Raw genomic sequence first — 56,294 nt, 5'->3', positions numbered from 1 at the left:
CGAGGGGGACTTGCCCTTCTGCTCGACCTGGAGGATGCCGATGTCACTGATCGCGTTGTCGATCGGCTTGTCCTTGGGGCCGAGGGGCTGCGCCGGGATGGTCTTCGCCGAGTCGGAGAAGATCTGGGTGAGCGGGGCCCCGGAGAAGTACGCGGTGGTGTCGGCGGCCGGCTTCAGGTTCGCGTACGCCGACGGGGTGGACGGGAAGCTCGCCTGCTTGGCGAAGACCTTCTCCTGCTGTGCGGGCGCGGTCAGCCACTTGGCCAGCTCGACGGCCTCCTTCTGGTGCCTGGTCGCCGTCGGCACGCCGAGGAAGGAGCCGCCCCAGTTGGACGCCGCCGGCGCCGCCGCCACGTCCCACTGGCCCTTGCCGGAGTCACCGGACTTCTGCTCGATGTAGCCGATCATCCAGGCCGGGCAGGCGACGGACGCGAAGGTGCCGTTGGCGTAGCCCTGGTCCCACGTCGGGTCGAACTGCTTCAGCTTCGCCGACATGTTGCTGGTCGCCGCGGTCATGGCGACGTCCCAGGCCTTCTTCACGCCCTCGGACTTGTCCCAGACGACGTTGCCGTCCTTGTCGTAGTACCGCTCGCTCGCGCCGCCCACGGCCGCGTTGTAGACGGAGGAGGCCGAGTCCACGAACTTGGTGCCCTTGGGCGCCTTCTTCATGTACTGCTTGCCGACGTCGACGTACTTGGACCAGTCGCCCTTCCACATCTCGGCGAGCTTGGTCCGGTCGGTCGGCAGCCCGGCCTTCTTGAACAGGTCCTTGCGGTAGCAGATGGCCATCGGACCGATGTCGGTCCCGAGCCCGATCAGCTTGCCGTCCTTGGTGGTGGCCTGGGCGTTCTTCCAGTCCAGCCACTGCGACTTGTCGACGTCCTTGCCGAGGTCGACGAACTTGCTCCCCTGCGTCTGGACGGCCTCGGTGATGTTGCCGACCTCGATGGCCTGGACGTCGTCGGTGCCGGAACCGGCCTGGAGGCGGGTGAGCACCTTTGGCCAGTACACGTCGGTACGGGTGGTGACGTTCTCCTTGATGCTGATGTCCGGGTGGAGCTTCATGTACTCGTCGTAGAGGCCGGCCTGCTTGTAGCCGAAGACGCCGAAGGTCCCGATGGTCAGCGTGATCTTGCCCTTGCCACTGCCGTTGCCGCCGTCCGAGTTGTTCGACGAGCCGTCGTCCGAGTCGTTGGCGCAGCCGGCCAGCAACCCCGTGGTCAGTGCGGCGACGGCCGCGAAGGCCATCAGTCGCTGGGACCGGCGGATGCTCGTGCGCATTGCGTCCTCCTGTTGCCTGACGTGCCGACCCCCCGGCCAACTGCATGGAATTGGGCCCGTTCGTACTCGCTGCGGCTCGGGCGGGGAACGTGCGGGATGTGTAGGTGTCAGGTACTGTGGGAGCGCTCCCACAAGTGATGTGTTGAAGAGTCGTCGGTTCCGGGCGGGGTGTCAAGGGAGCGGGCGCGGAGGGGTGCGTTCGGTTATCCGAGTGTTAACTGGCCCTCTCCGGGCGCCCGGTGGCGGTCCACGGTCTGGCCAGGGCTGTTAGATTCCAGCCAGCCGGATGTTGGTGCGAGGGAGGCGGAGCCCATGGCAAGCCACAGAGCGCGGGGCCGGGGCGGGGGGCGGCCCACGCTCGAGGAGGTTGCCGCCCGGGCCGGGGTCGGCCGGGGCACGGTCTCGCGGGTGATCAACGGCTCGCCCCGGGTCAGTGACGCGACCCGCGCGGCGGTCGAGGCGGCGGTCGCCGAACTCGGTTACGTCCCGAACACCGCGGCCCGCGCCCTCGCGGCCAACCGCACCGATGCCATCGCGCTGGTCGTGCCCGAGCCGGAGACCCGGTTCTTCGCGGAGCCGTACTTCTCGGACATGCTGCGCGGTGTCGGCGCCGAACTCTCCGAAACCGAGATGCAGTTGCTGCTGATCTTCGCGGGCAGCGACCGGGAGCGGGAGCGCCTCGCGCAGTACCTGGCGGCCCACCGCGTGGACGGCGTCCTGCTGGTCTCCGTGCACGCCGACGACCCGCTCCCCGACCTGATCGCCCAACTGGAGATCCCGGCGGTGATCAGCGGTCCGCGCTCGGCCGCGGAGACGCTCACCTCGGTGGACTCGGACAACTACGGCGGAGCGCGCTCGGCCGTGGAGCACCTGCTCTCCCGGGGCCGCCGCAGGATCGCCCACATCACCGGCCGCCTCGACGTCTACGGCGCCCAGCGACGCGTCGACGGCTACCGCGACGCCCTGCGGGACGCGGGCCTCGAAGTGGACGAACTCCTCATCGAGCCGGGGGACTTCACCGAGGAGGGCGGCCTGCGCGCGATGACGACGTTGCTGGAGCGGCACCCCGACCTGGACGCGGTCTTCGCCGGCTCGGACGTGACGGCGGCGGGCGCCCGGCAGGTGCTGCGCGGGGCGGGCCGCCGTATCCCCGACGACGTGGCGCTGGTCGGGTACGACGACTCGGCCATCTCCCGTCACATGGAGCCGCCGCTGACCAGCGTCCGCCAGCCCATAGAGGAGATGGGCCGCGCGATGATCGACCTGCTGCTCACGGAGATCGCCGACCGCCGCCCGGCCGTGTCCCGGGGCCTCGAGCGGCGGCACGCGGTGCTGCCGACGGAACTGGTGGCGCGGGCGTCGTCGTAGCGGGGTTCCGGACGCGGTCCCCGGCTCGCGGGTCAGCCCCCGACGAGGGCCAGGTAGCTGCCCGGGGTCGTGGAGCAGTCCTTCAGGCAGGTCGCGAGGCCGGGGACCGCTTCGGCCCGGGCGTCGTCGGTGCCGTGGTCCAGGAGAGCCGGGGTCTCGCGGAGCGCGGGCCGTGCCGCCTGCTCGTTGAGGACCGTGTCGTGGTACGGGTCGATCGTCGCGAGCCTGCCCGATGTGCAGGCGGGGAGCTGGGCGATCAGCCGGGCCAGTGCCTCGCCGTGCCCGCGGGACTCACGGATCGGGGCCGGCCTGTGCTTGGAGCGCCGACTCATCCGGTGCGAGTGGCTGTCGTACAACTGCGGGTCGATCCCCGTGCGGGGATCCTCCCGGGGAAGTGGTGACACGGACGCGTCGTAACGCGGGTCAGGAACGGGGGCGCACGGCTTCCCAGCCCTTCTCCAGCAGGTCGAAGGCGGCGTTGACAGCGGCTTCGGGGTCGGCGGTGCCGGCCAGGGCACGGGCTTCCAGGGCGAAGTGGGCCAGCGCCGCGCAAGCGGGGTCGTCCGCCGGGGCGCCGAGGTCGGCGGCGATCGTCTCGGCCAGGGCCCGCTCGTGCCGCATCCACATGCGCCGGTAGTACTCGATCAGTGCCGGGGTGCTGTTGATCAGCCGGTGGAACGCGGTGATCTGCTCGTCGTACTCGGCCCTGAAGACCCGCGCGGCCAGCGTGTGCGCGCGTAGCGCCCGCGGGATCGAGGTGCCGGGGGTCCGGTCGCGCACGGCGGCGACGAGCGCGGCCTCCTGGTCCGCATCCAGGTCGAAGACGAGCGCCTCCTTGCTCGGGAAGTGCTTGAACAACGTCGTCGTGGAGACGTCAGCGGCCTCGGCCACGTCCCTGATGCTCACCTCGTCGAAGCCGCGCTCCAGGAACAGTTCCAGCGCCGCGTCCGCCAGTGCCTTGCGGGTCGCGGCCTTCTTGCGCTCGCGCCGGCCCATGACCGGCCCCGGCCCGGCAGTCGTCGTCTCGCCCATGGCCGCAGCCTACCGCCTCGGTTGTCTTGGACAAAAGGTTGACTCATTGCACTTAGTGAGTCGGTGTGCTTTTCTGGGGGCGTTCCCGCCCCATCCTCCGGAAGGAGCCCTCAGCCATGCCTGTCGCAAACGTCCGCTGGACGTTGCTCGGCGTCATGCTCGCCATGCTGCTGGCCATGCTCGACAACAACATCGTCGGTACGGCGATGCCGACGATCGTCCGTGATCTGGGAGGACTTGAGCACATCTCCTGGGTGGTCACCGCGTACACGCTGGCCACCGCCGTCGCCTCGCCGGTCTGGGGAAAACTCGGCGACCTTTACGGGCGTAAACCCCTCTTCCAGGCCTCGATCGTGGTGTTCCTGCTCGGCTCCCTGCTGGCCGGCGCGGCCCACTCGATGCTCCAGCTGATCGAGTTCCGCGCGCTCCAGGGCATCGGCGCGGGCGGTCTGGCCGCCGGGGCGTTCGCGCTGATCGGCACGCTGGTGTCACCCCGGGAGCGCGGCCGGTACCAGGGCATGACGGCCATGGTGATGGCCATCGGCGTGGTCGGCGGCCCGCTGCTCGGCGGCTTCGTCACCGGCCACCTCGGCTGGCGCTGGGCGTTCTACGTCAACCTGCCCCTCGGCCTGATCGCCCTGGTCTGGGTTCAGCTGCTGCTGCGCCTGCCCGCTCGGGCACCCGGGACGCGGCCGCGGATCGACTGGGCCGGCATCGGCGTCCTGGCGGTCACCGTCGTGGCGGCGGTCCTGGCGGCGACCTGGGCCGGAACGACGTACGCGTGGACGTCCTGGCAGGTTCTCGCCCTGGGGGCGGTGGCCGTCCTCGGCACCGCCGCGTTCGCCGCCGTCGAGCGGCGCGTCCCCGAGCCGGTGCTTCCGCCCCGCGTCTTCACCGGCCACCGCAACTTCCCGCTCGCCGTGGGCCTGTTGCTCGCGGCCGGTGTGGTGATGTTCGGCTCGGCGCTCTACCTGCCCCTGTTCCAGCAGACCGTCCAGGGCAGCACGGCGACCAGCTCCGGCCTGCTCCTGTTGCCGCTGCTGATCCCGGTGGTGATCGCCTCCAACATCGCCGGGAAGGTCATGGCCCGCACCGGCCGCTACAAGGTGTTCCCGGTGCTGGGCACGCTGCTGCTCACGGCGGGCGCCCTGCTGCTCGCCACGATGGACACCGGTACCTCGCGCACCACGGCCGGCTGCTTCATGGCCCTGCTCGGCCTCGGGATGGGCTTCACCCTGCAGATGGGCACGACCATCGCCCAGAACAGCGTGGAGCTGCGGGACATGGGGGCGGCCTCGGCGGCGACGAACCTGTTCCGCACGCTCGGCGGCTCGCTCGGGGTGGCCGTCTTCGGCTCGCTGTTCACTCGGGCGGTGCCGGCCGCGGCGACGGGGGAGGCGTACCGGACGGCGGTGGCCACCGGCACGCAGCACATCTTCCTCACGACGGCGGCGGTGTGCGCCCTGGCGTTCGTGGCGGCGGTGCTGCTGAAGGAGGTCCCGCTGCGGGCCGGCCCCGGCCAGGGGCGGAAGGCGCCGGAAACGAATCAGCCGGTGACCCGTCTCTCGACGGAGTCACCGGCTGATCACTCAGGGTGAGTGACGGGACTCGAACCCGCGGCATCCTGGACCACAACCAGGTGCTCTACCAGCTGAGCTACACCCACCATGACCGGCAGTTCGAGGAGTGTTCTCCCCGACCGGCCGAGAAGAAGTCTACAGGGTCCCAAGGGGTGCTCGCGCACGTGTTTCCGTGCGGGCCTCCGCCCGGACCCGGCGGGTCTACTGCGCAGGCAGAACGTGCTTGGCCGCGATCTTCCGCGCGGTGTCGGAGTCGGGGCCGGGCTGGGGCACGAAGACGGCCTCGCGGTAGTAGCGCAGTTCCGCGATCGACTCGCGGATGTCGGCGAGGGCCCGGTGGTTGCCGTTCTTCTCCGGGCTGTTGAAGTACGCCCGCGGGTACCAGCGCCGGGCCAGCTCCTTGATGCTGGAGACGTCCACGATCCGGTAGTGGAGGTAGTCCTCCAGGGTCGGCATGTCCCGCAGCAGGAAACCGCGGTCGGTGCCGACGGAGTTGCCGCACAGCGGGGCCTTGCCGGGCTCCTTCACATGCTCACGGACGTAGGCGAGCACCTGCTCCTCGGCGTCGGCCAGCGTGGTGCCGCCGGCCAGCTCGTCCAGCAGTCCGGACGCGGTGTGCATCTGACGCACCACCTCCGGCATCGTCTCCAGCGCCGAGTCCGGCGGACGGATGACGATGTCCACCCCCTCGCCGAGTACGTTCAGCTCGGAGTCGGTGACGAGGGCGGCCACCTCGATGAGAGCGTCGTCGGACAGCGAGAGGCCGGTCATCTCGCAGTCGATCCACACCATGCGATCGTTCATGCGACCACCCTAAGGCTGACGTCGGCGTTTGGGATGCCCCGCGTCGATGCCGGGGGCTGTGGGCTGCCGCCCCGGACCCGGCACCGGCGGCGACAGCGAAAGAGGGGGCGGGTGTGTGCCCGCCCCCTCCTCACTCCTCGCTCAGTTGCCGCTGCGCGGCCCCGGCAGCAGGCTCACCGCGCCCGCTGTCTGGCGCCGGCTCTGCATCGGAACCCCGCTCTCGCGGTCCGGATGCAGGACCGCGGGCGCGTGGCCCACCGGCCCGTGGCCGGACAGGCCCGGTGCGCCGGACGGCCCCGGCTGTGCCACCGGCGCCTGCGTGTCACCCGGCTTGTCGCCCTGCGGCCGACGGGCCCGGTAGGCGGCCCGGTAGGCGGCGGGGGACGAGCCGAGCTGGCGACGGAAGTGCCCGCGCAGCGCGACCGGGGAGCGGAAGCCGCAGCGGCCCGCCACCTCGTCCACGGAGTAGTCCGACGTCTCCAGCAGCCGCTGCGCCTGCAGCACCCGCTGGGTGATCAGCCACTGCAGCGGCGCGCTGCCGGTCAGTGAGCGGAACCGGCGGTCGAACGTACGGCGGCTCATGTAGGCGCGTGCCGCCAGAGTCTCCACGTCGAACTGCTCGTGGAGGTGTTCCAGCGCCCAGGCGACGACCTCGGCGAGCGGGTCGGCGCCGATCTCCTCGGGTAAAGACCTGTCGAGGTAGCGCTCCTGACCGCCGCTGCGGCGCGGTGGGACCACCAGGCGCCGGGCGAGCGCGCCGGCCGCCTCGTTGCCGTGGTCCGTCCGCACGATGTGGAGGCAGAGGTCGATACCGGCCGCCGTACCCGCCGACGTCAGGACGTCGGCGTCGTCGACGAACAGTTCACGTGGATCCACGTGAACCGACGGATAGCGCTTGGCCAGCGTCGGCGCGTACATCCAGTGCGTGGTCGCCGGACGGCCGTCCAGCAGGCCCGCCGCCGCGAGCACGAAGGCCCCGGTGCACAGCCCCACGATACGGGCGCCCTCCTCGTGCGCGCGGCGCAGCGCGTCGAGCGCCTCCTCCGGTGGCGGTGAGGTGATCGAGCGCCAGGCCGGTACGACGACCGTACCCGCGCGCGAAATCGCCTCGAGCCCATGTGGTGCGGTGAGTTCCAGGCCCCCTGTGGTCCGCAGTGGGCCTTCCTCGCCGGCGCACACCAGCAGTCGATAGCGCGGCACCCCGGCGTCCTGGCGGTCGATCCCGAACACCGACAGTGGTATGGAACTCTCGAAGATGGGACCGCCGCTGAACAGCAGCACCGCGACGATCTCCTTGCGGCGTCGCCCGGAAAGCTTCCGGGCCGCGGCTTCCGGCGCGGCAGTGGAGTCGTGGCTCATCCTGCTAAGCCCCCCTCGGTGGTCGCGGCTCCTCGGTTGTGTCGCTCCTGCACGTTTCCCCTCGGTCCTGCACGAGTCCCCCGCCGTAAGACAGTCAAGATCGAATCTACTGGCTACCGCGGTCTGACGGTGGCCAGTTCGACACGCCGGACATTGTCGACATGACAACTTGGCGTGAAGCATTCGATCACGAAGGGTTGCACTCGTGGGCCGTGCAGGGAAGTGCGCCTTGTCGCAGTGGCCAAACCGCGTAGGGTGCATGGGTCGGCTCAGACCCTTTCCGTGCAGGTGGAACGGGGGTTGGGGGGTGGGTGTGACCCCTCCGGAGCGGTATACGGAACTTGGCCGAAAAGAAGCGTTCGGGTGTGCAAAAACCGGTCAGTCGACCGGTGTCTCTTCCTTGGTGTGGCGTCCGCCTCTTTGCGCGGCGCACCGCTCGGACCGCCGCAGCAGGACACGGCAGACGGCCGTGACGGCGGCGAGGCCGAAGGCCGTGCCGGCGGCGCCGGCGAGCGAGGTGCCGTACCAGACGAGGACCACGGGGACGAGGACGCAACTGAAGGCCGCCCAGCGGATCACGTCGCCCGTGGTGTCCGGGGCGCGGTGCGGGTCGGTGGATCGGGGTCCGGACATCTCGTACTCCCTGTGGCGGTGACTCACCGGGTTCAACGTCTGTTCGATCGGTCGGTCACCGGCTGCGGCTGAAGCGAATCCCGCGCAAACCGCCTGTACGGGGCAGCAACCATTGCGTTACGGGCGCTGCTCGTGCATGCTCCGGGGAACCCCTGCGGACACCGGGGGCCGATCACGGAGCGTGTGCGGGAGCTGGGCAGAGGAGGCGTGCCGCCGTACCCTTGGGGTATGGGGTTGGGAAGGCGAAACCCGGACACAGCTCCGCCGCACGATGTCACCCCACCCACAATGGATCACAACGCCGAGACAGCCATGGCCGGTCACGAATTCTTCGAACCCGCGGACCGCAAGCGGCCGGTCGCCGATCCCACGGCGGCCGATCCCCTCGCGGCGGAAGAGTCACGCCCCTCCTGCGACCCCGCCTTCCAGCACGGCGTGGTCGTCGGCTTCGACGGCTCGACGTCCAGCGAGCGCGCCCTCGCCTACGCGGTCGGCATGGCCCACCGCTCCCGCTCGGGCCTGATCATCGTCCACGTGGCCAACCGGCTGCCCACCACGGTGTGGGCGGGGTGCGAGCCGCCCGTCTTCGTCGACGTACCGGATCACCGCACCGAGGTGCTGGGGCTCGAGCTCGCCTGTGCGGACTATCTGGCCGAGGTTCCCTGGATCCTGGTCGAGCGCGGTGGCGACATCTGCCACGAACTCGAAGAGGTGGGGCGGGAGTACGAGGCCGACGCGATCGTGGTCGGCTCCACGCACGGCATCGTGGGCCGGATCTTCGGCTCCGTGGCCGGACGGCTCGCCAAGCGGGCACAGCGGCCCGTGATCGTCATTCCCTGAGGTTTTCCGACCCTCCGTCAACTTCCTTTGTGCAGCGCGAAACTACTCGTGCGTAGAGGTGTTTGTGCCCTTGTGAAGGGCATATATCGGTCACCGCGCAACTGCACATGCACGAAGGGAGCCCGCCGTGGACAACGACGTCTCTGCGGGAAGCGGAACCACTACCGTGGCCGGCCGACTCGCCCTGGGTGTCACCCTATTGGCGTTCGGACTCGGCACGACCGGCGTGATCGACGGCGTACGGGTGTCCGACGCCGTGTCGCCGGCCCACTACGTCGGCGGCATCGCCCTGTTCCTCGTCGGTCTGCTGGCCTTCCGTGATCGTGACACCGCTTCCGGTACGGCCTTCGTGGCCCTCGGCGCGCTGTGGTTCACCTGGGCCGTCTCGTTCGGCGACCACACGTCGGCCAACGGAGCGGGACTCTTCCTGCTGCTCTTCGCCCTCGTGGCGCTCACGCTGACGCTGGCGGGCGGGGACGACCTCGGTCAGGTCGTGTACGGGCTGCTGTTCCTGGCGATGCTGCTGCTCGCCGTGGCGTCCTTCGCCGACAGTTCCTCGCTCGCGAAGGTCGGCGGCTGGGTCGCCGCCGTCTGCGGTGCCGTTGCCTGGTACGCGGCGACAGCCGCTCTCGCGCACTGGCCGACGGTGCTTCCCCGACGTGCTGCCGGCCGGGGGATGACGGCCACCGGCTGATTCGAGCAGCACTGAAGGGACCCCCACGTGATCGGTGGCGCACGTGGGGGTCCGTTCTGCCGGCCGTGTCCGGGTCGCCCTACTCGACGGTGACCGACTTGGCGAGGTTCCTGGGCTTGTCGATGTCCCGCCCGAGTGCCTTCGCCGTGTGGTACGCCAGGAGCTGGAGCGGGATGCCCATCAGGATCGGGTCCAGCTCGTCCTCGTTCTTCGGGACCACGATCGTCTGGTCCGCCTTCTCCTGGTGCTGGTGGGCCACCGCGAGGATCTTGCCGCTGCGGGCCTTGATCTCCTCCAGCGCCGCGCGGTTCTTCTCCAGGAGGTCGTCGTCGGGGACGATCGCCACCGTCGGCAGGGCCGGCTCGATCAGGGCCAGCGGGCCGTGCTTCAGCTCGGAGGCGGGGTAGGCCTCGGCGTGGATGTAGGAGACCTCCTTGAGCTTCAGGGAGGCCTCGCGGGCCACCGGGTAGCCCCGGACGCGGCCGATGAAGAGCATCGAGCGGGCGTCGGCGTACTGCTCGGCCAGCTGCTTGACCTCCTCCTCCTGCTTGAGGATCTCGGTGATCTGCTCCGGCAGCTTCCGCAGGCCCTCGATGATCCGCTTGCCGTCGCGGACCGACAGGTCCCGGGTGCGGCCCAGGTGGAGGGCGAGCAGGGCGAAGGCGACCGTGGTGTTGGTGAAGCACTTGGTGGACACCACGCAGACCTCGGGGCCGGCGTGCACGTAGATGCCGCCGTCGGCCTCGCGGGCGATCGCGGAACCGACCACGTTGACCACGCCGAGGACCCGGGCGCCCTTGCGCTTCAACTCCTGCACGGCCGCCAGCACGTCGTACGTCTCACCGGACTGGGAGACCGCGACGTAGAGGGTGTCGGGGTCCACGACCGCGTTGCGGTAGCGGAACTCGGAGGCCGGCTCGGCGTCGGCGGGGATGCGGGCCAGCTCCTCGATCATCTGGGCGCCGATCATGCCCGCGTGGTACGAGGTGCCGCAGCCGAGGATCTTCACGCGGCGGATCTTGCGCGCCTCGCGGGCGTCCAGGTTGAGGCCGCCGAGGTGCACGGTGGAGAAGCGGTCGTCGATGCGGCCGCGCAGCACGCGGTCCACGGCGTCGGCCTGCTCGTGGATCTCCTTGTGCATGTAGGTGTCGTGGCCGCCCATGTCGTAGGAGGCCGCCTCCCACTCAACGGTGGTCGGCTCGGCCGTCGTACGGGTGCCCTCGGTGGTGTAGGTGCGGAAGTCGTCGGCCTTGAGGGTGGCCATCTCGCCGTCGTCCAGCGTCACTATCTGCCGGGTGTGGGCGACCAGGGCGGCGATGTCCGAGGCGACGAACATCTCCTTCTCGCCGATGCCGAGGACGACCGGGGAGCCGTTTCGGGCCACCACGATGCGGTCGGAGAAGTCGGCGTGCATGACCGCGATGCCGTAGGTGCCCTCGACGACCCGGAGGGTCTCGCGGACCTTGTCCTCCAGCTTCTCGGCCTGCGAGCGGGCGATCAGGTGGACGAGCACCTCGGTGTCGGTCTCGGAGAGGAACTCGACCCCGTCGGCCTCCAGCTTGCGGCGCAGGTCGGAGGCGTTGTCGATGATGCCGTTGTGCACGACGGCGACCTTGTGGTCGGCCGACATGTGCGGGTGGGCGTTCACGTCGGAGGGGGCGCCGTGGGTGGCCCAGCGGGTGTGGGCGATGCCTGTGGTGCCCTTGAAGCGGGCCGGGACCTTCGCCTCCAGGTCGCGCACCCGGCCCTTGGCCTTGACCATCTTCAGGCCGGCCGTCTTCGGGGAGGTGACGACGATGCCCGCCGAGTCGTAGCCCCGGTACTCCAGGCGCTGCAGGCCTTCCAGGAGCAGGGGAGCCACGTCACGCTTCCCGATGTATCCGACAATTCCGCACATATATAGGTATCCCTCAGCCTGGCGTCTCAGCCGTAGACCATGCGGCGCAGCTGCCTGAGCGTCAGCTCCGGCGGCGCCACCGCCCGGTATCTCAGGTCCGCCTCGATCCGTTCGAAGATCGCCGTGTTCGTCAGGCCCTGGGCCTGCAGTTCGCGGTGGCGGCGACGGACGTACTCCGGTGTCGTCTCGTCGAAGTAGGCGAGCACGTCCTGGACCACCCGCAGCGCCTCGCCCCTGCTCAGGGGCGTCGAGCGCGTCAGATGATCGACAAGTTCCTCGTGCACCCGGTAGATCCTGAGGTATCGAAGCGAGTTTCGCAAGAATCGTGCCCGATTCCGGGCAGACGCCTGTTGGATCTCTTATGGTGCTCTGTTCGCAAGCTGTCCATCCTGCGTCTTGCGCCACGTTGCTCGAACAGGCGAGTTTCAGACGCCATGGACATTCCTCGTATGGGAGTACCCGAGAAGCTGGCCGAGCGCATGAGCATGGCCGAGCAGCATGAGTACCTGCGCGCCAGGTTCTCGCGGCGCACCATGATCAGAGGCGGCGCCGTCACCCTGGGCGCCGTCGCGGGCGGCGCGTTCGTCCCGGGCGCCACCGCCCAGGCCGGCGTGCCGGCCCTGGGGGTACCTCCCACGCCCTTCAGGCAGTGGGGGAGCACCGCCCCCGCCACCGAGTCGGTCGACGGGGCCCTCGTCGCCCCCTTCGGCCGGCACCTGGCCTGGGGCAACGACCCGCGCACCGAGATGACCGTCTCCTGGCAGGTCCCGGTCGCGGTGAAGAAGCCCTTCATCCGCATCGGCGCCCACCCCTGGGATCTGTCCCGCAAGATCGACGCCGAGGTCCGCACCCTCCACACCCCGGCCGGCGTCGGCGCGAGCGGCGACCACACCCAGTACTACCTGCACGCCGAACTCGCCCACCTGCGCCCCGGCAAGACGTACTACTACGGCGTCGGCCACCAGGGCTTCGACCCGGCCGAGCCGCACCTGCTGGGCACCCTGGGCACCTTCACCACCGCCCCCGCCCACAAGGCGCCCTTCACCTTCACCGCATTCGGCGACCAGGGCGTCAGCTACCACGCCCTGGCCAACGACAGCCTGATCCTCGGCCAGAACCCGGCCTTCCACCTGCACGCCGGTGACATCGCCTACGGCGACCCGTCCGGCGCGGGCAAGACCACCGACACCGGGTTCGACTCGCGCACCTGGGACCAGTTCCTGTACCAGACCGAGTCGGTCGCCAAGCAGATCCCGTGGATGGTCTCGTACGGCAACCACGACATGGAGGCCTGGTATTCGCCCAACGGCTACGGGGGCGAGAAGGCCCGCTGGACCCTCCCGGACAACGGTCCGGACGCCAAGAACCTGCCGGGCGTCTACTCCTTCGTCTACGGCAACACGGCGATCATCTCGCTGGACCCCAACGACGTCTCCTTCGAGATCCCGGCGAACCTGGGCATCTCCGGCGGAACTCAGACGAAATGGTTCGAGGGTCAGCTGAGGAAGTTCCGCGCCGCGAAGGACATCGACTTCATCATCGTGTTCTTCCACCACTGCGCGTACTGCACCTCCACCGCGCACGCCTCGGAGGGGGGTGTGCGCCAGGAGTGGGTGCCGCTGTTCGAGAAGTACACGGTGGACCTGGTCATCAACGGCCACAACCACCAGTACGAGCGCACGGACGTCATCAAGGGCAACGACGTCACCAAGAAGCTGCCGATCGGCGGCACGGCGTACTCCGAGACCGAAGGCGTGGTGTACGTCACGGCGGGTGCGGCGGGCCGCAGCCTGTACGCCTTCAGCGCCCCTGACTCGTACGAGGGTCACGAGAACGAGGTCGACTCCGTGGCCTCCTTCGTCAACCTCAAGGACGGCAAGCACAACGAGACCGTTGCCTGGTCGCGGGTGCGTTACCTCAACTACTCGTTCCTGCGCGTGGACGTCGAGCCCGCGCCGAAGGGGCACTACGCCAGGCTGAAGGTCCAGGGCATCGCCGAGACCGGTGACCGGATCGACCACTTCACGGTGGCCCGCAGGGCGAAGTAGGCATCCGGTCGCGCCCGGAAAGGCGGGGCGCGACCTCTGCGAGAGCGGGTGGTCCTCACATACGTGCGAGGACCGCCCGCTTGGCCAGGTGGAACTCCTCGTCGGTGAGCACCCCCGAGCGGTGCAGCTCACCCAGCTCGCGCAGCCGCCGCAGCAGCGCGTCGTGATCGTCCTCGGCCGATGGCGCCTTCGTGAGCCGCGGCGGCTCCGGCCGCACCTCCGCCCGGGCGCCCGGCACCGACGGGTGCGGCAGCCGGGCCTGCACGGCGGCCGCGACCAGGGCCATCAGCGGATCCTTCTTGAAGCCCCACAGCTCGACGGCGTTGGGGTCGTACTTCGGCGGCGCGGTGGCGGGCGCGCCCCGCACGGTGAAGCGCAGGTGGCCGTTCTCCAGCCCGACCGCCGGCTGCCAGTCCACGGCGGTGATCTCGGTGAGCGGGATCGTACGGGGTCCGGTGGCGGCCTTGGCGTCCTCCGTCTTCCAGTTCCACTCCAGGCGCACCTGCTCACCGTCGAAGCCCGCCGTGCCGTCCCCGGCCGAGGCGGACAGCGGCACGGACGGCCCCGGCAGCAGGTAGCCGTCGACCGGGTCCGGTGAAACGCCGTCCAGCAGCAGGGCGTTGCGGACCTCGTCCGCGAAGTACTCGGCGACGCCGTACCGGTCGGACTCCACGGTCAGCTGATAGGGGTCGTGGGGCTCGGTGAGCCGGCCGCCGGTGGCGTGCAGCAGCGGGTCGGCGCCATCCCGCAGCCGCAGCCTCAGCCGCCCCGACCTCTTGCCCTGCTCGAAGGAGACGCCGGCCAACGCGCCCAGCGGTACGACGAGTTCACCCAGCGTCCGGCGCAGCAGGACGATGTTCTTGTCCCGGCCGGGGGTCAGCCTGAGGGCGTCCCCGTCGAAGATCCAGCTACCGTCCTTCTGGATGATTTCCGTCATGCGGGGATTGTTTCACCGCATCTGCGGGAGAGTGGTCTTTACCATTCCCGAAGGGAGCGCATGTGAGACGGAACCACAGCACGACTCCCCGACTGACCCGCGTCCTCGGATGCCTGCTGCTTGTGGCGGCGGCAGGCGTGTTCACCGTCGGCGCGGCACCCGCACCGCGGGCCGCGGCGGCGACCCCGCTGGACCGCGTGGTCCCGGCGCCCGCGTCGGTCGAGCCCGCCGGATCCCCGTACCGCGTCACCCGCGCCACCCGCGTCCGCGTGGACGGCTCGGACGAGGTCCGCCGGACGGGGGAGTACCTCGCCGGCATCCTGCGGCCGTCCACCGGCTACCCGCTGCCGGTCACCGAGCAGGGCAGCGGCGGCATCCGACTCCACCTGGCCCGGGGGTCGTTCGGCGCCGAGGGCTACCGCCTGAGCAGCGGACCCAAGGGCGTCTCCATCACCGCGAGCACCCCCGCCGGTCTCTTCCACGGCGTCCAGACCCTGCGCCAGCTCCTCCCGGCGTCCGTGGAGAAGAAGAGCGTCCAGCCCGGCCCCTGGCGGATCGCCGGCGGCACCGTCGAGGACCGCCCGCGCTACGGCTACCGGGGCGCCATGCTGGACGTCTCCCGGCACTTCTTCACGGTGGCCCAGGTCGAGCGCTACATCGATCAGCTGGCCCTCTACAAGATCAACACGCTGCACCTGCACCTCAGCGACGACCAGGGCTGGCGCATCGCCATCGACTCCTGGCCGCGCCTGGCCGCCTACGGCGGCTCGACCGAGGTCGGCGGCGGCAGAGGCGGCTACTTCACCAAGGCCGAGTACCGGCAGATCGTCCGCTACGCCGCCTCCCGTTATCTGGAGGTCGTCCCCGAGATCGACATGCCGGGCCACACGAACGCGGCCCTCGCCTCCTACGCGCGGCTGAACTGCAACGGCACCGCGCCCCCGCTGTACACCGGCACCGAGGTCGGCTTCAGCTCGCTGTGCGTGCCCAAGGAGGTGACGTACGACTTCGTGGACGACGTCGTCCGGGAGCTGGCCGCGCTCACCCCCGGCCGCTACCTGCACATCGGCGGCGACGAGGCGCACTCCACCAGCCACGCCGACTACGTGAAGTTCATGGACCGCGTGCAGCCGATCGTGGCCAGGTACGGCAAGACGGTGATCGGCTGGCACCAGCTGACCGGCGCCACCCCCGCCAAGGGCGCCCTCGCCCAGTACTGGGGCCTGGACGGCACCGGCGCGGCGGAGAAGGCACAGGTGGCGAAGGCCGCCCAGAACGGCACGGGACTCATCCTGTCCCCGGCGGACCGGGTCTACCTCGACATGAAGTACACCGCGACCACCCGGCTGGGCACGAAGTGGGCGGGCCTGGTCGAGGTGAAGCGTTCCTACGACTGGGACCCGGGCAGCTACCTCCCCGGAGCGCCCGCCTCGGCCATCAGGGGCGTCGAGGCGCCGCTGTGGTCCGAGACCCTCACCACGTCCGCCGACATCGAGTACATGGCGTTCCCGCGCCTGGCCGGAGCGGCCGAGCTGGGCTGGTCCCCGGCGGTCACCCACGACTGGGCGCGGTACAAGGTACGGCTGGCGGCCCAGGGGCCGCGCTGGACCGCCCTCGGCATCAGCTACTACAAGTCGCCGCAGGTGCCCTGGCCGACGAGTTGAGCCAAGGCTGACGGGTACCCCGCAGGGCCGTCCTCCGGGGTGCCCGTCCGTCTGTCAGAACCCGGCGAGGGGGTTCTGCAGGTTCCCCACCAGCTGGAGTGCACCGGAGGGATCCGCGAGGTCCACCATCTGCCGGTTGTCGCGCAACTGGAGCCGGTTCAGGCAGGACAGCGCGAACTCCGGGGTGAACATGTCGTACTGCCGGAACCTGTCGGCCAGTTCGGGCACCGACTCCTGGTACTCGCAGGTCACCTCCGCGACCGTCTGCCAGAAGTCGTCCTCCGCCAGGATCCCCTCGTCGGCGAGGTTCGCCGCGAGGAAGCGGAAGAAGCAGTCGAAGACGTCGGTGAAGAGTGACAGCAGCTTCTTGTCCTCCGGGACCTCGACCCGGATCCGCCGCACCTCGGGCGGCAGCACCGCGTCCGGGTCCATGACGGCGATCTCCTCGGCGATGTCCTTGTGGACCGCGCGCTGCACGGCCCCGTCCCTCAGCACCAGGATCACGTTCTCGCCGTGCGGCATGAAGACCAGGTCGTAGGCGTAGAAGCAGTGCAGCAGCGGGGTGAGGTACGCCCGCAGGTACTGCCGCAGCCACTCGGCGGGCGCGAGCTGCGACCGCTCCACCAGCGCGCCCGCGAAGGAGGCGCCCTCGTGGTCCACGTGCAGCAGGGACGCCATGGTCGCGAGGGACTCGCCCTCGCGCAGCGACGGCACCGGGCTCTCCCGCCACAGCGCGGCCAGCATCTTGCGGTACGGCGAGTGGCGGTCGGTGGCCCGCTCGTACTCCAGGTGCCGGTAGCCGACGGCCGCCCGCTCCCGGATGATCGACACACCGGTCGCCTTCAGCACGCCGTCGTTCTCGATGAGCTGGGCGAGCCAGTCGTTGATCGCCGGGGTCGCCTCCATGTAGGCGGGCGAAAGCCCCCGCACGAAGCCCATGTTGAGGACGGACAGCGCCGTCTTCACATAGTGCTTGTGCGGGGCGGAGGTGTTGAAGAAGGTCCGTACCGACTGCTGGGCCAGGTACTCGTCGTCGCCCTCGCCCAGGCAGACCAGGTGCCGGCGGGCCACCTCCGCGGCGAAGGTCACGCTGAGCTTGTTCCACCACTGCCAGGGGTGGACGGGGATGAACAGGTAGTCGGCGGGGTCGAGGCCCTGCTCGGTGAGGGTGGCGAGGAAACGGTTCAGCGTCCTGTCGCCGAGCTCCTCCCGCAGCAAGGACTCGTACGCGATCCTGACCCCCGCCGTGAACGTGGCCCGCGAGCGGTGCGCGGCCAGCCACACCAGCCGGACCGGGCTCGCGGTCTCGGGGGCGTACGACAGGTACTCGTGGACGCCGAAGCCGAGCCGTCCGTTGTTGGCGACGAAGCAGGGGTGGCCCTCGGTCATCCCGGTCTCGATCGCCTGGAAGCCGCTCCGCGCCAGCTCGGCGGAGGTCACCCTCGGCTTGGTGAGCTTGTAGCAGGTGCCCGAGAGGGTGGAGGAGATCTCCTCCAGATAGACGGGCAGGATCTCGTCGCTCAGCCCCAGCGACTGCCGCAGCTCGATGAAGAAGTCCAGGGCGACGAGCGGGAGTTCGTCGCCGCCGCGGTGCCGGGTGAGCGAACCGGCGTCGACCTGCCAGTGGTCGAGGGAGCGGCGGACGGCGGCGAACCGGTACTGCGTGAGCCCGTCGTCACTGCGCACGACATACCGGTCGCCGTCCTTCTCGGGCGCGATCAGCCGTTCATGGGCGAACTCGGCGAGCGCCTTGCGCAGGAGAAGGCGGTTGGCGGTCTCCCAGCGCTCGGGGGACAGATGGGCCACGGCGTCGGTGAGCGTCATGCGGCCACCGCCTTCCTGAACTGCTCGCGCGTGCAGAAGCTCAGCAGGGCCTTCTTCTCCGGCTTCCGGATCTCGCCCTGGGGCACGAACCCGACGGCCTCGTTCAGGGCGTGCACGGCCGTGTTGCGCACGTCCGGCTCGACGACGACCCGCCGGGTCCCCGGGTCCTCGAAGAGGTACGCCATCACGGCCGTGATGACGGCCCGGGTGAACCCGTGCACGGGCGTGTCGCTGGGCGCGACCAGGAAGTGCATGCCGACGTCGCCCGGCTGCGGCTCGTACAGCCCGACCAGCTCCCGGTGCGCGGGGTCGTAGCGCTCCATGAGGAAGACGGGCTCCCCGTCGCGCAGCCCGAGGAAGGCGTGGTGGTGCTCGTCGGCCGCGATCTCCAGGTAGGCACGTTCGACGTCCTCCGGTTTCGCCTCCCGCATCATCCAGAACGCCGCCTTGGGGTGCGTGACCCAGCCGTGCAGCAGCCCGGCGTCCTTCAGGGCGTCGAGGGGGCGGATCGAGAAGGTCGTGCTCTTGCCGGTCATGCTGCGAACTCCTGGAAGGCGATGGACTTCTCGACCGGGTAGTACTCGCTGCCGAGCAGCTCGCGGATGATGTACGCGTTCCGGTACGCGCCCATGCCCAGGTCGGGGCTGGTGATGCTGTGCGTGTGGACGCCGGCGTTCTGGAGGAAGACGCCGCGGCCGGTGATGTCGATGGCGTAGTTGCGGGCGATGTCGAAGTTGCCCTGGGAGTCGTAGCGCAGGCGGTCGCGGACCGGCGCGAGGAACTCGGGCTCGGCGTACCGGTAGCCGGTGGCCAGGACCAGGCCCTCGCTGGTCAGCTCGTAGTCCTTCTCCTGCTCCTCCTGCCGCAGGCCCAGGGTGTACCTGCCGTCGCTGTAACGGGCGGTGCGCAGGGCCGAGTTGGTGAGCAGTCGGGTGGGGACCGGGCCGTGGAGGTTCTTCCGGTAGAGCAGGTCGAAGATCTCGTTGATCAGGTCGCCGTCGATGCCCTTGAACAGGCCCTTGTGCTGGGCCGTGAGCCGGTAGCGGGTGGCCTCCGGGAGCGCGTGGTAGTAGTCGATGTACTCCGGGCTCGTCATCTCCAGCGTGAGCTTGGTGTACTCGAGCGGGAAGAAGCGCGGGGAGCGGGTGACCCAGTTCAGCTGGTAGCCGTGGACGTCGATCTCGCCGAGCAGGTCGTAGTAGATCTCCGCCGCCGACTGGCCGCTGCCGACCAGGGTGATCGACTTCTTTCGCCGCAGCTCCGCCTTGTGCTGCAGATAGCGGGAATTGTGGAGGAAGTCGCCGGCCAGGTCCCGGCAGGCGTCCGGGATGTGGGGCGGGGTACCGGTGCCGAGGACGAGGTGCCGGGCGCGGTAGCGGTCACCGGCCTCCGTGCGGACGACGTACAGCTCGTCCTCGTACGTCACCTCGGTGACCGTGGTGCCGAAGCGGACGCTGCTGAGCCTGTGCGCCGCCCAGCGGCAGTAGTCGTCGTACTCGACCCGCAGCGGATAGAAGTTCTCGCGGATGTAGAACGAGTACAGTCTGCCCTTCTCCTTCAGGTAGTTGAGGAAGGAGTACGGCGAGGTCGGGTCGGCGAGGGTGACCAGGTCCGACAGGAACGGGGTCTGGAGGTGGGCGCCGTCCAGGAACATGCCCGCGTGCCACTCGAAGTCGGGCTTGGCGTCCAGGAAGACGCCGTCCAGTTCGGCGATCGGCTCGGTCAGGCAGGCGAGGCCGAGGTTGAAGGGGCCGAGTCCGATCCCCACGAAGTCGTAGGTCGGGTACGGGGCTTCAGGACGCGCGCTCAAGGGACTCTCCCAGGTACTGCTCGGCGTGGCCGGCGATCAGGTCGAGGACGGCGGCGATGTCGGCCGGCGTCGTCTCGGGGTTGAGCAGGGTGAACTTCAGGTAGTGGCGGCCGCCGACCTCGGTGCCCGCGACCACGGCGTCGCCGGAGGCGAACAGCGCCTTGCGGGCGTACAGGTTGGCGCGGTCGATCTCGGCCGGGTCGGTGACGGCCGCCGGGAGGTAGCGGAAGACGAGGGTGGACAGGGTGGGCTCGACGACCACGTCGTAGCGCGGGTCGGCCGCCAGGAGCCTGAAGCCCTCCTGCGCCAGGTCGCAGACCTCGTCGAAGAGCTGCCCGATGCCGTCGGCGCCCATCACCCGCAGCGTCATCCACAGCTTGAGCGCGTCGAACCGGCGGGTGGTCTGCAGGGACTTGTCGACCTGGTTGGGGATGCGTTCCCGCACCATACGGCGCGGGTTCAGGTACTCCGCGTGGTAGGTGGCGTGGCGCAGGGTGGCCGCGTCCCTGACCAGCAGGGCGGAGGAACTCACCGGCTGGAAGAAGGACTTGTGGTAGTCGACGGTGACCGAGTCGGCGTGCTCGATGCCGTCGATGCGGTCCCGGTACTTGAGGGAGGCGAGCAGTCCGCAGCCGTAGGCCGCGTCCACGTGCAGCCACACGCCGTGCTGGGCGCAGAGTTCGGCGATCTCCGGGAGCGGGTCGATGGAGCCGAAGTCGGTGGTGCCGGCGGTGGCGACGACGGTCATGGGGACCAGGCCGTCCTTCGCACAGCGCTCCAGCTCGCGGGCGAGTGCGAGGGTCTGCATGCGCTTGTCGTGGTCGACGGGGATCGCGACGACCGCGTCGGGGCCGAGCCCGAGGAGTTTCGCGGACTTCTTCACGCTGAAGTGGCTGACCTCGGAGGCGAAGATACGGAGTGTGTCGAGCGGGGCGGGATGGTCCCACCCTGCCCGCGCGGGCTTGGCCTCCTCGCGGGCGAGGAGCAGCGCCTGGAGGTTGGACTGGGTGCCGCCGGAGGTGAAGACGCCGTCGGCGGCGGGGCCCAGGCCGACGCGGGCGGCCGTCCAGTCGATCAGCTTGCGCTCGATGAGGGTGCCGCCGGCCGACTGGTCCCAGGTGTCGAGGGAGGAGTTGACCGCGGCGAGCACGGCCTCGCCGAGCACCGCCGGCACGACGACGGGGCAGTTGAGGTGGGCGAGATAGCGGGGATGGTGGAAGTAGACCGCGTCGCGGAGGTAGACGTCCTCGAGTTCGTCGAGCACCGCGGTGGTGTCGTACAGGGGCCGGTCGAGGTCGATCCGCTCGATGCGGGGGGCGAGGGCGTCCACGGTGACGCCGGTGAACGGACGGTCGGTGGTGGCGAGTTGGGCCGCCACCCGCTCGACTCCTTCGGTCACGGAGCGGCGGTAGTGCTCCGCGGTGAGGCCATTGAGCAGGTGCGAGCGCATGTGGGGGTCCTCCGGGGGACTGTCCGTGCGGGAACGGGCGGGGCGAAGTTCCGCGTTCGACTTAGGTTAGCCTAGCCTAACTTCTCTGGGTCAAGGCGTGCCTCACCGGTGACCGGCCTCGCTGCACGGGGAGTTACTCCGCGGCCCGGAGCTGTTCCTCGGTCATCCCCCGTCGCCAGTACCCGACGAAGGCGACCCGGCGCCGGTCGAGGCCACGCTCGCCGACGAAGTGCCGCCGCAGCGCCTTCACCTGCCCCGACTCGCCCGCGAGCCACAGGTACGGGCGCTCGGCGGACGGCAGCGGGGCGGCTCGTACGGCGTCGACGGCCATGGGGGCGCCGTCGTGCCGTACGAGCCACGTGATCTCCGCGTCCGCGTCCGTGACGACGTCCTGGATGTCCCCGGCGTGCGGCACCTCCAGCCAGGCGTGGGCGCGGGTGCCGGCGGGGAGGGACTCGAGGATCGCGGTCGCGGCCGGCACGGCGGTCTCGTCGCCCCAGAGGACGACGAGGTCGGTGTCCGCCGGCGGCCGGAACCGAATCGCCCGGTTGTCCGCGACCGCCGGGCCGAGCAGCAGGACGCGGTCGCCGGCGGCGGCCCGGGCGGCCCAGTGGGAGGCGGGCCCGGCGGGAGTGTGCAGCGCGAAGTCGATGTCGATCTCGTCGGGATCGCGCCGCAGGGACCGGAGGGTGTACGACCGCATCACGGCCCGTACGTCGTCGGGGAGTTCACGCCAGGCCTGCCACCACCCGTCGCCCAGCTCCAGCGGTACGACAGGCTCGCTCTGCCCGGGATGCGGCAGGAACAGCGACAGGGACTGATCGCGCCCGTCGGAGTGAAAGGCCCGCAGATCGGCACCACCGAAGGTGACCCGGACCAGAGACGGCCCGAGCCGCCTGGTCCGCACGACCTGAAGGGAAAAGAAACGGAACGGGGCGGCCACGGCCGTTGTCATGGGGGCTCCTGCATCACGTCAGGTTTGTGGGTGTGGGACGTGCGGCCAACCTGAAGGGGCGCGGGAACTGTGCGACCAGCCGGTGACGGACCCGCAGTCGCCCACAACGCGGACCGCCCCTCGGTGGAGCGCTCAGCTGACCTTCTTGGCCTTCTCGACCGCTCCGGCGAGGTTCTCGACCAGAGGCACGCACTTGTCGTACGACAGAATCGGCTCGGGTGAACGCGCGATGACCTGCCCCGCCTTCACCGCGGGCAGCTTCTTCCAGGTGGCCTTGGTGATGTCGGCGGGCTGAATCGCCGCGGAGCGGTCGTCCATCATGATGATGTCGGCCGGGTACTTGTCGACGTTCTCCCAGCTCAGCGACTCGTACCAGCCGCCGCCCTGCTTCTTGGCGCTCTTTGGGGGCTCGACGAAGTGCACGCCGAGGGCCTTGAAGTACTCCAGGTCGATGGAGAGACGGGTGCCGGAGACGTAGAAGAGCTGGTCGCTCGCGGAGCCTGCCATCACCGTGATGCCGGGCTTGGCCTTGGCGGCGGCGCGCAGCCGGGCGGCCGCGTCCTCGAAGCGCTTCTTGGCCTCGGTGGCCTTCGCGGCCTTCATGTCGGCGCCGAGCGACTCGGCCAGCTCCCACATCCGCTGCAGCGGCCGGGTGAGCCGGCGGTCGTAGACGGAAATGCCGACGCTGGGCGCCAGTTGGGTGATCTTCTTCTTCGACTCCTCGGGGACGTACCAGAGGGTGCCGGCGTCGTCGAACATCGTGCTGATGAGCGCGTCCGGCGCGAGGGCGGCGTACTTCTCGATGCTGAACTGGCCCCAGGCGTTGCCGAGGACGGTCACCTTGCTGACGTCCATGTCGCCGGCCTGGACATCGGGCTTGCCGGCGCTGGTCGTCGTGGGGCCGAAGACGCCCTTCACCTGGATGCCGTAGTCGTACAGCGCGGCGGCGACACCGGTGAACGCGACGATGTTCGCGGGGGCCCTGTCCAGCCTGACGGTCGTGCCGCGGTCGTCCTCGAAGCTCCAGGGGCCGGACTTTCCACCCTTGGCCGCCGCCCCGGAGTCCCCGTCCTTCCCCTTGTCGTCCCCGCAGGCGGCGAGCGCGGCACCGAGTGCGAGAGCACCGCCGGCGGCGAGCAGGCCGCGGCGTGAAGGGGAGGTCGTCGGACGGGCGTTGGGCATGGCTCGGCTGCTTTCGGAACAGGGTCGGGCGACCCACCGGACTGGTAAAGTCAGGTTAGCCTAACCTCACTTCCTGTCCAGTGGGTGATGCCCTTTCAGCGCCTCAGTTGCGCCAGGCGCCCAGTCCGGCGTCCGTGAACACGCAGGTGAACCCCACCCTCCAGTCGTCGTCCTCGTGCCGGACGCCGGGGTCGGCCGGTGCCGGGCGGGTGTCAGCCCACCAGCCCCAGTTCGCGGGCGATCAGCATCCGCTGGACCTCGCTCGTGCCCTCGCCGATCTCCAGGATCTTGGAGTCACGCCACATGCGGGCGACCGGGTACTCGTTCATGAAGCCGTAGCCGCCGTGGATCTGGGTGGCCTCGCGGGCGTTGTCCACGGCGACCGTGGAGGAGTACAGCTTGGCCAGGGCCGCCTCCTTCTTGAAGGGCTCGCCGGCGACCAGGCGGGAGGCCGCGTCGTGCCAGGCGAGGCGGGCCGTGTGCGCCTTCATCTCCATGTCCGCGATCTTGAACTGGATGGCCTGGTTGGCGCCGATCGGCCGGCCGAAGGCGTGGCGTTCCTTCGCGTACTTCACCGACTCGTCCACACAGCCCTGGGCCAGTCCGGTCGCCAGGGCCGCGATGGCGATACGGCCCTCGTCGAGGATGCGCAGGAACTGGGCGTAGCCCCGGCCCTCCTCGCCCAGGAGGTTGGCGGCAGGCACCCGGACGTCCTGGAAGGACAACTCGCGGGTGTCGGAGGCGTTCCAGCCGACCTTCGAGTAGGGCGCGGCGACCGTGAAGCCGGGGGTGCCCGACGGGACGATGATCGCCGAGATCCGCGGCCTGCCGTCCGGCTTGCGGCCGGTGACCGCCGTGACGGTCACCAGACCCGTGATGTCCGTCCCGGAGTTGGTGATGAAGCACTTCGTGCCGTTGATCACCCACTCGTTCGTGTCCGGGTCCAGGCGGGCCGTGGTGCGGGTGGCGCCCGCGTCGCTGCCGCCGTCCGGCTCGGTCAGGCCGAAGGCGCCGAGGATCTCGCCGGAACAGAGCCGGGGCAACCACGCGCGCTTCTGCTCCTCGGTGCCGAAGAGGTGCAGGGGCATGGCGCCCAGCGAGACGCCGGCCTCGAGCGTGATGGCCACGGACGAGTCGACCCGGGCCAGCTCCTCCAGCGCGATGCCGAGGGCGAGGTAGTCGCCGCCCATGCCGCCGTACTCCTCCGGGAACGGCAGCCCGAACAGGCCCATGCGGCCCATCTCGCGGACGATCTCGTACGGGAACTCGTGCCGCTCGTAGAAGTCGCCGATCTTCGGCGCCACCACGTCGTGCGCGAACTCCTCCACCGTGCGGCGGAGTTCCTCCAGCTCGGGGCTGAGTCGGTGGTCCATGCTGATCACTGGTCCTTGTGGGAGAGAGCGCGGACGGTACGGGACGGGCTGGGGCGGCCCAGTTGTTCGGCCATCCACACGCTGGTGGCGGTCAGACGGCCGAGGTCGACTCCGGTCTCGACGCCGAGCCCGTCCAGCATCCACACGAGGTCCTCGGTGGCGAGATTGCCGGTGGCGGACTTGGCGTACGGGCAGCCGCCGAGGCCGCCCGCGGAGGCGTCGACGGTGGTGACACCGTGCTGGAGCGCGGCCAGGGTGTTGGCGAGCGCCTGGCCGTAGGTGTCGTGGAAGTGCACGCCGAGCACGGGCGTCGGCACCCCCCTGTCGTTCAGCAGGGTGAGGAGGTGCCGGACGTGGCCCGGGGTGGCGACCCCGATGGTGTCGCCGAGGCTCAGCTCGTCACAGCCCATGTCCCGCAGGGCCGTGCAGACCCGGGCGACCTGGTCCGGTGGGACCGCGCCCTCCCAGGGGTCGCCGAAGCACATGGACACGTAGCCGCGCACGTGCACACCGGCGTCCTTCGCCTGCCGCACGACCGGCTCGAACACGGCCAGCGACTCGTCCAGCGTGCGGTTGAGGTTGGCCTTCGCGAAGGACTCGGTGGCGCTGGCGAACACCGCGACGCGGCGGGCGCCCAGCGCGAGGGCCCGGTCCAGGCCGCGCTGGTTGGGCACCAGCACGGGCAGGTCCGCGGCCACATCACCGATCAGCGGGTACAGCTGCTCCGCGTCCGCCAGCTGGGGCACCCACTTGGGGTGGACGAAGCTCGTCGCCTCGATCGTCGTCAGGCCCGCGCCGGCCAGGCGGCGGATGAACTCCGCCTTGACCCCGGTCGGCACCGTCGCCTTCTCGTTCTGCAGGCCGTCCCGCGCCCCGACCTCGTGGATCCGCACCCGCGCGGGCAGCTCCTGGGCCGGTACGACCATGGGCAGGGCGTCGGCGGTCACCGCGCCACCTCCTCGTGCGGTGCGACGACCGCGAGCACCTGGTCCATGGCGACCGTGCTGCCGGGCGTCACGTCCAGCTCGGTGACGGTTCCGGCGTGCGGGGCGGAGACGACGTGCTCCATCTTCATCGCCTCGACCACCAGCAGACTCTGGCCCGCGGTCACTTCGTCGCCGACGGCCACCTTCACGACGGTCACCGTGCCCGGCATGGGCGCGGTCAGCGAGTCGGCACCCGCGTGCGCCGCCCGGGTGAGGGAGGCGGCGACCGGGTCGTGGTCCCGGACGTGCCAGGTGTCGCCGTCGCGGCCGATCCAGTCACCGGCGCGGTGGAAGGTGTCCCGGACCCCGTCCAGGGTGACGGTCACCCGGTCGCCGGTGACGGTGTGGCTGCCGCGCGGGCTGTACGTCACCGGTTCGGTCACCCGCAGGGGGAAGGCGGGCGGCTTCGGGGTGCCGCCGAGGCGCCAGCCGCTCGGCACCGCGAACGGGTCCACCCAGCCCTCGGCGGCCGGCTGCAGCGCCTCCAGACGCACGGCGGCCGCCGCCTCGTACACCGCCTCGGGCACGTCGGTGGACACCAGCCCGTCCACCTCCCGCTCGACCAGCCCGGTGTCCAGCTCGCCGGCCACCACCGCCGGGTGCGCCAGCAGCCTGCGCAGGAACCCCGCGTTGGTCTGCACGCCCAGGGTGACCGTCTCCGCCAGGGCCGCCCGGAGCCTTCTGAGCGCCGTCTCCCGGTCGGGACCGTACGCGATCACCTTGGACAGCATGGGGTCGTACAGGCTGCCGACCTCGGTGCCCTCGGTGAGCCCGGAGTCGGTGCGGACGCCGTCTCCCTCGGGTTCGTTCAGCAGCAGCACCGTGCCGCCCGAGGGCAGGAAGCCGCGCGCGGGGTCCTCGGCGCAGATCCGGGCCTCCACCGCGTGCCCGGTCAGCTGCACATCCTCCTGCGCGAAGCCCAGCCGCTCCCCGGCCGCCACCCGCAACTGCCATTCCACCAGGTCGAGCCCGGTGACGAGTTCGGTGACCGGGTGCTCCACCTGGAGGCGGGTGTTCATCTCCATGAAGTAGTACTGCGACGGGTCGCCGCCCGGCACGATGAACTCCACCGTGCCCGCGCCCCGGTACCCGCAGGAGCGGGCCGCCTGGACGGCCGCCTCACCCATCGCCGCCCGGGTCCGGTCGTCCAGGAAGACGCTCGGCGCCTCCTCGATGATCTTCTGGTGCCGCCGCTGGAGGGAGCACTCGCGCTCACCCAGGTGGACCACGTTCCCGTGGCCGTCGGCCAGCACCTGGATCTCGATGTGCCGGGGCCGGTCGATCCACCGCTCCACCAGCAGCGTGTCGTCGCCGAAGGAGGCGCGGGCCTCGCGGCGGGCGGCGGCGATCTCCTCGTCCAGCACGCTCATGTCCCGCACCAGCCGCATGCCCTTGCCGCCACCACCGGCCGACGGCTTCAGCAGCACGGGTGCGCCCAGCTCTCGGGCCGCCTCGGCCAGGTCCGGGTCACGGCCGCCCGGTACCACCGGCACCCCGGCCGCCCGCACCGTCTCCTTGGCCCGGATCTTGTCGCCCATGAGTGCGATCGCGTCCGCCGACGGCCCGATGAAGACCAGCCCGGCCTCCTCGCAGGCGCGTGCGAACGCGGCGTTCTCGGCGAGGAAGCCGTACCCGGGGTGGACGGCCTGCGCACCGGTGCGGGCGGCGGCCTCGAGCAGCCGCTCCACCGACAGATAGCTCTCCGCGGCCGGCGCCGGCCCGATCCGGACCGCCGTGTCGGCCTCCCGGACGTGTCGTGCGTCGGCGTCCGCGTCGGAGAAGACCGCCACCGAGCGCACGCCCAGCGAGCGGAGCGTACGGATGACGCGTACGGCGATCTCGCCCCGGTTGGCGACCAGCACTGTGTCGAACACGGTTCCCCTCCTCACATCCGGAAGACGCCGAACTGGGGCTCTCCCAGAGGCGCGTTGGCGCAGGCCGTCAGGGCGAGTCCGAGCACCTGACGGGTGTCGAGCGGGTCGATCACGCCGTCGTCCCACAGGCGGGCGGTGGCGTAGTAGGCGTTGCCCTGGCGCTCGTACTGCGCGCGGACCGGCGCCTTGAAGGACTCCTCCTCCTCGGCGGGCCACTCCTCGCCGCGCGCCTCCAGCTGGTCCCGCTTGACCGTGGCGAGGACGCTGGCGGCCTGCTCGCCGCCCATGACGGAGATCTTGGCGTTGGGCCACATCCACAGGAAGCGGGGCGAATAGGCCCGGCCGCACATCGAGTAGTTGCCCGCGCCGTAGGAACCGCCGACGACGACCGTCAGCTTCGGCACGCGCGTGCAGGCCACCGCCGTCACCATCTTGGCGCCGTGCTTGGCGATGCCGCCCGCCTCGTAGTCCTTGCCGACCATGAACCCGGAGATGTTCTGCAGGAACACCAGCGGGATGCCGCGCTGGTCGCACAGCTCGATGAAGTGGGCGCCCTTCTGGGCGGACTCCGAGAAGAGGATGCCGTTGTTGGCGACGATCCCGACCGGGTGCCCGTGGATCCGGGCGAAGCCGGTGACCAGGGTCTGCCCGAACTCGGCCTTGAACTCGGCGAACCGGGAGCCGTCGACCACGCGCGCGATGACCTCGCGCACGTCGTAGGGGGTGCGGGAGTCCACGGGGACGGCGCCGTAGAGCCCGTACGGGTCCACCTTGGGTTCCGCGACCGGTGCGACCTCCCAGGGCAGGGACTGCCGCGCGGGGAGCGTGGCGACGATGTTCCGCACGATCCGCAGGGCGTGCGCGTCGTCCTCGGCGAGGTGGTCGGTGACACCGGAGATCCGGGAGTGGACCTCGCCGCCGCCCAGCTCCTCCGCCGTGACGACCTCGCCCGTGGCCGCCTTCACCAGCGGCGGGCCGCCCAGGAAGATCGTCCCCTGATTGCGGACGATCACGGCTTCGTCACTCATGGCCGGGACGTACGCCCCTCCGGCCGTGCACGAGCCGAGCACGGCGGCGATCTGCGGGATGCCCGCGCCGGACATCCGCGCCTGGTTGTAGAAGATCCGCCCGAAGTGCTCGCGGTCCGGGAACACCTCGTCCTGCATCGGCAGGAACGCCCCGCCGGAGTCGACCAGGTAAACACACGGCAGCCGGTTGTCCAGGGCCACCTCCTGGGCGCGCAGGTGCTTCTTCACCGTCATCGGGTAGTACGTGCCGCCCTTGACCGTGGCGTCGTTCGCGACGATCACGCACGCGCGCCCGCTGACCCGGCCGATCCCGGCGATCACGCCGGCCGCCGGGGCCTGCCCGTCGTACATCCCGTCGGCCGCCAGCGGGGCCAGCTCCAGGAAGGGCGAGCCCGGGTCGAGCAGGGTGTCGACCCTGTCCCTCGGCAGCAGCTTGCCGCGCGCGGTGTGCCGGGCGCGCGCCCTCTCGCCGCCGCCGAGAGCCGCCGCGGCCAGCTTGGCGCGCAGCTCCTCGACGAGGGCGAGATGGGCCTCCTCGTTGGCCCGCCAGGCCTCCGACGCGGGATCGGCCGCGCTCCGGAGCTCCGGTGCCTCGTGCATCCTTGCGGTCCCCTCACCCAGTGGTCGACTGTTAATGAGCGTTAACCATTTCCTTCAGGTTAACGACCGCTAACCTCGCTGTCTAGAATTATCCGCATGGCCACGAGAACCGACGCCCCCACCCGTCGCGAGCAGATCCTCAAGGAGGCCGCCCGGCTCTTCGCCGAGCGGGGCTTCCATGGTGTCGGTGTCGACGAGATAGGGGCCGCGGTCGGCATCAGCGGCCCCGGTCTGTACCGGCACTTCCCGGGCAAGGACGCGATGCTCGCCGAACTGCTGGTGGGCATCAGCGGCCAGCTGCTGACGGGGGCCAAGCGCCGCCTGGCGGAGGCTGACGGGCGGACCGGCGCCTCGGCGGTCCTGGACTCGCTCATCGAGGGCCACATCGACTTCGCCCTCGACGACCGTCCCCTGATCACCCTGCACGACCGCGAGCTGGACCGCCTGCGCGACAGCGACCGCAAGCTGGTGCGCCAGCTCCAGCGGCAGTACGTGGAGCTGTGGGTGGAGGTGGTCCGCGAGGTCTATCAGGCGCTGTCCGAGCCCACGGCGCGGTCCGCCGTGCACTCGGTCTTCGGGCTGCTCAACTCCACCCCGCACCTGGGCCGGGCGGGGACGCTGCCGGGGCGTGGCGCCATGGCGGCCCTGCTGCACCGGATGGCGCGGGGGGCATTCGCGGCGGCGGGGGCGGCCGAGGGCTGAGCCGAGTGGGCTTGGCCTCAGTACTCTGAGGCCATGGGCATGGACTACGCGAAGATGCGCGCGATCGCCGAGGATCTCGGAGCCTACGCTGAGCGGCTCGAAGGGGCCTGGAGCGTCGAGATCGGGCCGTCCGGCCCGATACTGGCCATGATGTGCCCGTCGAAGCGCCATGCGGGCACGATCCGCCGCATCTGCAAGCAGCTGGACGAGCAGCTTCTCGCGACTCATCCCGGCTACATCTGTGCGAGTGGCCCCGAGATCGAGCACCCGGCGCTCGGTCGCATGCGTCTCCCCGACGCGGTCGTCATCCCCGAGGCGGTCCTCGACGAGGAAGGTCTCGCCGTGGACGCGACGCAGGTGCTGGCGGCTGTCGAAATCGTCATGCCGTCCAGCCCGGACAACGACTACGTCGAGAAGCTCGACGACTACCCGGCCATGGGCATCGCCCACTACATGATCGTCGACCCGCGGAGCGGCACGATCGAGGTCCACTCGGAACCGTGCAAGGGCCGCTACACCCGCAAGGACCCGTACATCTACGGGGACGCGGTCCCGTTCGGCCCCTGGACCGTGGACACCTCCGCCTTCCGCCGGTACGGCAAGGCCGGGAACTGACGTCTGCCACCCGCCCACGTCGGCCGGGGTGGCGCAGCTCACCCTGGACGGGCGAGCGTACTCGCCGGTATCTTCGAATCTGAGCAAGCGCTTAGACATGCCCGAAGTCATGGCGAAGTACGTGGAGGTGGCGGCGTGCGCCGTACGGTGTTCAACGAGGATCACGAGGCGTTCCGGGAGACCCTTCGCGCCTTCATCGAGGCCGAGGTCGTGCCCGTCTACGACGAGTGGTTCGCCGCCGGCCAGGCGCCGCGCGACTTCTACTACAAGCTGGGCGAGCTGGGCGTCTTCGGCATCAGCGTGCCCGAGGAGTTCGGCGGCGCGGGCCTGGAGACCCACAAGTTCGAGGCCGTCATCTACGAGGAGACCGCCCGTGCGGGCGTGAACTTCGGCGGCTCCGGCGTCCACGTCCTGCTCGCGCTGCCCTACATCAAGATGCTCGCCACCGACGAGCAGAAGAAGCGCTTCCTGCCGAAGTTCGTCAGCGGCGAGGAGATGTGGGCCATCGCGATGACCGAGCCGGGCACCGGCTCCGACCTCGCGGGCATGAAGACCACCGCCAAGCTCTCCGAGGACGGCACGCACTACGTCCTCAACGGCGCCAAGACCTTCATCACCGGCGGTGTGCACGCCGACAAGGTCATCGTCTGCGCCCGCACGGCCGCGCCGACCGCCGAGGACCGCCGCCACGGCATCTCCCTCTTCGCCGTCGACACCAAGTCCGAGGGCTACTCCGTCGGCCGCAAGCTGGACAAGCTCGGTCTGAAGACCTCCGACACCGCCGAGCTGGCGTTCGTCGACGTCAAGGTCCCCGTCGAGGACCTGCTCGGCGAGGAGAACAAGGGCTTCTACTACCTCGGCCACAACCTGGCCTCCGAGCGCTGGGGCATCGCCTTCGGCGCCTACGCCCAGGCCAAGGCCGCCGTCCGGTTCGCCAAGCAGTACGTCCAGGAGCGCACCGTCTTCGGCAAGCCGGTCGCCCACTTCCAGAACACGAAGTTCGAGCTGGCCGCCTGCCAGGCCGAGGTGGACGCGGCCGAGGCCGTCGCCGACCGCGCCACGGAGGCCCTGGACGCCGGTGAGCTGACCCCCGCCGAGGCCGCCTCCGCCAAGCTGTTCTGCACCGAGGTCGCGCACCGCGTGATCGACCGCTGCCTCCAGCTGCACGGCGGCTACGGCTACATGAACGAGTACCCGATCGCCCGCCTGTACGCGGACAACCGCGTCAACCGCATCTACGGCGGCACCAGCGAGATCATGAAGACGATCATCGCCAAGGACATGGGTCTGTAAGGTCAACGCAATCACTGGCCGGTACAACTAACGCCATGAGCCAGGCACTTCAGAGTCTCCTCGATCTGCTCGACCTCGAGCAGATCGAGGAGAACATCTTCCGCGGCCAGTCCCGCTCCGCCGTCGTCCCGCGCGTGTTCGGCGGGCAGGTCGCGGCGCAGGCGCTGGTCGCCGCCGGGCGAACGGTCCCCGCGGACCGGGCCGCCCATTCCCTGCACGCGTACTTCCTGCGCCCCGGCGACCCCGGCGCGCCGATCGTCTACAGCGTCGACCGCATCCGTGACGGACGGTCCTTCACGACCCGCCGCGTGGTCGCCATCCAGCACGGCAAGCCGATCTTCCATCTCTCGGCGTCCTTCCAGTCGTACGAGGAAGGACTGGACCACCAGGCCCCCATGCCGGCCGCGCCCGACCCGGCCACGCTGCCCACCTCCCAGGAGCGGCTGCGAGGCTACGACCACCTCGCCCCCGAGGTCGTCGAGCGGTTCCTGGAGGCCCGGGAGGCGATCGACCTGCGCTATGCGGACGAGCCGCCGTACGGGAAGTTCGGCGAGCCGCGCGAGCCGCACTCCCAGGTGTGGTTCCGCACCAACGGCAAGCTCGACGACGATCCCCTGCTGCACGTCGTGCTCGCCACCTACGTCTCCGACATGACCCTCCTGGACTCCGTGCTGCTCGCGCACGGGCGCGGGGGCTGGGCCGTGGGTGACGTGGTCGGGGCGTCCCTGGACCACGCCATGTGGTTCCACCGGCCGTTCCGCGCCGACGAGTGGCTGCTGTACGACCAGGAGTCGCCGTCCGCGCACGGCGGCCGGGGCCTGGGCCAGGCGCGCATCTACACGCAGGACGGGCGGCTCGCCATCTCGGTGATCCAGGAGGGCGTGGTCCGCGTCCCCCGGCCCTGAAGGCCGAACACAGGGGTTTCGTGCCGGCGTCGACCGTTCTCCCGGGAGGCGCCGGCCCTCTCTGGTCCTGATGCGCGGGAAACCTTCCGGGGCGCCTGTGGAGCAGATCGTCGCCCGAGGCGATGAGTGACGCATGGGGTGCTGGGCACTTCGAGTGAAAGCCGCGATGGCGGCAACGGTGACCACGGCGGCAACGGCCCCGGTGGCCACGGAGGTTACTGACCCGACCACGAACTGAGCGCGATGTGCGGCCCTGCCGGCGGGGCCGCACATCGCGCGCGTCGTCTCGTTATGCCAGGCCCGCCTCGGCCAGCAGATACGCCGTCAGCGGGTCGTAGTAGCGCGGGCTGAGCACGTGGTCGTCGAGCGGCACCACCACTTGGAGGGTGCCCTCGGACTCGGCGAGGAACAGCGCGGGATCGTTGCAGTCGGCGTACCCGACGGAGTCGATGCCGTGCTGTCCGGCGTACCCGGCCCAGCCGTGGTCGGCCACCACCAGGTCCGGCAGCGCACGCCCCTCGCGCTCAAGTCCCGTGAGAACGGCCCTCATCGGCTCACCGGAATGCGTGTGCCACAGTGTCGCGCCGTGCTCCAGGACGGCCACGTCCGCGAACTGCATGACGTACCCCTCGTCCGTCTGCAGTCCGTCCGGGATGACGACGATCTCGCAGCCGGCTGCGCGCAGCGCGGCGGCCGTGGCCCGGTGCACGTCCAGCAGGCCGCCCGGGTGGCCGGTGGCGAACAGCACCCGCTGCTGCCCGTCGGCCGCCTTGCGCAGCCGGCGCGCGAGGCGTTCCACCGCGTCCACGGTCAGCTCGGGGTCGATGGTGTCCTGCCCGTACCGGTACTCGGGATCGTCGTTGACGCCCACCCGCTCGGCCATGACCGCGAGCACGTCCTGCTCGTCCGTCCAGCGGTCGCCCAGCTCCAGACCGAGCCAGAAGTTGCGGACACCGTTGGCGAGCTGGCGGTAGTGGGAGAGGTTGTTCTCGCGGGGCGTGGCGACGTCCCCCGCGATACGGGTCCTCACCAGGTGGTCGACGAGCTGGGCGCGGTTGGGTGTCCCGGATATCGGCATGTCCCCATTGTGAGGCAGCGGGCCCGGCACGTCCTCGCCATGTCGCACCCTGGGACACGGGTCACTCACCGTGGCGCAGCGCGAACCACAGCTCCATCCGTACGTCCGGATCGTCCAGGCCGGTCTCCAACAGCGCGGCGCAGCGGGCGATCCGCTGCCGCACGGTGTTGCGGTGCACGTCCAGCGCCACGGCCGTACGGTCCCAACTGCCGTGCAGGGACAGCCAGGCCCGCAGCGTCTCGGCGAGCGCGGGCTGAGCGGCGAGCGGGGCGAGCAGCGCCCGGGCGTGGGCCTCGGCGTCCGCCCGGGACACCAGGTCCTCCAGTCCCGGCCGGGCGCCGTGCCGGACCAGCGGGGCGCGGGTGGCACGGGCGCGGGCCAGCGCCCGGGCCGCCTGGGTGTCGGCGGCCGGCCACTCCCGCGGGCCGGCCGCCGCGCTGACCCCGAGGGTCCAGCCCGGCTGCGGGACCGGCTCCCGCCCGGCGGGCACCAGCACCCGTACGACGTCCCGGGCGAGGTCGACCAGCGGGGAGCCGAGGGCCGCGCCGAGTGCGGAGGCGGCCATGGCGTCGGGCGGCCGGCCCTCGGGCCGGGCGTGCACGACGACCCAACTGCCGTCCCCGAGCAGCGAGGCCACCTCCTCGGGCGGCGCGCCCAGCAGCAGCCGTACGAGTGCGCAGGAGCGGGCTGCTCCGGCACCGCTCTGGTGCTCGCCGGTGAGCAGGGAGAGCAGTACGGCGGCGACGGAGGCGATGGTGTGGTCCCCGGGTTCGCGGTGCACCGTGGCCACGCCGAGCACGAATCCCTCTCCGGCCCCGAGGGCGTAGGCGGCGAGCTGGGTGCCGCCGAGGGTGTCGGTGGCGGAGGTGGGAACCGGGCGGGCGGTGGCGGGCGGCGTGCCGCTGTCGGCCGCGCCACCGGCGCCGCTGTGCGCCGGGCCCTGAGCGGTGTCCCGGCCGGTCCCGGAGCCGCCGTCCGGCTCACGGTCCGCTCCCGGCTTCGCCCGGCCCGTCGGCCGTACCACTCCCGCCAGCCCCGACAGTGCCGCGCGAACCCCCTCCGCCGGTTCCCGCCCCGCCCCCGCGATCTCCGTGCCGTCGGGCCCGTACAGGACGGCGTGCCCGCCCAGGCGCTGGGCCAGCTGGCGCAGGACCGAGGGGACCGGGTCCGGGCGGGAGGCGGCGGCCGCGAGCCTCTGCTGGGCCTCCGTCACCCGGCGCAGTTCCGCCAGGCGGGCCTGGGCCATCAACTGCCAGACCGCGCGGGCGACACCCGAGAAGGTCGTCTGCGGCGGCACCTCGAGGAGGGGGAGCCCGTAGCGCTCGCAGGCCGCGACCAGGGCGCGCGGGACCGTGTCGTGCACGGGAGCCAGGCCGAAACCGAGGGCCGCCCCGCCCGCGGCGACGATCCGGGAGACGTAGTCGTCGAAGTAGGTGCCCGACCCGGCCGCCTCCGGGACGTGCACCCCGGCGGTCAGCAGCAGCTCGCCGCCCAGCAGGTACGGATACGGGTCGGCCATCTCCGAGGTGTGCGCCCAGTGGATCACGATGTCCGGATCCGAGGGTCCCGCGATCAGGCGCAGCGCGAGATCCTCCCGGGCCAGCAGGGCCGAGAGCGGGACTGGTGGGGTCGGTGGGACTGCTGGGGTGATCGTTTCCGGCACGGTGTGCGTTCCCTCCATCCGGCCCCGTTCATGTGGATGAAACGTACACTTCGCAGTCGCTTTCCAGCCACCTAGTGTCAGGTCAGCACGGCAGCCGCGGGTACGGGCGGATGTCCCCGCGATCCGCTGCCGTCGCCCCCTCTCCGAGGGACACCCCCACGTTTCTGCACGACACGCCACCGACAGTGCGCGAAGGAGGGCCCCACATGGCCGTCGACTACACAGTGATCGTCGTCTATCTCGCCGGGATGCTGGCCATGGGCTGGTGGGGCATGCGCCGCGCCAAGTCCAAGAGCGAGTTCCTGGTGGCCGGCCGCCGTCTCGGCCCCGCCATGTACTCCGGCACCATGGCCGCGATCGTCCTCGGCGGCGCGTCCACCATCGGCGGAGTCGGGCTCGGGTACCAGTACGGGCTGTCCGGGGCGTGGATGGTGTTCACCATCGGCCTCGGCCTGCTGGCCCTGTCCGTCTTCTTCTCCGCGCGCATCGCCCGCCTGAAGGTCTACACCGTCTCCGAGATGCTGGACCTGCGCTACGGCGGCCGGGCCGGCGTGATCTCGGGCGTCGTGATGTGGGCCTACACCCTCATGCTCGCGGTGACCTCGACGATCGCCTACGCCACCATCTTCGACGTGCTCTTCGACATGAACCGGACCGTCGCGATCATCCTCGGCGGCTCGATCGTGGTCGCGTACTCGACGCTCGGCGGCATGTGGTCCATCACGCTGACGGACATGGTCCAGTTCGTCGTCAAGACGATCGGTGTGCTGCTCCTGCTCCTGCCCATCGCGGTGGTCAAGGCGGGCGGCTTCTCCGAGATGAAGGCCAAGCTGCCGACCTCCTACTTCGACCCGCTGGGCATCGGCGGCGAGACGATCTTCACCTATGTGCTGATCTACACCTTCGGCATGCTCATCGGCCAGGACATCTGGCAGCGCGTGTTCACCGCCCGCGGCGACAGGACCGCCAAGTGGGGCGGCACGGTGGCCGGCACCTACTGCCTGGCCTACGCCCTCGCCGGCGCCGTCATCGGTACGGCGGCCAAGGTCCTCTACCCCAAGCTCGGCAGCCCCGACGACGCGTTCGCGACCATCGTCAAGGACGAACTCCCGGTCGGCGTGCGCGGTCTGGTGCTGGCCGCCGCCCTCGCCGCCGTGATGTCGACGTCCTCCGGCGCCCTGATCGCCTGCGCCACCGTCGCCAACAACGACATCTGGTCCCGGCTGCGGGGTGCGGTGCGCCGGGACGGGGACGGGCACGACGAGGTGAAGGGCAACCGCGCCTTCATCCTGATCATGGGCGTCGGGGTGATCGGCACCGCGATCGCGCTGAACAACGTCGTGGAGGCCCTGACGGTCGCCTACAACCTCCTCGTCGGCGGCCTGCTCGTCCCCATCCTCGGCGGGCTGCTGTGGAAGCGCGGCACCGTGCAGGGCGCGCTGGCCTCCGTGATCGTCGGCGGCCTCGCCGTGATCGGCCTGATGGCGGGCTACGGCATCCTCGCCAACGAGCCCGTCTACTACGGCTTGCTCGCCTCCCTCGCCGCCTACGTGGCCGTCTCCCTGGCGACCCGGCCCACCGACGAGGCCGTCCTCATCGCCTGGCGCGAGCGCCTGGCAGGGCGGTCCCCCGAACTCGCGTCCGATCCGGTCCCGGCTCACCAGTAGAGTCGTAGGGAAAGCAGTACATGCGCGACCAAGCGCAAGAAAGAAGGCATTTCATCATGAGCAGCAACGAGACGCCCCGCGGCCCCGTCGACTCCTCCCGCATCCCGCGGTACGCCGGACCCGCGACCTTCGCCCGGCTGCCCCGCCTGGACGAGGTCGGCACCGCCGACGTCGCCGTCGTGGGCGTGCCGTTCGACTCCGGCGTCTCGTACCGGCCGGGCGCCCGCTTCGGCGGCAACGCCATCCGTGAGGCGTCCCGGCTGCTGCGCCCCTACAACCCGGCGCAGGACGCGTCGCCGTTCGCCCTCGCGCAGGTGGCCGACGGTGGCGACATCGCGGTCAACCCGTTCAACATCAACGAGGCCGTCGAGACCATCGAGGCCGCGGCGGACGAGCTGCTGGGCACCGGTGCCCGCCTGATGACCCTGGGCGGCGACCACACCATCGCCCTGCCGCTGCTCCGCTCGGTCGCGAAGAAGCACGGCCCGGTGGCCCTGCTCCACTTCGACGCCCACCTGGACACCTGGGACACCTACTTCGGCGCCGAGTACACCCACGGCACCCCGTTCCGCCGCGCGGTGGAGGAGGGCATCCTCGACACCGAGGCGCTCTCCCACGTCGGTACGCGCGGCCCGCTGTACGGCAAGCAGGACCTCACCGACGACGAGAAGATGGGCTTCGGCATCGTCACCTCGGCGGACGTCTACCGTCGGGGCGCCGACGAGGTGGCCGACCAGCTGCGCCAGCGCATCGGCGACCGCCCGCTGTACATCTCCATCGACATCGACTGCCTGGACCCGGCCCACGCCCCCGGCACCGGCACCCCGGAGGCGGGCGGCATGACCTCGCGCGAGCTCCTGGAGATCCTGCGCGGGCTGGCTTCCTGCAACCTGGTGTCGGCGGACGTCGTCGAGGTGGCGCCGGCGTACGACCACGCCGAGATCACCTCGGTGGCGGCCTCCCACACGGCCTACGAACTGACCACCATCATGAGCCGCCAGATCGCGGCGGCCCGCAACGCCTGACGCTCCTTAGGGGACCGAGAGCAGTGACTCACGACCACGACCTGGTACTGCGCCCGACGGCGGCACAGATCTCGAGCGCGCTGAACGTGCCCCCCGGGCGCAACGGCGGAGACCTGGTCGTGGAAACCCTGGCCGGGCTCGGCGCGACAACCGTCTTCGGCCTGCCCGGCCAGCACGCCCTCGGCATGTTCGACGCCCTGCGCCGGTCGTCCCTTCGCTACGTCGGCCTGCGGGTGGAGAACAACGCGGGCTTCGCGGCGGACGCGTACGGCAGGATCACCGGCGAGGCGGCACCGCTGCTGCTCTCCACGGGCCCGGGCGCGCTGACGTCCCTCGCCGCGCTGCAGGAGGCGGCAGCCGCTTCCGCCCCCGTCCTGGCGATCAGCAGCCAGATCCCGACGGCCGGCCTCGGCGGTGGCCGTCACGGCTACCTCCATGAACTCCCGGACCAGGCGGCCTCCTTCCGGGGCGTGGTGAAGTCGGTCCACACGGTCCGCACCCAGTCCCAGATCCCCTCCGCCATCGCGGCGGCCTGGAAGTCGGCACTGACGGCTCCGCACGGCCCGGTGTGGGTGGAGATCCCGCAGGACGTGCTGCTGGCTCAGACGCCGCTGCCGGTGGTGACCGCGATGGACGCGACGCCCGAGGACCTGGTCCCGCGCCCCGAACTGACGGCGGTGGCGGCGGACCTGCTGTCCCGCGCGGCCCGCCCGGCGATCATCGCCGGTGGCGGGGTCGTACGGTCGGACGCCTCGGGCAAGCTGAGGGAGCTGGCCGAGAAGCTCGACGCACCCGTGGTCACCACCTTCGGCGGCAAGGGTGCGTTCCCCTGGGAGCACCCGCTCTCCCTGCAGTCGTGGCTGGAGGACCGCCACACGACGGACTTCCTGGAGGACGCGGACGTACTCCTCGTCGTGGGCTCCGGCCTGGGCGAACTGTCCTCCAACTACCACACGTTCAAGCCGCGCGGCCGGGTGGTCCAGATCGAGGCGGACCTCGGCAAGCTGGAGTCCAACCACCCCGCCCTGGGCATCCACGCGGACGCCCGCCTGGCGCTGCAGGCCCTGCTGGAAACGGTGGCGGAGCGCACGGACAAGTCGGCGCCGGAACGGGTGCGAGAGCTCCTCGCGAAGGTCGCGGACCGCCTCGCCTCCCAGGAACTCACCCTGGAACAGGACGTGCTGACGGCCGTCCGCCGCGCCCTGCCCGCCGACTCCCCGTCCTTCTGGGACATGACGATCCTGGCGTACTGGGCCTGGTCGGCCTTCGACCCCCAGGGCACGAACACCATGCACTCGGCGCAGGGCGCCGGCGGTCTCGGCTACGGCTTCCCCGCGGCGCTGGGCGGGGCGGCCGCGGACCCGACCCGCCCGGTCCTGGCCGTGTCCGGCGACGGTGGGGCGCTGTACTCGATCGCCGAACTGGCGACCGCGAAGCAGTACGACCTGAACGTCACCTGGCTGATCGTCGACGACGGCGGCTACGGCATCCTCCGCGAGTACATGACGGACGCCTTCGGCCGGGCGACGGCCACCGAACTGACCCGCCCGGACTACGTGGCCCTGGCGGAATCCTTCGGCGTCCCCGGAGTCCGCACGACCCCGGAGACCTTGGAGACGGACCTGACGAAGGCGCTGGCGACCCCCGGTCCGTCTGTGGTGGTGCTTCCGGCGGTGCTGCGGATGTTCGCGCCGACTCATCTGGGCACGGACTGATCACCCGATCCGCTGTTCGCGGTGACCTTCAAGGGATATGTTCCGTGAGGTCGCAGGCGTCCCGGCCGGGCTGATGCCAGTGAATGGGCATAAACATGACTGCTGGACCGCGCCCACCCATTCCGGCCGCCGCGGACCCGACCACGCCGGCCCACCCGCGGCCGGCGTGCGGTGTCCGCGGGACGTGGGACGACCCCGCGCGCCGGCCGCGGCGGAGTCAGCAGGCGCCGGGGCCCACCCCGTCGATCCGACCGCCGAAGTCGCCGAGGTACTGGGAGCGCCAGTCGCCGTTGAAGACGTCCCGCTTCTCGATCGGATCCCAGTTGATGACGCAGGCCCGGGTGGAGGCCACAAAGGAGCCTACGTGGTCGTGGAGGCCCGGCGGCATGTCGCGGTAGCCGCTGCGGGACGTCCACTCCCAGTAGTCCCCGCCGAAGCCCTCCCCGCTCCAGAAACACACCGATCCGTCCGGACAGGAGGGCGCGGCGGCCTGCGCCGAGGCGGACGGGGCGGGAAGGACGAGCGCGGTCAGAACGAGGGTGGCGGCACAAGACCAGGAACGAAGCTTCACGAGGTTCTCCATGACGCGGAGTTGGGAGGCCTCGGCAAGACTGCCGGGGCGTCGCCATGCTCCGGCCCGGGGCGGGGGACACGCCCGGCGGCAAGATCGACTTCACCGGTGTGAGCTAAGAAGTGTGATCATCGAATCCGCTCGCGGCACGGGAGGGAGCCACCCTGGACGCTCGGGCCGTCCTCTCCGGTGATCTTGAAGTGCCGGCCCTGACCAGGCCGGCGTCGACCGGGGGAGAGCACGACGTGTACGAGGCAGTGTTCCATGGCGAGTCCGGGTTCCTGGGCGGGCTCGTCGTCGTCGCGGTGGTGGTGGGGGGTGCGGCCTGGGGCATCGCCCGCGGGCGCCAAGCCGAGCACGCGGTCTGGTGGTTGCCGTTGGGCTTCTGCCTCACCGGCGTCCTCGGGGTCACCCTCGCCCTGCGGGCCGGTGAACACGGCAGTGCCGTGTGCGTGATCAACCACCAGCTCACCGAGCCGCTGTACACCACCCAGGGGCGGTGGAACCTGGCCATGTTCGTGCCGGTCGGGCTGTTCGGGGTCCTCGCGCTCCGGCGGCCCGCACCGGTGCTCGCCGGCGTCCTCGTCCTGCCCTGTCTCATCGAACTCACCCAGGCGCTCGCCCCGTTCGGCGGCGGCATCTGCGACAGCGCCGACGCCGAGATGAACGTCTCCGGTGGCCTGCTCGGTCTGGCCGTGGGCCTCCTGGCCGTGCGCGGGCGGTCGCCTGGCGCGCGTGGGCCAGGCCGACCCTGGTGCTCGGCGCGGTGCTCGGCCTGATCGGGGCCGCCGTGCTCCAGAGCGCCGTCACCCTCGACCACGTCGACGGCTCCACCGTCCGGGACGCGCGGGGCGACGAGCGCCGGGCCGCCGAACGGGCGGTACGGCAGGCGTTCGGGAACCGCTACCGGGTGGGTGACGTACGGATCAGCCCCGGAGTCGACGGCTACAACGGGTCGATGTCCGTGCAGTTCGCCGGAGGGTTCCCGGCGGAGCTGATGTGGCCCGGCGGACGCCGTCTCACCGTCGACTTCCAGAGCGCCGACGGCCCGGGCTTCGCCGTCCCCGGCGCCACCCCGCCGCACGGCACGGGGGACGCGTACCGCATCGCCCGCACCTACATGCGCGCCCACTACCCGTGGGCGGGGTCGGCCTCCTGGCACACGACGCGGCCCGTCGGCAAGGACGAGGGCGGGGACGGATGGGTCACCTCCTGGCGGTTCAAGGAGCGCGGGGTGGCCATGCCCCGCAGCCTCGACGTGCGGATCGACCGGGCCGGACGCCTCTACGGGCTGATGGTCGACCTCGGCCCACGGCACCTGGACCTCCCGCCGGTCTGCTGACGGCACGGCAGGCCGTGAGGACCGTCGAGAAGCATGAGCGGAAGCACCGTGCCGGCACCGACAAGCTGCGGGTCCGCGCCCTCGACCTGACGACCGAACGCACTCTGGGCAACCGGGGCCCCTGGCGCGCCGTGTGGTCCGTGCGGGTCACCGGCCTCGAGTGCGAGCCGGGCGCGGACCAGGGGGACGCGTGGGCGGCGAACTCCTGCGATCCGTACGTCACCGTCGTCGACGCCGTGACCGGCCGGATCGTCGACTGACCCCGACCGGCTGAGCGCACGGCCCCGGCCCTTCCCTCCCCTCGAACTGTCGCCCGGCGAACGCGCGTACAACTTTCCACCCCTCTCGCTGGTCCACTCAGGCAGCGCACGGGTGCGCGCAACGGCGTTCAGGGGGACGCCCGTACGACGTTCAAGGGGAACTTTTCATGACTTACCGGATATCCGGTCGGGCGCTCGCGGCCGCCGTCGGCGGTGCGCTGCTGGTCCCGGCGGTCAGTGCCGCCACCCCGGCCGCCGCGGCCACGCCGGCCGTGAGCTGCACGTCCGCCAAGGCGGACCTGGCCACCAAACTGCAGAAGGACATCACGGCGGCGCTCGCGAACCGCAGGAGCACCGTCGCGGTGGGCGTCTACGACCGCACCACCAAGACCACCTGCACGCTGCGGGCCACCTCGGCGTACGACTCGGCCAGCACGGTGAAGGTCACCGTCCTCGCCACGCTGCTGTGGGACGCCAAGAAGCACAACCGCTACCTGACCGACCGCGAGTCCTCGCTCGCCAAGTCCATGATCACCAAGTCGGACAACGCCGCGACCAGTACGCTCTGGAAGCAGCTCGGCATGACGAAGATCAAGGGCTTCCTGGCCGCCGCCGGAATGACGAAGACCGTCCCGGGCGCGAACGGCTACTGGGGCCTGACCCAGATCAACGTCACCGACGAGCAGAAGCTGCTCAAGCTGATCACCGCCACGAACACGGTCCTCAGCGACAACTCCCGCGCCTACATCCTCAAGCTGATGAGCCAGGTCATCTCCTCGCAGCGTTGGGGCACGCCGGCCGGCGCGCCGTCCACGGTCACCGTGCACGTCAAGAACGGCTGGCTGCAGCGCTCCTCGCACGGCTGGCGGGTGCACAGCCTCGGCACCTTCAGCGGCGGCGGCCACGACTACATGATGTCGGTGCTGACCTGGGACAACAGCACCATGGACTACGGCGTCACCACCATCCAGAACGTGGCGAAGGTCATCCACAAGGACCTCGTCCCGGCGACCACCGCCGCCACCTCGCTGCGCTACACGCCGACCTCCACGCCGAGCGAGGCCTTCCCGGCGGTGCCGCGGGCGGCTGACACCGGGTGACCGCCGCCGGACGGGCCGACACCGGACGGCGGTCACTCCCGTCACCCCCGACCTGCGGGTACCTGTCCGAAACCGGCCTCCGGATTGTTGCGGAGGGATGAAATCCGCTTCCCGCGGTGTTGGTGTCTTCCGGTAGAGCAGGTCGAACGGAAGGCACCGGCGTGGCGACGCAAAGGGGATGGGCACGACGGCTGGCGGGCTACGCCTGGCGGTATCCGAAGGACGTCGTCCTGGCCCTCGGCTCCTCCCTCGCCGGCATGGCGGTCCTGGCCGTCGTCCCGCTGATCACCAAGGTGATCATCGACGACGTGATCGGCGACCACCGCCGCTCCATGGCCCCCTGGGCGGGTGCCCTGATAGGCGCGGCGCTCCTGGTCTACGGCGCCACCTACGTCCGCCGCTACTACGGCGGCCGGCTCGCCCTCGACGTCCAGCACGACCTGCGGACCGAGATGTACGGCACGATCACCCGCCTCGACGGCCGCCGCCAGGACGAGCTGTCCACCGGGCAGGTCGTCGGCCGGGCCACCAGCGACCTCCAGCTGATCCAGGGCCTGCTCTTCATGCTCCCGATGACCATCGGGAACGTCCTGCTCTTCCTGATCTCCCTGGTGATCATGGCGTGGCTGTCGCTGCCCCTGACCCTGGTCGCCCTGGCCGTGGCCCCTGCCCTGGGCTGGATCGCCAAGCACAGCCGCAGCAAGCTCCACCCCGCCACCTGGTACGCCCAGGCCCAGGCCGCGGCCGTGGCCGGCGTGGTGGACGGCGCGGTCAGCGGCGTACGCGTGGTGAAGGGGTTCGGGCAGGAGGAGCAGGAGACCGGGAAGCTGCGGGAGGTCGGCCGCCGGCTGTTCGCGGGGCGGCTGCGCACGATCCGGCTGAACAGCAAGTACACCCCGGCCCTGCAGGCGGTCCCCGCCCTCGGCCAGGTCGCCATGCTGGCGCTCGGCGGCTGGCTGGCCGTGGGCGGCCACATCACGCTCGGCACCTTCGTCGCCTTCTCCACCTATCTCGCCCAGCTGGTCGGCCCGGTCCGCATGCTCGCCGTCGTCCTCACCGTCGGCCAGCAGGCCCGCGCCGGCACCGAGCGCGTCCTGGAGCTGATCGACACCGAGCCGACCCTGAGGGACGGCACCAAGACCCTCCCGGCCGGCGCACCCGCCACCGTCGAGTTCGACGACGTGTCCTTCGGGTACGACCACGACCGCAAGGTTCTGGACGGGCTCAGCTTCGAGATCCGCCCGGGCGAGACCCTCGCCGTCGTCGGCTCCTCCGGCTCCGGCAAGTCCACCGTCTCCCTGCTCCTCCCGCGCTTCTACGACGTCACCCACGGCGCCGTCCTGATCGGCGGCCACGACGTGCGCGAGCTGACCCTGGACTCCCTGCGGGCCGCGATCGGCCTGGTCCCCGAGGATTCGTTCCTCTTCTCGGACACCGTCCGCAACAACATCGCCTACGGGCGCCCGGACGCCACCCAGGAGGAGATCGAGGCCGCCGCCCTCGCCGCCCAGGCGGACCGTTTCATCGCGGAACTGCCCCAGGGCTACGACACCAAGGTCGGCGAGCACGGCCTGACCCTCTCCGGCGGCCAGCGCCAGCGCATCGCGCTCGCCCGGGCCCTGCTCACCGACCCGCGCCTGCTGGTCCTCGACGACGCGACCTCGGCGGTGGACGCCCGCGTGGAGCACGAGATCCACGAGGCGCTGAAGCACGTCATGCAGGGCCGCACGACCCTGCTCATCGCGCACCGCCGCTCCACCCTCAACCTCGCCGACCGCATCGCCGTACTGGACCGCGGCCGACTGGCCGACCTGGGCACGCACGACGAGCTCCAGGAGCGCTCCGCCCTGTACCGCCGCCTGCTGACCGACCCGGACGAACTGGGCGGGGTCTCCCCGGGCCATGGCCTGCCGGCCGAGCCGCAGGAGGACACCTCCGTCCGCGAGGAGCTGGACGCCGAGTTCGACGCCGAGCGCGGGGTGACCCCCAGGCTGTGGACCGGCGACCGCGAGCCCAAGGACCAGGCGATGTCCGGCACCCCGGCCACCCCCGAACTGCTCGCCCAGGTCGAGGCGCTGCCCCCGGCCACCGACACCCCGGACGTCGACGAGGCCCGCGCGGTCCGCGCCGAGGAGTCGTACGGCCTGCGCCGTCTCCTCCACGGCTTCGGGCTGCCCCTGCTGGTCAGCCTGCTGCTGGTCGCCGTGGACGCGGGCGCGGGTCTGCTGCTGCCGGTGCTGATCCGGCACGGCATCGACCAGGGCGTCTCCAGGATGGCCCTGGGTGCCGTGTGGGCGGCGTCGCTGCTGGGCCTGCTCACCGTGCTCGTGCAGTGGGGCGCGCAGATCGGCGAGACCCGGATGACCGGCCGCACCGGCGAACGGGTCCTGTACGCGCTGCGGCTGAAGATCTTCGCCCAGCTGCAGCGGCTCGGCCTCGACTACTACGAGCGCGAGCTGACCGGCCGGATCATGACGCGGATGACGACGGACGTCGACGCGCTCTCCACCTTCCTGCAGACCGGACTGGTCACGGCGTTCGTCTCGGTCGTCACGTTCTTCGGCATCATGGTCGTCCTGCTGGTCATCGACGTCCAGCTCGCCCTGGTCGTCTTCGCCACCCTGCCCCCGCTGATCATCGCCACCTTCTTCTTCCGCCGGGCGAGCGTGAGGGCGTACGAACTCGCCCGTGAGCGGGTGTCGGCGGTGAACGCCGACCTGCAGGAGTCGGTGGCCGGGCTCAGGATCGTGCAGGCATTCCGGCGCGAGCGGGACGGCGGGCGGCGGTTCGCCGAGCGCAGCGACAGCTACCGGCGCGCCCGCATCCGCGGCCAGTGGCTGATATCCGTGTACTTCCCCTTCGTGCAACTGCTGTCGTCGGTGGCGGCGGCGGCCGTACTGATCGCGGGCGCGGGCCGGATAGAGGCCGCCACCCTGACGACGGGCGCCCTGGTCGCGTACCTCCTCTACATCGACCTGTTCTTCGCCCCGGTCCAGCAGCTCTCGCAGGTCTTCGACGGCTACCAGCAGGCCACGGTCTCGCTGGGCCGCATCCAGGAACTGCTGCGCGAACCGACCTCGACCAGGTCGGCCGACGAACCCCTCGAAGTCCTTTCCCTGCGCGGCGACATCGCCTTCGAGGACGTGCACTTCGCGTACGGCGGCGCCGAGGGGGCCGACGCGGCGCTGACCGGCATCGACCTGACGATCCCGGCCGGGCAGACGGTGGCCTTCGTCGGCGAGACGGGCGCCGGCAAGTCGACCCTGGTCAAGCTGGTGGCCCGGTTCTACGACCCCACCTCCGGACGGGTCACGGTCGACGGCGCGGAGCTGCGCACGCTGGACCTGACGTCCTACCGCCACCGCCTCGGCGTCGTCCCGCAGGAGGCGTACCTCTTCCAGGGCACCGTCCGTGACGCCATCGCCTACGGCCGCCCCGAGGCCACCGACGCCGAGGTCGAGGCGGCGGCGCGGGCGGTCGGCGCGCACGAGATGATCGCCACCCTCGACGGCGGTTACCTCCACGAGGTCGCCGAGCGCGGCCGCAACCTCTCGGCCGGCCAGCGCCAGCTGATCGCGCTCGCCCGCGCCGAACTCGTCGACCCGGACATCCTCCTGCTCGACGAGGCCACGGCCGCCCTGGACCTGGCCACGGAGGCCCAGGTCAACCAGGCCACCGACCGTCTGGCGGGCCGCCGTACCACGCTGGTGGTCGCCCACCGGCTGACCACGGCCGCCCGCGCGGACCGGGTGGTGGTCATGGACCACGGCCGGGTGGCGGAGGACGGCACGCACGAGGAACTCCTGGCCCGCGGCGGTCGGTACGCCGAGCTGTGGCGCACCTTCGTCGGCCAGTCGGAACCGGAGGAGCCGGTGGGCGTGTCCCGCTGAGCGCGCTGTCCTGGGGTGGCCGAAACATGCTCCTGACGGTCGTGCAACCATCCGACAGATGTCGCGCGTCCGTACATCAGTACGGTCATCGGTGGCGTGTGACGGCGGTACGGGGAGGACGACAGTGGACAGTGGTGCGATACGCAGGCGCCTGGCGCTCGGCGCGGCCGTGCTGGCCGCCTCCGGCGCGCTCGCTCTCGCGGTACCCGGCACCGCCACGGCGGCGACCGACGGCGCCTGCGCCGGGCGCGAGGTGCGGACCCTTCCCTTCGGCGCCGGCGTCGTGCACGTCTACAAGCGCAACGGCTACGTCTGCGCCGTCACCGTCGCCAGGAAACCCGGCGTCAAGCGCGTGATGTCGGTCAGCGTCCAGGCCCGCGGCAACCGGCCGGTCGTGGACAGGGGCAGGTACAAGCACCACGCCGGCCCGGTGACCGTCCACGCCGGCCAGCGCTGTGTGTGGGTGAAGGGCTCGGTGAACAACGACTCGGTCAGCTCCGGCTGGATCCTGTGCTGACCGCGTAATCCGCACAACCGCGCATATCGCGCAACACCCTCTGGTGTCACGGCAGTTGCTCCGCTAGCTTCCGGCGGACATCTGTCTCACAGGGGAGAGTGCGCATGCGCAAGGCGCTCAGATGGCTGCTGGCGCTCACGGTGCTCATAGGCACGCTGAGCACAGCGGGGGCGGCCACCGCCGCACAGTCCGGGCCCACCGACATCAAGGACCGGCTCCTGGCGATACCCGGCATGAGCCTGGTCCAGGAGAAGCCGTACCCCGGCTACCGGTACTTCGTCCTGACCTACACCCAGCCGATCGACCACCGGCACCCGGACCGCGGGACCTTCCAGCAGCGCATCACGGTGCTGCACAAGGACGTGAGCCGCCCGACGGTCTTCTACACCAGCGGCTACAACGTCTCCACGACCCCGTCCCGCCGCGAGCCCACCCAGATCGTGGACGGCAACCAGGTCTCCCTGGAGTACCGCTTCTTCACACCCTCCCGCCCCGACCCGGCCGACTGGTCCAAGCTGGACATCTGGCAGGCGGCGAGCGACCAGCACCGCCTCTACGAGGCCCTGAAGCCGGTCTACTCCGCCAACTGGCTGGCGACCGGCGGCTCCAAGGGCGGCATGACGGCCACCTACTACGAGCGCTTCTACCCGCACGACATGGACGGCGTGGTGGCCTACGTCGCCCCCAACGACGTCGTGAACGACGAGGACTCGGCCTACGACCGCTTCTTCACCCGCGTCGGCACCAAGGAGTGCCGCGACCGCCTGAACGCCGTGCAGCGGGAGGCGCTGGTGCGCCGTGAGCCGCTGGAGAGGAAGTATGCCCAGTACGCCGCCGACAACGGCTACACCTTCGACACCATCGGCGGCCTGGACAAGGCCTACGAGGCGGTCGTCCTCGACTATGTCTGGGGCTTTTGGCAGTACAGCCTGCTGAAGGACTGCGATTCCGTCCCGGCGGACGCGGCGACGGCGACGGACGAGGCGATCTGGGACTCGGTCGACACCCTCTCGGGGTTCTCCGCCTACACTGACCAGGGCCTTTCGCAGTACACGCCGTACTACTACCAGGCGGGCACCCAGCTGGGCGCGCCCACCATCCACTTCCCGTACATCGAGCGCAAGTTGATCCGCTACGGCTACCAGCCGCCGCGCAACTTCGTGCCCCGCTCCATCCCGATGCGCTTCCGGCCGGGAGCGATGCGGGACGTCGACACATGGGTCCGCCACCACGCCACCCACATGCTCTTCGTGTACGGCCAGAACGACCCCTGGGGCTCGGAACGCTTCCGCCTCGGCGCGGGCGCCCGCGACTCGTACGTCTTCACGGCGCCCGGCCTGAACCACGGTGCGAACGTGGCGGCCCTGGTCGCCGACGAGAAGGCGCTGGCGACCGCGCGGATCCTGCAGTGGGCGGGCGTCGCGTCCGCCGCGGTCCAGCAGAACCCGTCCGCGGCCAAGCCGTTGGCCCGCCCTGACGCGAGGCTGGACGCGCGGGACGTGGAGAGGGAACCGGGGCTGCGTCCCTGACGCCGCTCCGGTAACCGCCGACGGCGGGGTCCCCCTTCCGGACTCCGCCGTCGTGGCTGTCAGTGGGCCGGGCGGACCGGGGCCGGCCGACGGGAGCGGGCCCTACGCAGGAGGTGTCACATCGGGCGGGCGCAGCCCACCGGTCGCTTCCCGCCCAGTTGGACGTAGAGGACCGTCGGCGCGGGGCAGGCGGACCGGACGGTGACCGCTGTCGTGATCTTGTAGCGCGGTTTCCGGCGGCCCGAACCGTCGCAGGCCGTCTCCCGTACCTGGCCGTCGCCCGAGTCGTACACGCAGTCGCCGGGGATCGTGCGGGGGCCGCCTCCGCCGCCCGGGTCGCCGGGGTGCGGGGGTTCGAGGTTGCGCATGCAGGCGTAGCCCCGGGGGATCGCGCCGTCGCCGTCCTCGTCGCCCTCCGGCCGCTGTTCGCTGATGTGCAGGACGAAGTCGGTGGTCGGCGGGCACGGCGGGCCGTCGGTGACCGTGCCGTCGTAGCGGGCGACGACCCGGGCGGCCGCCCGCTCGCCCGCGCAGGGCACCTCGGTGAAGCTGGTGGTCCCGAAGGAGCTGCACTCGCCGACCGCGAGGAACTGGGCGCCGTAGCCGGAGATCGGCCGGGCGTTGCCCACCGGGGCGTCCGCCGGGCCCTGGCAGCCGGTGAGCAGGGCGGCCAGGGTGGCCAGGGCGAGGGCAGGGGTGGCCGGCAGCAGCCGGTACGCCGTGCCCACGGCACCTTTCCCGCGCATCGCATTCCCCCAGACACCCCCGTCCAGCGTGACCCCCGGCGGCAGGGCCACGCCAGACATGCGGGAGGTTTTCCGCCCTTTGAGGACGTTGTGTCCGGTGTGTGACGTACGTCTAGTACGTCAGCCCGTGACCGAGGGGGTACAGCACCTGTGCCGGATCGTCCGCCCGCTGCACCGGCACCGGGAGCCTTCCGCGCGGGGCCACCCGGCCCGCGATCACCCGTGCGGCGGCGCGCAGTTCGACGTCGGTCCACGAATAGGACGCCAGGCAGGCCTTCACCGAGGTGAGCTGGGCCACGTCGTAGGGGTTCCTGATGGCGATCACCACCACCGGTCTGCCGGTGGCGAGCAGCCGCTCGACCAGGGTGCGCTGGGCGCTGCCCGCCGTCACGTTGTACGTCCCGACGACCACCGCGTCCGCGTCCTGCGCCGCCGCCACCGCCTTCGCGACGGCCGCCGCCGAGGGTGCGGTGCCGGTGGGCAGGGCCGTGGCCGTGAAACCCAGTTCGGTGAGGGCGGTGGCCAGGACGCCGGTGGGCGGGCCGGTGGTGCCGGACGGGGAGGCGGGGTCGGCCCCGACGACCAGGATCCTGGGCGCGGTGCTGCTGTCGAGCGGGAGGACGCCACCCTCGTTGACCAGCAGGGTCGTGGTCCGCTCGGCGATACGGTCGGCGACGGCCAGGTGGGCCCCGGTGCCGACCGTCCGGTCGACGCCGGAGTGGGTGACGTGGGTCCGGTCGAGGAGCCCGAGCCGCGCCTTGAGCCGCAGGATCCGCAGGATGGATTGGTCCAGGCGGGCCTCGGTCAGCTCGCCGTCCTGGACGGCCTTGAGGACCGCGCGCCACGCCACGTCGATCGACGGCGGGTTGAGCAGCTGGTCGACACCCGCCTTCAGGGCCAGCACCGGCACCCGGTCGTCGCCGTACTTGGTGCGCACGCCCTCCATGCCGAGCGAGTCCGTGACCACGACCCCGTCGTAGCCGAGTTCGCCGCGCAGGATGCCGGTGAGGATCGGACGGGAAAGCGTCGCCGGGTCGCCGGAGTCGTCCAGGGCCGGGAACTGGATGTGGGCGGTCATGATCGAGTCGATGCCCGCCTCGATGGCGGCCCGGAAGGGCACCGCGTCCAGCCGCTCCCACAGGTCCCGGCTGTGGGTGATGACGGGGAAGCCGGTGTGGCTGTCGACGGCGGTGTCGCCGTGCCCCGGGAAGTGCTTGGCGGTCGCCGCGACCCGGGACGCCTGATAGCCTTTCACCTCGGCAGCCACCAGGGCCGCGACCGCGGCCGGGTCGGCACCGAAGGACCGTACGCCGATCACCGGGTTGGCCGGATTGACGTTCACGTCGGCGTCGGGCGAGTAGTCCTGGTTGATGCCCATCGCGCGCAGTTCGGCGCCGGAGATGCGGCCCAGGGCGCGGGCGTCGGACCGGGAGCCGCCCGCACCGATCGCCATGGCGCCCGGGAACAGCGTGGCCGGCCTGCCCACTCTGCACACTATGCCGTGCTCCTGGTCGGTGGCGATGAGCACCGGCAGGCCGCGGGGCTGCTCCAGGGAGGCCTTCTGGATGCCGTTGGACAGGTCCGCGATCTGGTGGGGATCGCGGGTGTTGTGCGCCCAGGTGAAGTAGATGATCCCGCCGACCCGGTACTTCGCGATCAGCTCGGCGGCCGTGCGGACCCCGATCTCCTTGAGGTTGGCGTCGATGTCGGCCTGGTCGGGGTCGGTGGCGGAGTGGCCGTAGACCCGCATCACGAAGAGCTGGCCGACCTTCTCCTCCAGGGTCATCCGGGAGATCAGGGCGTGGAGTCCGCGGGTGTCGGGAGTGGCGGCCTGGGCGGCCGCGGCCGGTACGGTCAGCGCGGCGGTCAGACCCGCGGTGGCGGCGAGGACGGTCCGTCTGGACGGCCGTGCGGTGTTTCCCGTGCTTCCCGTGCTGCTGTCGTGCACGTGCGCTCCTTCCAGAGGAGAACCGCTGAAGGAAACTTCCGAGGAGTCACCAATATCCGGGAAGTTTCTTTCCGTCAAGACAATGCACAGTAAGCCAGGATGGGGCCGCCACCGGCGCAAGGGAGGGGGGCGCGCCGATGGCGGTGGGCTGTCGGCCGTGATGCGGCGGAGAGGGTGCGTCGGCGTTCGCGGCCAGAGGCGAGGGCCGACACCGCACCACGGGACTCGTCCGGCAGCCTGAGCGTTGGACGGCCTTCGGCGCCATCGGGTTCCCGGGAACTCAGCGCAGCCCGTGCCGGTCCGCCCAGGCGGAGACGGCCGCGGCGATCTCGGCCGGGCGGTCCTCCGTGGCGTGGTGGCCGGCCGGGCCGCAGTGGACCGTCTCCAGGCCCGCCAGGTGGGTGGCGCACCAGTCGGCCGTCTCCGGGCCGATCAGCAGGGTCGGCGAGCCCTCGAAGGTCAGCAGCAGCTTGGGTACTTCGGGGCTGCCTCCCCGCCTGCCGGCCGTCCTCGACTGGTGCCTGCCGGTTCGACGCCGCTCAGAGCGTGTCCGGCTCGGTGAACCCGTCCCGGGGCGCGGTCCGTCCGGCGCGGTGAACACGCCCCGGCACACGCCCCGGCCGGCGCGGCAGCACCGTCCGCAAGCCCGGTCACGGCGTCGTCGGTGTCCCGGCGGTCCCGTCCGGCAGCCCCGTGGCCCCGTCCCGCAGTTCGGGTGTCGTCGCCGCGACCGCCGCCACCGCCAGGACGCACATCAGACCGCCCGTGATCAGCGATGTCGCACCCGACGTCCAGCCGGCGACCAGGCCGCCCCGCACGTTGCCGAGGCTGGGGCCCGCCTGGCCGACGATCTGCTCGGCCGCCGTGACCCGGCCGAGCAGCGCGTCCGGGGTGCGGGTCTGCACGATCGTGGAGCGGGAGACGACCGAGGTGGCGTCCGCCGCCCCCGCGACGGTGAGCAGGGCGAGGCCGATCCAGGGGTCGGTCGACAGGCCGAAGCCGACCAGGGCCGCGCCCCAGGTGGCGGAGGTGCACAGCATCACCGTGCCCGGCCGGCCCAGCCGGGTCAGCGAGCCGGACAGGGCCGTCGCGGCGATCCCGCCCACGGCCAGGGCCGACAGGAACAGGCCGAGGGTCCGCGGGTCGTCGCCGAAGCGCTCGGCGTTGACCAGCGGGAAGAGGCTGGCCGGGAAGGACAGCACGGTGGCGGCCAGGTCGGTGATCAGCGCGCCCCGCACCCCCCGGTGGCCGGCCAGGAACCGCAGTCCGTCCAGCACCCCGTGCACACCTGCTCGCGACGGCTCGCCCTTCGGACGCAGCGCGGGCAGCCCGAAGGCGCCGTAGAAGGCGACACAGAAGCTGAGGGCGTCCAGCAGGTAGCAGGTGCCGACGCCCAGCCAGCCCAGCAGCACACCGGCCAGTGCGGGGCCGAGGAGCATCATCGACTGGCCGGTGATCTGGTTCAGGGCAAGACCGGCGGCCACCTGGTCCTTGGGCAGCAGACGCGGTACGAACACCCCGGCCGCCGGGGCGGCGAGCGCGCCGAACGCCGACTGCACGGCGACCAGCGCCAGTACGGCCGCCACCGGGACATGCCCGCTGAAGCCCTGCACGGCCAGCAGCAGCGAGCAGACGGCTTGGCCCACGGTGGCCGCCAGGTAGATCCGGCGCCGGTCCGCACGATCCACCCAGGCACCCGCGAACAGCCCGAACGCCACCAGCGGCAGCGCCTGCGCAAGACCGACCGCGCCGGTCCACGCCGTGCTGCGGGTCATGTCCCACACCTGGTACATGACCGTCACCATGGTCATGAACCCGCCAAGCACGGACACGGTCCGCCCGATCAGCAGCCGCCGGAAGACGGGTGAGGTGCGCAGCGGCCGCACGTCGATGAGCGAGCGGGTGAGGCTCATGAAAGGGAACGGGAGCAGGGGAGGGCGCGCGGAGCGGGCTGCTGGATCACCGGGGGAGGCTAGCCCGCTCGCCTCGGCTCCGGCCAGCGAATTACCCGGTACGTGCCGGCTACGCCTAGGCGGCCTCGCCGAGCAGTCGTACGAGGTGGTCGCGGCCCTCGCCCAGCAGCTCCGGGAGCGGGGCGGCCGACTCGTGCCAGCGCTTCTCGTACTCCCAGCACAGCCAGCCGTCCCAGCCGTGCCGGCAGAGGACGTCCACGCACTCGGTCAGGGGCAGGACACCCGCCCCGAGCGGGAGCGGAGTGGTGTCCTCGGCCGAGGTGATGTCCTTGACCTGGACGTAGCCGAGGTGCGGGGCGAGGGCGGCATAGCTGTCCGAGGGCTGCTCGCCGCCCAGCCAGGTGTGCATCACGTCCCACAGCGCCCCCACCTGCCGGTGGCCGACCGGGCCGAGGACGCGGATCACGTCGGCGCCGGTGCGGTGCGAGTCGTGGGTCTCCAGCAGGATCCGGACACCGAGCGCGGCGGCGTCCTCGGCGGCGGTGCCCAGTCGCCGGGCGGCGACGGCGTCGGACTCCTCGCGGGGGCGGTCCGGGTCGGCGCCGGGCAACACCCGGACGAAGGGAGCACCCAGGTCGTGCGCCAACTGGAGGAGTCCGCGGATCTCGTCGACGACGGGCGCGTCGTCCCCGGGCGCGGCGACACGCGCGTACCCGGCCAGACCCAGCACCTCGACCCCGGCCGCCTTGAACAGCGCGGCCGTCTCGGCGCGCTCGGCGGCGGTGAGGCCCGGGTGCACCGGCTCCTCCGGATGGGCGCGCAGTTCGACGCCGTGGTAGCCGTGCGCGGTCGCGAGCGCCAGGACCTCAGGCACGGGCAGGCCGGGGACACCGAGAGTGGAGAACGCCAGCTTCATGTCCCGGACCCTACTCGTCACATGCCCGATCCGTGCAGATCCAACCGCCAGTCCTGGCCGACCAGATCCCTGCCGAAGGAACGGTGCGGCTTCTCGGCCACGAGCCCGAAGCCGTGCCGCTGGTAGAGGTGGCGGGCGCTACTGAGCACGTCGTTGGTCCAGAGCACCAGGTCGCGGTAGCCGACGCCGCGCGCGAAGTCGATGACGGCCCGCACCAGCCGGTCGCCGGTGCCGCGGCCGCGCGCCTCGGGCTCGACGAGGAGCAGCCGCAGCCGGGCGGTGGCCGGGACGTCGTCCCGCACGCACATCACGCAGCCCACCGGCCGGCCGTCCAGCTCGGCGATCCACACCCGCTCCAGATGCGGGTCGTGGTCCTCGGCGAAGTCGGCGACGATCCTCGCCACCAGGCCCTCGTAGTCCGCGTTCCAGCCGTACTCGGCCGCGTAGAGGGCGGCGTTGCGCTGCACGATCCAGCCGAGGTCGCCCAGGCGCGGCTCGCGCAGGACGACCTCCCCGGACCCTTGCGCCCGCGCGTCCCCGAGGATGCCCCGGATGGTCGACATCGCCTCCGCCAGCCGCGGCCGGTCCTGCGGGGCCACGGTGTCCAGCAGCGCCCCGACCGTCTCGCGCGCCCGGTCGTCCAGCAGCCCGGCGGCCTCGCGCCCGCGCGCGGTGAGGGTGACGCTCCTGCGGCGCGGATCCGTCTCGGACGGCCCGCGCTCGATCAGCCCCGCGTCCTCGAACCTGTTCAGGATGCGGCTCAGGTACCCCGCGTCCAGGGCGAGTTGTGCGCGCAGGTCGGCCGCGTCCAGCTGCCGGGCGTGCGCGAGCTCGTACAGGACGCGGGACTCGGTGAGGGTGTACGGCGCGTACAGGTGGCGGCCGTAGTCGAGGGCGCCGATGACGCCGGTGTAGAAGCGGTTGAAGGCACGGACGTCCTGGACGGTCATGCTCGCTCCCGGATGCTTGACTCAGTCAGAGATACCGTGATGCCGAGGCTATGCCCGCACGGCGACGGCGTCGACCCCCGCGGCGCGCAGCCTGGGTGCGAGCAGCTCCGTCTCCGGAAGGGTCCCGCCGTACTCTCCGGCCGCCACCTGCTCCCAGAGGGCCCGGACCTCCGTCGGTCCGGCGCCGAGTCGCTCCCGGAGCACCCGCATGACGGTCAGTCGCTGTGCCGGGCCGCCCAGCCGCAGGACGGTCCGGCCGTGCTCGGCGAGCATCCGCTCGCGCATCTTTGGCCGGCATCTCCCTGCCGCACGCGGCCGTTCCATGCCCGCAGGCCCGGCAGGCCGTTTCGGTGTCCCACCGCAGTGAGCCGTCGTCCAGCGGCACCTGTACGCCGTGCCGCCGGGCGCCGGCCCCGCAGGACGGGCAGGGTGCCCTGTCCTCGAGGGGTGCGTCAATCACCGCCCGGCAACCTCTGGGCTCAGCCGCGCGGCACCCCCGACGATCCCCGCACCATCAACTCCCCCCGCACCGAAGCGATCCCTCCGGGCGGCGGCTCCTCCCGTCCCATGGCGATGCGGCCCGCCCGGGCGCCCGCCTCCGACAGCGGCAGCCGCACCGTCGTCAGGGACGGCACCGCGTCGATGCTGAAGGGCAGGTCGTCGAAGCCCGCCACCGACACGTCCTGAGGGATGCGCAGGCCGGACTCGCGCAGGGCGGCGCAGGCGCCGA

General features: G+C 71.2%; 50 protein-coding genes and 1 tRNA gene (2 of these 51 only partly in view). 20 read left to right on the top strand and 31 right to left on the bottom strand.

Annotated features, from left to right (window positions below):
* A protein-coding gene (locus ACFZDC_RS16210) for an extracellular solute-binding protein (protein ID WP_391324231.1) crosses the window boundary here: on the bottom strand, positions 1–1,281 show its 5' portion. 51 nt of this gene lie to the left of the window's left edge; only the first 1,281 of its 1,332 coding nucleotides appear in the window; it begins with the start codon at positions 1,279–1,281; the stop codon falls past the left edge of the window.
* 312 nt (positions 1,282–1,593) lie between these two features.
* On the opposite strand from ACFZDC_RS16210, the gene ACFZDC_RS16205 reads away from it, so the two are divergent.
* A complete protein-coding gene (locus ACFZDC_RS16205) occupies positions 1,594–2,649 on the top strand; it encodes a substrate-binding domain-containing protein (protein WP_391324229.1) in 1,056 nt (351 codons plus the stop codon).
* 32 nt (positions 2,650–2,681) lie between these two features.
* Here ACFZDC_RS16205 and ACFZDC_RS16200 read toward each other — a convergent pair whose 3' ends face one another.
* The gene (locus ACFZDC_RS16200; RefSeq protein WP_391324227.1) at positions 2,682–3,053 is read right to left on the bottom strand and encodes a hypothetical protein; all 372 of its coding nucleotides are present in this window, start codon (positions 3,051–3,053) and stop codon (positions 2,682–2,684) included.
* 19 nt (positions 3,054–3,072) lie between these two features.
* Complete coding sequence (locus ACFZDC_RS16195; RefSeq protein WP_391324225.1) at positions 3,073–3,681, bottom strand: TetR family transcriptional regulator; 609 nt, start codon at positions 3,679–3,681, stop codon at positions 3,073–3,075.
* Positions 3,682–3,797: 116 nt separating this feature from the next.
* On the opposite strand from ACFZDC_RS16195, the gene ACFZDC_RS16190 reads away from it, so the two are divergent.
* Positions 3,798–5,279 (top strand): DHA2 family efflux MFS transporter permease subunit, encoded by a 1,482-nt coding sequence (locus ACFZDC_RS16190; protein WP_391324224.1) that lies wholly within the window; start codon positions 3,798–3,800, stop codon positions 5,277–5,279.
* Here ACFZDC_RS16190 and ACFZDC_RS16185 read toward each other — a convergent pair.
* The 4 genes from ACFZDC_RS16185 to ACFZDC_RS16170 form a co-directional block, all read right to left on the bottom strand.
* Positions 5,275–5,347, bottom strand: a tRNA-His gene (locus ACFZDC_RS16185). The two genes, ACFZDC_RS16190 and ACFZDC_RS16185, sit on opposite strands and share 5 nt — an antisense overlap.
* Positions 5,348–5,462: 115 nt before the next feature.
* The gene (orn, locus tag ACFZDC_RS16180; RefSeq protein WP_391324222.1) at positions 5,463–6,065 is read right to left on the bottom strand and encodes an oligoribonuclease; all 603 of its coding nucleotides are present in this window, start codon (positions 6,063–6,065) and stop codon (positions 5,463–5,465) included.
* A gap of 141 nt (positions 6,066–6,206) precedes the next feature.
* A complete protein-coding gene (locus ACFZDC_RS16175; RefSeq protein ID WP_391324220.1) occupies positions 6,207–7,424 on the bottom strand; it encodes a helix-turn-helix domain-containing protein in 1,218 nt (405 codons plus the stop codon).
* Between the two features lie 378 nt (positions 7,425–7,802).
* A complete protein-coding gene (locus ACFZDC_RS16170; RefSeq protein ID WP_391324219.1) occupies positions 7,803–8,057 on the bottom strand; it encodes a hypothetical protein in 255 nt (84 codons plus the stop codon).
* A 312-nt stretch (positions 8,058–8,369) separates the two neighbouring features.
* Between ACFZDC_RS16170 and ACFZDC_RS16165 the strand changes: the two genes are divergently transcribed.
* Both ACFZDC_RS16165 and ACFZDC_RS16160 read left to right on the top strand, forming a co-directional pair.
* Positions 8,370–8,897, top strand: a complete 528-nt coding sequence (locus ACFZDC_RS16165) for a universal stress protein (protein WP_391324548.1) — start codon at positions 8,370–8,372, stop codon at positions 8,895–8,897.
* A gap of 127 nt (positions 8,898–9,024) precedes the next feature.
* Positions 9,025–9,591, top strand: a complete 567-nt coding sequence (locus ACFZDC_RS16160; RefSeq protein ID WP_391324217.1) for a GPR1/FUN34/YaaH family transporter — start codon at positions 9,025–9,027, stop codon at positions 9,589–9,591.
* Positions 9,592–9,670: 79 nt separating this feature from the next.
* Here the strand turns inward: ACFZDC_RS16160 and glmS are convergent, their stop codons facing one another.
* Positions 9,671–11,488 (bottom strand): glutamine--fructose-6-phosphate transaminase (isomerizing), encoded by a 1,818-nt coding sequence (gene glmS, locus ACFZDC_RS16155; RefSeq protein ID WP_391324215.1) that lies wholly within the window; start codon positions 11,486–11,488, stop codon positions 9,671–9,673.
* Positions 11,489–11,514: 26 nt separating this feature from the next.
* Positions 11,515–11,772: a hypothetical protein gene (locus ACFZDC_RS16150; protein ID WP_391324213.1), complete on the bottom strand. Its 258-nt coding sequence runs from the start codon at positions 11,770–11,772 to the stop codon at positions 11,515–11,517.
* A gap of 165 nt (positions 11,773–11,937) precedes the next feature.
* Between ACFZDC_RS16150 and ACFZDC_RS16145 the strand changes: the two genes are divergently transcribed.
* A complete protein-coding gene (locus ACFZDC_RS16145) occupies positions 11,938–13,536 on the top strand; it encodes a fibronectin type III domain-containing protein (protein ID WP_391324211.1) in 1,599 nt (532 codons plus the stop codon).
* Between the two features lie 55 nt (positions 13,537–13,591).
* On the opposite strand, the gene ACFZDC_RS16140 is transcribed toward ACFZDC_RS16145, so the two are convergent.
* Complete coding sequence (locus ACFZDC_RS16140) at positions 13,592–14,473, bottom strand: DUF4429 domain-containing protein (RefSeq protein ID WP_391324209.1); 882 nt, start codon at positions 14,471–14,473, stop codon at positions 13,592–13,594.
* A gap of 62 nt (positions 14,474–14,535) precedes the next feature.
* Between ACFZDC_RS16140 and ACFZDC_RS16135 the strand changes: the two genes are divergently transcribed.
* A complete protein-coding gene (locus ACFZDC_RS16135; protein WP_391324207.1) occupies positions 14,536–16,137 on the top strand; it encodes a family 20 glycosylhydrolase in 1,602 nt (533 codons plus the stop codon).
* Between the two features lie 54 nt (positions 16,138–16,191).
* Here ACFZDC_RS16135 and ACFZDC_RS16130 read toward each other — a convergent pair whose 3' ends face one another.
* The 10 genes from ACFZDC_RS16130 to ACFZDC_RS16085 all read right to left on the bottom strand — a co-directional run bounded on the left by ACFZDC_RS16130 (position 16,192) and on the right by ACFZDC_RS16085 (position 29,219).
* Entirely contained in the window at positions 16,192–17,961 is a 1,770-nt protein-coding gene (locus tag ACFZDC_RS16130) for an IucA/IucC family protein (protein ID WP_391324206.1), read from the bottom strand.
* Positions 17,958–18,497 (bottom strand): GNAT family N-acetyltransferase, encoded by a 540-nt coding sequence (locus tag ACFZDC_RS16125; RefSeq protein WP_391324204.1) that lies wholly within the window; start codon positions 18,495–18,497, stop codon positions 17,958–17,960. The genes ACFZDC_RS16130 and ACFZDC_RS16125 overlap by 4 nt, the downstream gene beginning before the upstream one ends.
* On the bottom strand, positions 18,494–19,771 hold the full coding sequence (locus tag ACFZDC_RS16120) for a SidA/IucD/PvdA family monooxygenase (protein WP_391324202.1): 1,278 nt from the start codon (positions 19,769–19,771) through the stop codon (positions 18,494–18,496). Before ACFZDC_RS16120 ends, ACFZDC_RS16125 begins: the two co-directional genes overlap by 4 nt.
* Positions 19,755–21,221 (bottom strand): lysine decarboxylase DesA, encoded by a 1,467-nt coding sequence (gene desA / locus ACFZDC_RS16115; protein WP_391324200.1) that lies wholly within the window; start codon positions 21,219–21,221, stop codon positions 19,755–19,757. Before desA ends, ACFZDC_RS16120 begins: the two co-directional genes overlap by 17 nt.
* A gap of 133 nt (positions 21,222–21,354) precedes the next feature.
* Positions 21,355–22,176, bottom strand: a complete 822-nt coding sequence (locus ACFZDC_RS16110; protein ID WP_391324199.1) for a siderophore-interacting protein — start codon at positions 22,174–22,176, stop codon at positions 21,355–21,357.
* 132 nt (positions 22,177–22,308) lie between these two features.
* Positions 22,309–23,358 carry an ABC transporter substrate-binding protein gene (locus ACFZDC_RS16105; RefSeq protein ID WP_391324197.1) on the bottom strand — a complete coding sequence of 350 codons (1,050 nt, stop codon included), beginning with the start codon at positions 23,356–23,358 and terminating at the stop codon, positions 22,309–22,311.
* A 212-nt stretch (positions 23,359–23,570) separates the two neighbouring features.
* The gene (locus tag ACFZDC_RS16100; RefSeq protein ID WP_391324195.1) at positions 23,571–24,731 is read right to left on the bottom strand and encodes an acyl-CoA dehydrogenase family protein; all 1,161 of its coding nucleotides are present in this window, start codon (positions 24,729–24,731) and stop codon (positions 23,571–23,573) included.
* A gap of 5 nt (positions 24,732–24,736) precedes the next feature.
* Entirely contained in the window at positions 24,737–25,678 is a 942-nt protein-coding gene (locus ACFZDC_RS16095; RefSeq protein ID WP_391324193.1) for a hydroxymethylglutaryl-CoA lyase, read from the bottom strand.
* Positions 25,675–27,591 (bottom strand): biotin carboxylase N-terminal domain-containing protein, encoded by a 1,917-nt coding sequence (locus tag ACFZDC_RS16090; RefSeq protein ID WP_391324191.1) that lies wholly within the window; start codon positions 27,589–27,591, stop codon positions 25,675–25,677. Before ACFZDC_RS16090 ends, ACFZDC_RS16095 begins: the two co-directional genes overlap by 4 nt.
* Positions 27,592–27,602: 11 nt before the next feature.
* Positions 27,603–29,219, bottom strand: a complete 1,617-nt coding sequence (locus ACFZDC_RS16085; protein ID WP_391324189.1) for a carboxyl transferase domain-containing protein — start codon at positions 29,217–29,219, stop codon at positions 27,603–27,605.
* 96 nt (positions 29,220–29,315) lie between these two features.
* Between ACFZDC_RS16085 and ACFZDC_RS16080 the strand changes: the two genes are divergently transcribed.
* The 4 genes from ACFZDC_RS16080 to tesB all read left to right on the top strand — a co-directional run bounded on the left by ACFZDC_RS16080 (position 29,316) and on the right by tesB (position 32,734).
* Positions 29,316–29,921, top strand: coding sequence for a TetR family transcriptional regulator (locus tag ACFZDC_RS16080; RefSeq protein ID WP_391324187.1), 606 nt, complete (start codon positions 29,316–29,318; stop codon positions 29,919–29,921).
* A 39-nt stretch (positions 29,922–29,960) separates the two neighbouring features.
* Entirely contained in the window at positions 29,961–30,536 is a 576-nt protein-coding gene (locus ACFZDC_RS16075) for a Uma2 family endonuclease (RefSeq protein WP_391324546.1), read from the top strand.
* 135 nt (positions 30,537–30,671) lie between these two features.
* Positions 30,672–31,829, top strand: coding sequence for an acyl-CoA dehydrogenase family protein (locus ACFZDC_RS16070; protein WP_391324185.1), 1,158 nt, complete (start codon positions 30,672–30,674; stop codon positions 31,827–31,829).
* Positions 31,830–31,864: 35 nt separating this feature from the next.
* Positions 31,865–32,734 (top strand): acyl-CoA thioesterase II, encoded by an 870-nt coding sequence (tesB, locus tag ACFZDC_RS16065; RefSeq protein WP_391324183.1) that lies wholly within the window; start codon positions 31,865–31,867, stop codon positions 32,732–32,734.
* Positions 32,735–33,023: 289 nt separating this feature from the next.
* Here the strand turns inward: tesB and ACFZDC_RS16060 are convergent, their stop codons facing one another.
* Both ACFZDC_RS16060 and ACFZDC_RS16055 read right to left on the bottom strand, forming a co-directional pair.
* A complete protein-coding gene (locus ACFZDC_RS16060) occupies positions 33,024–33,812 on the bottom strand; it encodes a phosphatase (protein ID WP_391324182.1) in 789 nt (262 codons plus the stop codon).
* 61 nt (positions 33,813–33,873) lie between these two features.
* Positions 33,874–35,493, bottom strand: coding sequence for a PucR family transcriptional regulator ligand-binding domain-containing protein (locus ACFZDC_RS16055; RefSeq protein ID WP_391324180.1), 1,620 nt, complete (start codon positions 35,491–35,493; stop codon positions 33,874–33,876).
* 188 nt (positions 35,494–35,681) lie between these two features.
* On the opposite strand from ACFZDC_RS16055, the gene ACFZDC_RS16050 reads away from it, so the two are divergent.
* From ACFZDC_RS16050 to ACFZDC_RS16040, 3 genes are read left to right on the top strand one after another with little or no spacing between them, the layout of a single operon-like run.
* Positions 35,682–37,142: a sodium:solute symporter gene (locus ACFZDC_RS16050; protein ID WP_391324178.1), complete on the top strand. Its 1,461-nt coding sequence runs from the start codon at positions 35,682–35,684 to the stop codon at positions 37,140–37,142.
* Positions 37,143–37,198: 56 nt separating this feature from the next.
* The gene (speB, locus tag ACFZDC_RS16045) at positions 37,199–38,167 is read left to right on the top strand and encodes an agmatinase (protein WP_391324176.1); all 969 of its coding nucleotides are present in this window, start codon (positions 37,199–37,201) and stop codon (positions 38,165–38,167) included.
* A gap of 23 nt (positions 38,168–38,190) precedes the next feature.
* Complete coding sequence (locus ACFZDC_RS16040; protein WP_391324174.1) at positions 38,191–39,882, top strand: thiamine pyrophosphate-dependent enzyme; 1,692 nt, start codon at positions 38,191–38,193, stop codon at positions 39,880–39,882.
* 217 nt (positions 39,883–40,099) lie between these two features.
* Here the strand turns inward: ACFZDC_RS16040 and ACFZDC_RS16035 are convergent, their stop codons facing one another.
* Positions 40,100–40,453, bottom strand: a complete 354-nt coding sequence (locus ACFZDC_RS16035; protein WP_391324173.1) for a peptidase inhibitor family I36 protein — start codon at positions 40,451–40,453, stop codon at positions 40,100–40,102.
* Positions 40,454–40,698: 245 nt separating this feature from the next.
* On the opposite strand from ACFZDC_RS16035, the gene ACFZDC_RS16030 reads away from it, so the two are divergent.
* The 7 genes from ACFZDC_RS16030 to ACFZDC_RS16000 all read left to right on the top strand — a co-directional run bounded on the left by ACFZDC_RS16030 (position 40,699) and on the right by ACFZDC_RS16000 (position 49,091).
* Positions 40,699–41,232, top strand: a complete 534-nt coding sequence (locus tag ACFZDC_RS16030) for a VanZ family protein (RefSeq protein WP_391324171.1) — start codon at positions 40,699–40,701, stop codon at positions 41,230–41,232.
* Positions 41,208–41,795 carry a hypothetical protein gene (locus ACFZDC_RS16025; protein ID WP_391324170.1) on the top strand — a complete coding sequence of 196 codons (588 nt, stop codon included), beginning with the start codon at positions 41,208–41,210 and terminating at the stop codon, positions 41,793–41,795. Before ACFZDC_RS16030 ends, ACFZDC_RS16025 begins: the two co-directional genes overlap by 25 nt.
* A gap of 14 nt (positions 41,796–41,809) precedes the next feature.
* Entirely contained in the window at positions 41,810–42,055 is a 246-nt protein-coding gene (locus ACFZDC_RS16020; RefSeq protein WP_391324168.1) for a hypothetical protein, read from the top strand.
* A 167-nt stretch (positions 42,056–42,222) separates the two neighbouring features.
* Positions 42,223–43,155, top strand: a complete 933-nt coding sequence (locus ACFZDC_RS16015; protein ID WP_391324166.1) for a serine hydrolase — start codon at positions 42,223–42,225, stop codon at positions 43,153–43,155.
* Between the two features lie 161 nt (positions 43,156–43,316).
* Complete coding sequence (locus ACFZDC_RS16010) at positions 43,317–47,045, top strand: ABC transporter transmembrane domain-containing protein (RefSeq protein ID WP_391324164.1); 3,729 nt, start codon at positions 43,317–43,319, stop codon at positions 47,043–47,045.
* Positions 47,046–47,169: 124 nt separating this feature from the next.
* Positions 47,170–47,562 carry a hypothetical protein gene (locus ACFZDC_RS16005; protein ID WP_391324163.1) on the top strand — a complete coding sequence of 131 codons (393 nt, stop codon included), beginning with the start codon at positions 47,170–47,172 and terminating at the stop codon, positions 47,560–47,562.
* A gap of 104 nt (positions 47,563–47,666) precedes the next feature.
* Positions 47,667–49,091: a S28 family serine protease gene (locus tag ACFZDC_RS16000; protein WP_391324161.1), complete on the top strand. Its 1,425-nt coding sequence runs from the start codon at positions 47,667–47,669 to the stop codon at positions 49,089–49,091.
* A gap of 116 nt (positions 49,092–49,207) precedes the next feature.
* On the opposite strand, the gene ACFZDC_RS15995 is transcribed toward ACFZDC_RS16000, so the two are convergent.
* From ACFZDC_RS15995 to ACFZDC_RS15960, 8 genes are all read right to left on the bottom strand, one after another.
* Complete coding sequence (locus ACFZDC_RS15995) at positions 49,208–49,837, bottom strand: hypothetical protein (protein WP_391324545.1); 630 nt, start codon at positions 49,835–49,837, stop codon at positions 49,208–49,210.
* A gap of 112 nt (positions 49,838–49,949) precedes the next feature.
* Positions 49,950–51,785, bottom strand: a complete 1,836-nt coding sequence (locus ACFZDC_RS15990; RefSeq protein WP_391324159.1) for a glycoside hydrolase family 3 N-terminal domain-containing protein — start codon at positions 51,783–51,785, stop codon at positions 49,950–49,952.
* Between the two features lie 280 nt (positions 51,786–52,065).
* Complete coding sequence (locus ACFZDC_RS15985; RefSeq protein ID WP_391324157.1) at positions 52,066–52,386, bottom strand: hypothetical protein; 321 nt, start codon at positions 52,384–52,386, stop codon at positions 52,066–52,068.
* Between the two features lie 49 nt (positions 52,387–52,435).
* Positions 52,436–53,698 carry an MFS transporter gene (locus tag ACFZDC_RS15980; protein WP_391324156.1) on the bottom strand — a complete coding sequence of 421 codons (1,263 nt, stop codon included), beginning with the start codon at positions 53,696–53,698 and terminating at the stop codon, positions 52,436–52,438.
* Between the two features lie 115 nt (positions 53,699–53,813).
* The gene (locus ACFZDC_RS15975) at positions 53,814–54,614 is read right to left on the bottom strand and encodes a TIM barrel protein (protein WP_391324154.1); all 801 of its coding nucleotides are present in this window, start codon (positions 54,612–54,614) and stop codon (positions 53,814–53,816) included.
* Positions 54,615–54,631: 17 nt separating this feature from the next.
* The gene (locus ACFZDC_RS15970) at positions 54,632–55,564 is read right to left on the bottom strand and encodes a GNAT family N-acetyltransferase (protein ID WP_391324152.1); all 933 of its coding nucleotides are present in this window, start codon (positions 55,562–55,564) and stop codon (positions 54,632–54,634) included.
* 48 nt (positions 55,565–55,612) lie between these two features.
* Positions 55,613–55,849, bottom strand: coding sequence for a hypothetical protein (locus ACFZDC_RS15965; protein WP_391324150.1), 237 nt, complete (start codon positions 55,847–55,849; stop codon positions 55,613–55,615).
* A gap of 194 nt (positions 55,850–56,043) precedes the next feature.
* Positions 56,044–56,294 carry the final stretch of a substrate-binding domain-containing protein gene (locus ACFZDC_RS15960; RefSeq protein ID WP_391324148.1) on the bottom strand. 796 nt of this gene lie beyond the right edge of the window, so only the last 251 of its 1,047 coding nucleotides appear in the window; its start codon lies beyond the right edge, outside the window; its stop codon occupies positions 56,044–56,046.

This window comes from Streptomyces sp. NPDC007905 (assembly GCF_042959345.1).
Taxonomy (GTDB): domain Bacteria; phylum Actinomycetota; class Actinomycetes; order Streptomycetales; family Streptomycetaceae; genus Streptomyces.
Note: the sequence above shows the minus strand (reverse complement) of the source record. Positions and strands in the feature narration are given on the sequence as shown.

Excerpts from the sequence above, each read along its gene's own strand:
- ACFZDC_RS16205 (WP_391324229.1), top strand. The coding sequence starts at position 1,594 with ATGGCAAGCCACAGAGCGCGGGGCCGGGGCGGGGGGCGGCCCACGCTC.
- ACFZDC_RS16195 (WP_391324225.1), bottom strand. The coding sequence starts at position 3,681 with ATGGGCGAGACGACGACTGCCGGGCCGGGGCCGGTCATGGGCCGGCGC.
- ACFZDC_RS16190 (WP_391324224.1), top strand. The coding sequence starts at position 3,798 with ATGCCTGTCGCAAACGTCCGCTGGACGTTGCTCGGCGTCATGCTCGCC.
- orn (WP_391324222.1), bottom strand. The coding sequence starts at position 6,065 with ATGAACGATCGCATGGTGTGGATCGACTGCGAGATGACCGGCCTCTCG.
- ACFZDC_RS16175 (WP_391324220.1), bottom strand. The coding sequence starts at position 7,424 with ATGAGCCACGACTCCACTGCCGCGCCGGAAGCCGCGGCCCGGAAGCTT.
- ACFZDC_RS16170 (WP_391324219.1), bottom strand. The coding sequence starts at position 8,057 with ATGTCCGGACCCCGATCCACCGACCCGCACCGCGCCCCGGACACCACG.
- ACFZDC_RS16165 (WP_391324548.1), top strand. The coding sequence starts at position 8,370 with ATGGCCGGTCACGAATTCTTCGAACCCGCGGACCGCAAGCGGCCGGTC.
- glmS (WP_391324215.1), bottom strand. The coding sequence starts at position 11,488 with ATGTGCGGAATTGTCGGATACATCGGGAAGCGTGACGTGGCTCCCCTG.
- ACFZDC_RS16145 (WP_391324211.1), top strand. The coding sequence starts at position 11,938 with ATGGGAGTACCCGAGAAGCTGGCCGAGCGCATGAGCATGGCCGAGCAG.
- ACFZDC_RS16140 (WP_391324209.1), bottom strand. The coding sequence starts at position 14,473 with ATGACGGAAATCATCCAGAAGGACGGTAGCTGGATCTTCGACGGGGAC.
- ACFZDC_RS16130 (WP_391324206.1), bottom strand. The coding sequence starts at position 17,961 with ATGACGCTCACCGACGCCGTGGCCCATCTGTCCCCCGAGCGCTGGGAG.
- ACFZDC_RS16125 (WP_391324204.1), bottom strand. The coding sequence starts at position 18,497 with ATGACCGGCAAGAGCACGACCTTCTCGATCCGCCCCCTCGACGCCCTG.
- desA (WP_391324200.1), bottom strand. The coding sequence starts at position 21,221 with ATGCGCTCGCACCTGCTCAATGGCCTCACCGCGGAGCACTACCGCCGC.
- ACFZDC_RS16110 (WP_391324199.1), bottom strand. The coding sequence starts at position 22,176 with ATGACAACGGCCGTGGCCGCCCCGTTCCGTTTCTTTTCCCTTCAGGTC.
- ACFZDC_RS16105 (WP_391324197.1), bottom strand. The coding sequence starts at position 23,358 with ATGCCCAACGCCCGTCCGACGACCTCCCCTTCACGCCGCGGCCTGCTC.
- ACFZDC_RS16100 (WP_391324195.1), bottom strand. The coding sequence starts at position 24,731 with ATGGACCACCGACTCAGCCCCGAGCTGGAGGAACTCCGCCGCACGGTG.
- ACFZDC_RS16085 (WP_391324189.1), bottom strand. The coding sequence starts at position 29,219 with ATGCACGAGGCACCGGAGCTCCGGAGCGCGGCCGATCCCGCGTCGGAG.
- ACFZDC_RS16080 (WP_391324187.1), top strand. The coding sequence starts at position 29,316 with ATGGCCACGAGAACCGACGCCCCCACCCGTCGCGAGCAGATCCTCAAG.
- ACFZDC_RS16075 (WP_391324546.1), top strand. The coding sequence starts at position 29,961 with ATGGACTACGCGAAGATGCGCGCGATCGCCGAGGATCTCGGAGCCTAC.
- tesB (WP_391324183.1), top strand. The coding sequence starts at position 31,865 with ATGAGCCAGGCACTTCAGAGTCTCCTCGATCTGCTCGACCTCGAGCAG.
- ACFZDC_RS16060 (WP_391324182.1), bottom strand. The coding sequence starts at position 33,812 with ATGCCGATATCCGGGACACCCAACCGCGCCCAGCTCGTCGACCACCTG.
- ACFZDC_RS16055 (WP_391324180.1), bottom strand. The coding sequence starts at position 35,493 with ATGGAGGGAACGCACACCGTGCCGGAAACGATCACCCCAGCAGTCCCA.
- ACFZDC_RS16050 (WP_391324178.1), top strand. The coding sequence starts at position 35,682 with ATGGCCGTCGACTACACAGTGATCGTCGTCTATCTCGCCGGGATGCTG.
- speB (WP_391324176.1), top strand. The coding sequence starts at position 37,199 with ATGAGCAGCAACGAGACGCCCCGCGGCCCCGTCGACTCCTCCCGCATC.
- ACFZDC_RS16015 (WP_391324166.1), top strand. The coding sequence starts at position 42,223 with ATGACTTACCGGATATCCGGTCGGGCGCTCGCGGCCGCCGTCGGCGGT.
- ACFZDC_RS16000 (WP_391324161.1), top strand. The coding sequence starts at position 47,667 with ATGCGCAAGGCGCTCAGATGGCTGCTGGCGCTCACGGTGCTCATAGGC.
- ACFZDC_RS15995 (WP_391324545.1), bottom strand. The coding sequence starts at position 49,837 with ATGCGCGGGAAAGGTGCCGTGGGCACGGCGTACCGGCTGCTGCCGGCC.
- ACFZDC_RS15980 (WP_391324156.1), bottom strand. The coding sequence starts at position 53,698 with ATGAGCCTCACCCGCTCGCTCATCGACGTGCGGCCGCTGCGCACCTCA.
- ACFZDC_RS15975 (WP_391324154.1), bottom strand. The coding sequence starts at position 54,614 with ATGAAGCTGGCGTTCTCCACTCTCGGTGTCCCCGGCCTGCCCGTGCCT.
- ACFZDC_RS15970 (WP_391324152.1), bottom strand. The coding sequence starts at position 55,564 with ATGACCGTCCAGGACGTCCGTGCCTTCAACCGCTTCTACACCGGCGTC.
- ACFZDC_RS15965 (WP_391324150.1), bottom strand. The coding sequence starts at position 55,849 with ATGCGCGAGCGGATGCTCGCCGAGCACGGCCGGACCGTCCTGCGGCTG.